The sequence below is a fragment of the Pseudomonas sp. XS1P51 genome (genome assembly GCF_054897845.1).
Map to the genome: position 1 here is coordinate 1,304,906 of NZ_CM142707.1, position 57,671 is coordinate 1,362,576.

42 protein-coding genes and 4 pseudogenes (2 of these 46 running past the window's edge) are annotated in these 57,671 nt (G+C 59.4%); 21 read left to right on the forward strand and 25 right to left on the reverse strand.

Translation table 11 applies throughout. The features are described from left to right. The 6 genes from ACYZUD_RS06095 to ACYZUD_RS06120 all read right to left on the reverse strand — a co-directional run. Positions 1 to 1,301, reverse strand: the 5' portion of a protein-coding gene (locus tag ACYZUD_RS06095; RefSeq protein ID WP_462023098.1) for a tetratricopeptide repeat protein. It extends 439 nt beyond the left edge of the window; only the first 1,301 of its 1,740 coding nucleotides appear in the window; the start codon lies at positions 1,299 to 1,301; its stop codon lies off the left edge, out of view. Next, positions 1,298 to 2,377: a vWA domain-containing protein gene (locus ACYZUD_RS06100; RefSeq protein ID WP_462023099.1), complete on the reverse strand. Its 1,080-nt coding sequence runs from the start codon at positions 2,375 to 2,377 to the stop codon at positions 1,298 to 1,300. The genes ACYZUD_RS06095 and ACYZUD_RS06100 overlap by 4 nt, the downstream gene beginning before the upstream one ends. After that, positions 2,370 to 2,864, reverse strand: a complete 495-nt coding sequence (locus ACYZUD_RS06105) for a DUF4381 domain-containing protein (protein WP_462023100.1) — start codon at positions 2,862 to 2,864, stop codon at positions 2,370 to 2,372. The genes ACYZUD_RS06100 and ACYZUD_RS06105 overlap by 8 nt, the downstream gene beginning before the upstream one ends. Next, on the reverse strand, positions 2,861 to 3,805 hold the full coding sequence (locus ACYZUD_RS06110; protein WP_462023101.1) for a DUF58 domain-containing protein: 945 nt from the start codon (positions 3,803 to 3,805) through the stop codon (positions 2,861 to 2,863). The genes ACYZUD_RS06105 and ACYZUD_RS06110 overlap by 4 nt, the downstream gene beginning before the upstream one ends. A gap of 5 nt (positions 3,806 to 3,810) precedes the next feature. Further along, the gene (locus ACYZUD_RS06115) at positions 3,811 to 4,770 is read right to left on the reverse strand and encodes an AAA family ATPase (protein WP_003218556.1); all 960 of its coding nucleotides are present in this window, start codon (positions 4,768 to 4,770) and stop codon (positions 3,811 to 3,813) included. Positions 4,771 to 5,056: 286 nt separating this feature from the next. Then, positions 5,057 to 5,410 (reverse strand): hypothetical protein, encoded by a 354-nt coding sequence (locus tag ACYZUD_RS06120; protein WP_462023102.1) that lies wholly within the window; start codon positions 5,408 to 5,410, stop codon positions 5,057 to 5,059. A 503-nt stretch (positions 5,411 to 5,913) separates the two neighbouring features. Here ACYZUD_RS06120 and ACYZUD_RS06125 point away from each other — a divergent pair. After that, positions 5,914 to 10,815 (forward strand): NAD-glutamate dehydrogenase, encoded by a 4,902-nt coding sequence (locus ACYZUD_RS06125; RefSeq protein WP_462023103.1) that lies wholly within the window; start codon positions 5,914 to 5,916, stop codon positions 10,813 to 10,815. Positions 10,816 to 10,984: 169 nt separating this feature from the next. On the opposite strand, the gene ACYZUD_RS06130 is transcribed toward ACYZUD_RS06125, so the two are convergent. From ACYZUD_RS06130 to pdxR, 4 genes are all read right to left on the reverse strand, one after another. Next, positions 10,985 to 11,695 (reverse strand): ATPase, encoded by a 711-nt coding sequence (locus ACYZUD_RS06130; protein ID WP_462023104.1) that lies wholly within the window; start codon positions 11,693 to 11,695, stop codon positions 10,985 to 10,987. A 229-nt stretch (positions 11,696 to 11,924) separates the two neighbouring features. Then, entirely contained in the window at positions 11,925 to 12,341 is a 417-nt protein-coding gene (locus ACYZUD_RS06135) for a cupin domain-containing protein (protein ID WP_462023105.1), read from the reverse strand. 189 nt (positions 12,342 to 12,530) lie between these two features. Then, entirely contained in the window at positions 12,531 to 12,824 is a 294-nt protein-coding gene (locus ACYZUD_RS06140) for an antibiotic biosynthesis monooxygenase family protein (protein WP_462023106.1), read from the reverse strand. Between the two features lie 123 nt (positions 12,825 to 12,947). Continuing rightward, the gene (gene pdxR / locus ACYZUD_RS06145; RefSeq protein WP_462023107.1) at positions 12,948 to 14,381 is read right to left on the reverse strand and encodes a MocR-like pyridoxine biosynthesis transcription factor PdxR; all 1,434 of its coding nucleotides are present in this window, start codon (positions 14,379 to 14,381) and stop codon (positions 12,948 to 12,950) included. A gap of 205 nt (positions 14,382 to 14,586) precedes the next feature. Between pdxR and ACYZUD_RS06150 the strand changes: the two genes are divergently transcribed. Both ACYZUD_RS06150 and ACYZUD_RS06155 read left to right on the forward strand, forming a co-directional pair. Further along, a complete protein-coding gene (locus ACYZUD_RS06150; RefSeq protein ID WP_462023108.1) occupies positions 14,587 to 15,027 on the forward strand; it encodes a carboxymuconolactone decarboxylase family protein in 441 nt (146 codons plus the stop codon). A gap of 75 nt (positions 15,028 to 15,102) precedes the next feature. Then, positions 15,103 to 16,083 carry a LysR substrate-binding domain-containing protein gene (locus ACYZUD_RS06155; protein ID WP_462023109.1) on the forward strand — a complete coding sequence of 327 codons (981 nt, stop codon included), beginning with the start codon at positions 15,103 to 15,105 and terminating at the stop codon, positions 16,081 to 16,083. Positions 16,084 to 16,290: 207 nt separating this feature from the next. Here the strand turns inward: ACYZUD_RS06155 and ACYZUD_RS06160 are convergent, their stop codons facing one another. Further along, the gene (locus ACYZUD_RS06160) at positions 16,291 to 16,983 is read right to left on the reverse strand and encodes an aspartate/glutamate racemase family protein (RefSeq protein WP_462023110.1); all 693 of its coding nucleotides are present in this window, start codon (positions 16,981 to 16,983) and stop codon (positions 16,291 to 16,293) included. Positions 16,984 to 17,076: 93 nt separating this feature from the next. On the opposite strand from ACYZUD_RS06160, the gene ACYZUD_RS06165 reads away from it, so the two are divergent. Continuing rightward, positions 17,077 to 17,844, forward strand: a complete 768-nt coding sequence (locus tag ACYZUD_RS06165; protein ID WP_462023111.1) for a helix-turn-helix domain-containing protein — start codon at positions 17,077 to 17,079, stop codon at positions 17,842 to 17,844. Positions 17,845 to 17,914: 70 nt separating this feature from the next. After that, entirely contained in the window at positions 17,915 to 18,409 is a 495-nt protein-coding gene (locus ACYZUD_RS06170; RefSeq protein WP_462023112.1) for a hypothetical protein, read from the forward strand. 131 nt (positions 18,410 to 18,540) lie between these two features. Here ACYZUD_RS06170 and ACYZUD_RS06175 read toward each other — a convergent pair whose 3' ends face one another. Beyond that, positions 18,541 to 18,762, reverse strand: coding sequence for a cbb3-type cytochrome c oxidase subunit 3 (locus ACYZUD_RS06175; protein WP_462023113.1), 222 nt, complete (start codon positions 18,760 to 18,762; stop codon positions 18,541 to 18,543). A gap of 15 nt (positions 18,763 to 18,777) precedes the next feature. Continuing rightward, complete coding sequence (ccoN, locus tag ACYZUD_RS06180; RefSeq protein WP_462023114.1) at positions 18,778 to 20,205, reverse strand: cytochrome-c oxidase, cbb3-type subunit I; 1,428 nt, start codon at positions 20,203 to 20,205, stop codon at positions 18,778 to 18,780. A 396-nt stretch (positions 20,206 to 20,601) separates the two neighbouring features. Between ccoN and ACYZUD_RS06185 the strand changes: the two genes are divergently transcribed. The 4 genes and pseudogenes from ACYZUD_RS06185 (at position 20,602) to ACYZUD_RS06200 (ending at position 24,920) form a co-directional block, all read left to right on the forward strand. Continuing rightward, positions 20,602 to 22,275: a nitrite/sulfite reductase gene (locus tag ACYZUD_RS06185; protein WP_462023115.1), complete on the forward strand. Its 1,674-nt coding sequence runs from the start codon at positions 20,602 to 20,604 to the stop codon at positions 22,273 to 22,275. Further along, a complete protein-coding gene (locus ACYZUD_RS06190; protein WP_462023116.1) occupies positions 22,272 to 22,751 on the forward strand; it encodes a DUF934 domain-containing protein in 480 nt (159 codons plus the stop codon). Before ACYZUD_RS06185 ends, ACYZUD_RS06190 begins: the two co-directional genes overlap by 4 nt. Positions 22,752 to 22,939: 188 nt before the next feature. Beyond that, positions 22,940 to 23,908 (forward strand): annotated as a pseudogene (locus ACYZUD_RS06195) (hypothetical protein). A 340-nt stretch (positions 23,909 to 24,248) separates the two neighbouring features. Further along, complete coding sequence (locus ACYZUD_RS06200) at positions 24,249 to 24,920, forward strand: DUF3313 domain-containing protein (RefSeq protein ID WP_462023117.1); 672 nt, start codon at positions 24,249 to 24,251, stop codon at positions 24,918 to 24,920. Positions 24,921 to 25,037: 117 nt separating this feature from the next. Here ACYZUD_RS06200 and ACYZUD_RS06205 read toward each other — a convergent pair. The 5 genes and pseudogenes from ACYZUD_RS06205 to ACYZUD_RS06225 form a co-directional block, all read right to left on the reverse strand. Beyond that, positions 25,038 to 25,843: pseudogene (locus ACYZUD_RS06205) on the reverse strand (spermidine synthase); the annotation flags it as partial. Then, entirely contained in the window at positions 25,779 to 25,979 is a 201-nt protein-coding gene (locus tag ACYZUD_RS06210; RefSeq protein ID WP_462023118.1) for a hypothetical protein, read from the reverse strand. The gene ACYZUD_RS06210 and the pseudogene ACYZUD_RS06205, both read right to left, overlap by 65 nt. 10 nt (positions 25,980 to 25,989) lie before the next feature. Next, complete coding sequence (locus tag ACYZUD_RS06215; protein ID WP_462023119.1) at positions 25,990 to 26,781, reverse strand: hypothetical protein; 792 nt, start codon at positions 26,779 to 26,781, stop codon at positions 25,990 to 25,992. Between the two features lie 415 nt (positions 26,782 to 27,196). Beyond that, positions 27,197 to 27,265 (reverse strand): annotated as a pseudogene (locus ACYZUD_RS06220) (DUF6124 family protein); the annotation flags it as partial. Between the two features lie 6 nt (positions 27,266 to 27,271). Further along, positions 27,272 to 27,697, reverse strand: a complete 426-nt coding sequence (locus tag ACYZUD_RS06225) for a YciI family protein (protein ID WP_462023120.1) — start codon at positions 27,695 to 27,697, stop codon at positions 27,272 to 27,274. 209 nt (positions 27,698 to 27,906) lie between these two features. Here ACYZUD_RS06225 and ACYZUD_RS06230 point away from each other — a divergent pair. Further along, a pseudogene (locus ACYZUD_RS06230) lies at positions 27,907 to 28,163 on the forward strand (polyketide cyclase); the annotation flags it as partial. A 58-nt stretch (positions 28,164 to 28,221) separates the two neighbouring features. On the opposite strand, the gene ACYZUD_RS06235 reads toward ACYZUD_RS06230, so the two are convergent. Then, complete coding sequence (locus ACYZUD_RS06235; protein WP_462023121.1) at positions 28,222 to 28,590, reverse strand: GNAT family N-acetyltransferase; 369 nt, start codon at positions 28,588 to 28,590, stop codon at positions 28,222 to 28,224. 209 nt (positions 28,591 to 28,799) lie between these two features. Here ACYZUD_RS06235 and tpx point away from each other — a divergent pair, with 209 nt between their 5' ends. The 7 genes from tpx to ACYZUD_RS06270 all read left to right on the forward strand — a co-directional run bounded on the left by tpx (position 28,800) and on the right by ACYZUD_RS06270 (position 42,043). Beyond that, on the forward strand, positions 28,800 to 29,300 hold the full coding sequence (tpx, locus tag ACYZUD_RS06240; protein WP_462023122.1) for a thiol peroxidase: 501 nt from the start codon (positions 28,800 to 28,802) through the stop codon (positions 29,298 to 29,300). Between the two features lie 178 nt (positions 29,301 to 29,478). Beyond that, entirely contained in the window at positions 29,479 to 30,795 is a 1,317-nt protein-coding gene (locus ACYZUD_RS06245) for an MdtA/MuxA family multidrug efflux RND transporter periplasmic adaptor subunit (protein ID WP_462023123.1), read from the forward strand. Beyond that, positions 30,792 to 33,887 carry an MdtB/MuxB family multidrug efflux RND transporter permease subunit gene (locus ACYZUD_RS06250; RefSeq protein WP_462023124.1) on the forward strand — a complete coding sequence of 1,032 codons (3,096 nt, stop codon included), beginning with the start codon at positions 30,792 to 30,794 and terminating at the stop codon, positions 33,885 to 33,887. The genes ACYZUD_RS06245 and ACYZUD_RS06250 overlap by 4 nt, the downstream gene beginning before the upstream one ends. A 157-nt stretch (positions 33,888 to 34,044) precedes the next feature. After that, positions 34,045 to 37,152: an efflux RND transporter permease subunit gene (locus ACYZUD_RS06255; protein WP_462023125.1), complete on the forward strand. Its 3,108-nt coding sequence runs from the start codon at positions 34,045 to 34,047 to the stop codon at positions 37,150 to 37,152. After that, on the forward strand, positions 37,149 to 38,639 hold the full coding sequence (locus ACYZUD_RS06260) for an efflux transporter outer membrane subunit (protein WP_462023127.1): 1,491 nt from the start codon (positions 37,149 to 37,151) through the stop codon (positions 38,637 to 38,639). The genes ACYZUD_RS06255 and ACYZUD_RS06260 overlap by 4 nt, the downstream gene beginning before the upstream one ends. A 328-nt stretch (positions 38,640 to 38,967) precedes the next feature. Further along, a complete protein-coding gene (locus ACYZUD_RS06265) occupies positions 38,968 to 41,049 on the forward strand; it encodes a bifunctional diguanylate cyclase/phosphodiesterase (protein ID WP_462023128.1) in 2,082 nt (693 codons plus the stop codon). Between the two features lie 247 nt (positions 41,050 to 41,296). After that, positions 41,297 to 42,043, forward strand: a complete 747-nt coding sequence (locus ACYZUD_RS06270; RefSeq protein ID WP_462023129.1) for an SDR family oxidoreductase — start codon at positions 41,297 to 41,299, stop codon at positions 42,041 to 42,043. 62 nt (positions 42,044 to 42,105) lie between these two features. Here the strand turns inward: ACYZUD_RS06270 and ACYZUD_RS06275 are convergent, their stop codons facing one another. The 4 genes from ACYZUD_RS06275 to ACYZUD_RS06290 all read right to left on the reverse strand — a co-directional run bounded on the left by ACYZUD_RS06275 (position 42,106) and on the right by ACYZUD_RS06290 (position 47,373). Continuing rightward, positions 42,106 to 43,881: an AAA family ATPase gene (locus ACYZUD_RS06275; protein WP_462023130.1), complete on the reverse strand. Its 1,776-nt coding sequence runs from the start codon at positions 43,879 to 43,881 to the stop codon at positions 42,106 to 42,108. A gap of 109 nt (positions 43,882 to 43,990) precedes the next feature. After that, positions 43,991 to 45,400: a GntR family transcriptional regulator MpaR gene (mapR, locus tag ACYZUD_RS06280; protein ID WP_462023131.1), complete on the reverse strand. Its 1,410-nt coding sequence runs from the start codon at positions 45,398 to 45,400 to the stop codon at positions 43,991 to 43,993. Between the two features lie 131 nt (positions 45,401 to 45,531). After that, the gene (ccoG, locus tag ACYZUD_RS06285) at positions 45,532 to 46,944 is read right to left on the reverse strand and encodes a cytochrome c oxidase accessory protein CcoG (RefSeq protein WP_462023132.1); all 1,413 of its coding nucleotides are present in this window, start codon (positions 46,942 to 46,944) and stop codon (positions 45,532 to 45,534) included. A gap of 195 nt (positions 46,945 to 47,139) precedes the next feature. Further along, a complete protein-coding gene (locus tag ACYZUD_RS06290) occupies positions 47,140 to 47,373 on the reverse strand; it encodes a DUF3203 family protein (RefSeq protein ID WP_462023133.1) in 234 nt (77 codons plus the stop codon). A 137-nt stretch (positions 47,374 to 47,510) separates the two neighbouring features. Here ACYZUD_RS06290 and ACYZUD_RS06295 point away from each other — a divergent pair, with 137 nt between their 5' ends. Next, positions 47,511 to 48,014, forward strand: coding sequence for an MgtC/SapB family protein (locus ACYZUD_RS06295; RefSeq protein WP_462023134.1), 504 nt, complete (start codon positions 47,511 to 47,513; stop codon positions 48,012 to 48,014). 104 nt (positions 48,015 to 48,118) lie between these two features. Here ACYZUD_RS06295 and ACYZUD_RS06300 read toward each other — a convergent pair whose 3' ends face one another. Beyond that, on the reverse strand, positions 48,119 to 48,283 hold the full coding sequence (locus tag ACYZUD_RS06300) for a hypothetical protein (RefSeq protein ID WP_462023135.1): 165 nt from the start codon (positions 48,281 to 48,283) through the stop codon (positions 48,119 to 48,121). 216 nt (positions 48,284 to 48,499) lie between these two features. Between ACYZUD_RS06300 and ACYZUD_RS06305 the strand changes: the two genes are divergently transcribed. The 3 genes from ACYZUD_RS06305 to glgB all read left to right on the forward strand — a co-directional run bounded on the left by ACYZUD_RS06305 (position 48,500) and on the right by glgB (position 56,259). Continuing rightward, complete coding sequence (locus tag ACYZUD_RS06305; RefSeq protein WP_462023136.1) at positions 48,500 to 50,497, forward strand: alpha-1,4-glucan--maltose-1-phosphate maltosyltransferase; 1,998 nt, start codon at positions 48,500 to 48,502, stop codon at positions 50,495 to 50,497. 186 nt (positions 50,498 to 50,683) lie between these two features. Continuing rightward, positions 50,684 to 54,025: a maltose alpha-D-glucosyltransferase gene (gene treS, locus ACYZUD_RS06310; RefSeq protein WP_462023137.1), complete on the forward strand. Its 3,342-nt coding sequence runs from the start codon at positions 50,684 to 50,686 to the stop codon at positions 54,023 to 54,025. A gap of 2 nt (positions 54,026 to 54,027) precedes the next feature. Beyond that, positions 54,028 to 56,259 (forward strand): 1,4-alpha-glucan branching protein GlgB, encoded by a 2,232-nt coding sequence (gene glgB / locus ACYZUD_RS06315; protein WP_462023138.1) that lies wholly within the window; start codon positions 54,028 to 54,030, stop codon positions 56,257 to 56,259. An 84-nt stretch (positions 56,260 to 56,343) separates the two neighbouring features. Here the strand turns inward: glgB and ACYZUD_RS06320 are convergent, their stop codons facing one another. Then, positions 56,344 to 57,671: the 3' portion of an RHS repeat domain-containing protein gene (locus ACYZUD_RS06320; RefSeq protein WP_462023139.1), read on the reverse strand. Its footprint extends 1,444 nt past the window's final position; only the last 1,328 of its 2,772 coding nucleotides appear in the window; its start codon lies off the right edge, out of view; its stop codon occupies positions 56,344 to 56,346.

The window sequence follows — 57,671 nt, forward strand, 5'->3', positions numbered from 1 at the left end:
GGCTGACGTTCCAGCGCCTGCTCGTAAGCGTCCAGCGCGGCTTCCAGCTCCCCGCTTTTGGCCAAGGCATTGCCACGATTGTAGTGGGCGTGGGCGTCATTGCCTTCGGCGAACCGCTGGGCGGCGCCACTGTAGTCGCCGGCTTCATAGAGCGCCACACCTTGCCATTGCGGGTTTTCGAAATGCTGGGCGGCCTCGGCCGGGCGCTTCTGTTTGAGCAAATGCAAACCCTGCTGGTCGGGTCGCAGCCATAAGTCTTCGAAGTCGAAGGCGTAGCTTTTTTGGGGCATCAGGAACAGCAGCGGCAAGCAGAACAACCAGCCTCGACGACCGGCGCAGGCCGCCAGTAGCAATAACGGCAACAACAGCCAATAACCCTGGTCCGCCCACGTGTCGAGGCGCAGGGTCTGGCCGTCGTTGCGCAGATGGCGTGGACCGTCGAGCAGGCCGAGGCCGCGCAGGTCGGCATCGTCCAGGCGCGCATGGCGATAGCGTCCATCCCGATCGTTGACGAAGGCTTTCAGGCCGGGTTCGTCCAGGTGTGGCACCAGAATCGCGCCTTGATCATCCTTCAGAAAACTGCCGTCCTCCTGAGTGATCGGCGCGCCTTCGGCGGTGCCGATACCGAGCATCAGAAATTGCGTCGCTTTGCCGTCCAGCACCTGACTGATCCCCTGGCGTTCCAGTTCTGTGAGGGACGAACCGATCAGCAGGATCCGGCCGTCGCCCAGCGCGCCCTGATTGAGCAGTGCAAGGGCCTTGCTCACCGCGAGATCGGCGCGATGGCCGGCCTGGGGCATGAGCGACGGCTTGAGCGCATCCAGCAGATTACGACTGGTGGAGAGGTCGTCCGACAGCGGCACCAGCGTGTGAGCGCTGCCGGCGTAGACGACGATGGCGGTCTGGGCGTCGCTGCGGTTTTGCAGCAGGTCGAACAGCTTGCGCCGGGCTTGTTCCAGGCGGTTGGGTTGAACGTCGGTGGCGAGCATTTCCGGGGTCAGTTCCAGGATCACCACCAGCGGGTCGGCCGGTTTCTGACTGGTTTGCTCGACACGCTCCCAGCTCGGCCCCAGCAGCGCCAGAATGGTCAGCACCCACGCCACACCCAAGGCGATCCACGGCAGTTTGCTGTCACGACCGCTGCCGCCACTGAGCAACGCCGCGTGAAAGGCCGGCGGCAGAATCATCTGCCAGCGCCCGGCGCGCTTCTGCCGGTGCCAGAGTTGCCAGAGCAACCAGCCCAGCAACGGCAACAACAGCAACCACCAGGGGCGGAACCAGTACGGCCAGAGCGCACTCATCGGCGCCTCCGCAGGCGTAGGCGTTTGAGCCGCTGGCGCCAGTCAGGCAGTTGCGTTTGCAAGAACAGATCCTTGGTAAACAGCCGCTGCAACGGGTTGTCCGGCCAGCGCTCGCGCACCACCAGCAGCATGCTCAACAACAACGCCATCGCCAAAGGCCAGTGGTACAACGCCTGGGCCGGGCGGGCCTGGGTCGGTTGTTGGGTCACGGGTTCCAGTTGGTCGAGGGTGTCCTTGATCGTTTGCAGTTCCTTGCCGTCGCGGGCACGGAAGTATTGACCGCCGGTGGCTTCGGCGATGGCCTTCAAGGCAGGCTCGTCGAGGTCCAGGCTCGGGTTGATGCCCAGGAAACCGAGGGTGCCGCTTTGCTCGGGATCAGCGCCGATGCCGATCGGGTAGATTTTCACGCCTTCTTTAGCCGCCAGTCGTGCCGCCGTGAGCGGGTCGATTTCGCCGCCGTTGTTGGCACCATCGGTGACCAGGATCAGCACACGGCTCTGGGCCGGACGCATGCGCAGGCGCTTGAGTGCCAGGCCGATGGCATCGCCGATGGCGGTATTCTTGCCGGCGATGCCAATCCGCGCTTCGTCGAGCCACACACGCACGGTGCGCCGGTCGAACGTCAGCGGCGCTTGCAGGTAAGCCCTACTGCCAAAAAGGATCAGGCCGACACGGTCGCCTTCGCGCTTTTCGAGGAAGTCGCCGAGCAAATGCTGAACCAGCGAGAGGCGGCTGACGTCATCGTTCTGCCATTGCATGTCCGGGAAATCCATGGAGCCGGAGACATCCACCGCCACCAGCAAATCACGGCCGCTGGCGGCAATCGGCAGGGGTTCGCCCAGCCATTGCGGACGCGCCGCGGCCATCAGCAACAACAACCACAACAGCATGAACGGCGCTTGCTGACGCCAGGCCGGCAGGTTGGCGCGGGCACGCCGTCGGGCCAGGCCTTCAAGGTCGCTGAGGAAGCTGACTTTGAGCGCCGGTTCGCCACTGTCCGCCACGGGCAACACGAGGCGCATCAGCCAGGGCAGCGGCAGCAGGGCGAAGATCCACGGCCAGGCGAACTCAAACATGTTTGCGAATCCAGGTGTCGACGGCTTGGGTCAGGCCGGCGATGGCTTTGTCGTCGAGTTTGCATTCGGGTTTGTAGGCGCCTTCGACCAGCACCATCCAGCGCGTCAGGCCAGCGGCCGGGCAACGGTTGTCGAGAAACGCCAGCCATTTGCGCCCGTTCAGGGTGTGACTCTGGCTGTAGGGGTAATGGTTGCGGCACAGGCGCTTGAGCAAACCGTTGAGTTGCTGCAGCCAGGCACCGGCCGGCGCGCCGTCGTAGGGTTTGGGCATCAGCGCCAGTTCGGCCAGCGCAGCCAGGCGCACCGGGTCCAGCGGTTGTTCGGCGCGCACGATCGGGCGCTTGTTCGGCAGGAGTTTCCGCGCCTTCCAGAGGCCGAAGCCGATCAGCGGCAGCAACAACAGCAATAGCCACCAACCCGGCGCCACTGGCCAGAAACCGATGGGCGGCGGGGAAATCAGCGGTTGCAGTTGATCGAGGCTGCTCATCGACCTTTCCCCGGTTTCTGTGGGTTCAGGTATTCGCGCAGTTGTTCGACCATCTCGCTCTGGGTGCTCAGTGGCATCAGCAACACCCGCAGCTTCTGTGCGAGCAGTTCCCAGCGGGCGATGCGCGCTTCGGCCTGGGCGCGGTACGTCTGGCGCAGGTCGAAATTCAGGGTGTCGAGTTCCAGTTGCGCGCCGCGTTCGGCAAAACGCAAAAGCCCGGCGGCGGGCAGGGCGTGATCCAGCGGGTCGGACACCGGCAGCAGCAACAGGTCGCAATGGCGCGACAACAGGCTCAACTGTTGTTCGGCACCCTCGGTCAGCGCGCGTTCGTCGCAGATCACGATCACCAGGCTGCCGGGGCGTAGCACCTCACGGGCACGGCGCAGGGCAATGCCGAAGGCGTCGCGGTCCGGTTCGCTTTCGGTGTGCAGCGACTGATTGACCCGCACCAGGCGGTTGAGCAATTGCAGCAGGCTCTGTTTGCTGCGCCGGGGTTTGATCTCGTAATGCTCGTTGTCGCCGAACACCAACCCGCCCACCCGATCATTATGCCCGAGCGCCGCCCAGCCGATCAGGCTCGCGGCCTGGGCGGCGAGGACCGATTTGAACATCAGTCCGGAGCCGAAAAACAGCCGACGGCTTTGCTCGACCATGATGAAAATCGGTCGTTCGCGTTCTTCGTGGAACAGCTTGGTGTGCGGCTCCTGCGTGCGGGCCGTGACGCGCCAGTCGATGGTCCGCACGTCGTCGCCGGCCTGATAGACCCGCACCTGATCGAAATCCACGCCGCGGCCACGTAGCTTGGAGTGGTGCAGGCCGATCAGCGGGCTGCGCTGGCTCGGCGTGGAAAACAACCGCACTTCACGCACGCGATGGCGCATCTCGATCAGCTCGGCGAGGCTGACACGGATGCCCGGCTCGGGCGGCAGGAGGGCGTTCATCGGGGTCAAGCGACGGCTACGACGTCGAGAATCCGCTGGACCACCCGGTCCTGGTCGATGCCAGCGGCTTCGGCTTCAAAGGAAAGAATGATGCGGTGGCGCAGCACGTCGAACAGCACGGCCTGAATGTCTTCCGGGCTGACGAAGTCGCGCCCGGCCAGCCAGGCGTGGGCCCGGGCACAGCGGTCGAGGGCGATCGAGCCGCGAGGACTGGCGCCGTAGGCAATCCATTCGGCCATCTCCGGGTCGAACTTGGCCGGGGTGCGCGTGGCCATGACCAGTTGCACCAGGTATTCCTCCACGGCGTCGGCCATGTACAGGCCGAGGATTTCCTTGCGCGCGGCGAAGATCGCCTGCTGGCTGACCCGGCGCTCGGGTTTGGTTTCGCCGTTCAGGGCTTCGCCACGGGCCTGTTGCAGAATGCGGCGTTCGACGGCCGCATCCGGGAAGCCGATTTTCACGTGCATCAGGAAGCGGTCGAGCTGGGCTTCGGGCAACGGGTAGGTGCCTTCCTGCTCGATGGGGTTCTGCGTGGCCATCACCAGGAACAGCGGCGACAGCTCGTAAGTGCTGCGCCCGACGCTGACCTGGCGCTCGGCCATGGCTTCGAGCAGTGCCGACTGCACCTTGGCCGGGGCGCGGTTGATTTCGTCCGCCAGCACCAGGTTGTGGAAGATCGGGCCTTGCTGGAACACGAAACTGCCGGTTTCCGGGCGATAGATTTCCGTGCCGGTGATGTCGGCCGGCAGCAGGTCGGGGGTGAACTGGATGCGATGGAACTGTGCCTCGATGCCTTCGGCGAGTTCTTTGATGGCCTTGGTCTTGGCCAGGCCCGGAGCGCCCTCGACCAGCATGTGGCCGTCGGCAAGCAAGGCGATGAGCAAGCGCTCGATGAGTTTTTCCTGGCCGAGAATCTGCGTTGAAAGAAAGGTTCGCAGCGCGAGCAGCGCTTCACGATGTTCCATCGATGACTGTTCCTGGAAAGGGTGACCGAAGACGTTCGAATAACGCCAGGGCTGGGGGCGTTACTTTAATCCATCGCGGGGGGCGGCGACTAACGGCATTTTGTGCAAAGTGCGGGAAATGATTAGCAAAATTGTTGGAAGTTTGTGTGGGGCGCAGGGTGGTTTCGTTCTTTAAGGGCCTCATCGCGAGCCGGCTCGCTCCCACAGGTGACCGGGTTCTTTCATGAAAATGCGATCAATTGTGGGGGCGAGCCTGCTCGCGATGGCGGTCGCTAAGGCCCGAAATTCAGAGTTGGCTGATGTAGGTGCCTGTCCCCTTGAGGATGTTCTGCAAGGTTTCTTCCACTTCCGCCAGATCGCCGGCATCGGTGCTGTGAATGATTTCCAGGGAATCATCACCATTGAGCGCATCGGCGTCAGCGGCGGCGATTTCGATCAGCAGGCGGGTAGGGCTGAGGGTGACTTTCACGCCATCCAGGGTCGAAGGCTCGCCGTCGAGGGTGATTTCCAGCTCGTCTTCATCCGGATAACGGGTCATCAGGAACATGTCGCCCTGATTGCTGTGGCAGCAGAGCATGGCCATGTTGTCTTCTTCGTCGTCGCACGGGTTGACGATCAAGAGGGAGGTGGTCATTTGCATGGGGAATTCCTGGCTCGGCGAGCGCTGTAAAAACGAACAAGGAGCGATTCTGCCAGCCCCCGGGAATTTCTGCTCGGCTGAGTGTCAGAGGATGTGCTGTGAACACTTGGAGTGTTACTGGTCATTTCTGGTACGGATGTGCCGTAAAACCGGGCATAAACCGCCCGATTTTCTGCATGGCTGCTAGTGTTGTTCGAGGTGTATGCCGCGAGCTGCGTACCGATGACCGAATATGTCGCAGCGCCGCAAGCACGGGCCTTGCCGCACTCGTTAAGCTGCGCAACGGATGAGTACCTGTAAAGACATTGCGCTGCACGCAGTCCAGTCGTTTTTGCAGATGCCCATTCATGGAAGGTGAATGTGACCTGAGTGTCTCGTCCAGCTTCACCCACCTGTCATCCTGTTTCCTCTGCCCGAGAATCAGGACAGGGTGACGGATCGCCCCGAAAGGGGTTTTGCACGCGACGCTTCCATCAATAACAAGCCCAAGCGGAGTACCACAGATGGCGTTCTTCACCGCAGCCAGCAAAGCCGACTTCCAGCACCAACTGCAAGCGGCACTGGCCCAGCACATTAGTGAACAGGCACTGCCACAAGTGGCGCTGTTCGCTGAACAATTTTTCGGCATCATTTCCCTGGACGAGCTGACCCAGCGTCGGTTGTCCGACCTCGCCGGCTGCACCCTTTCTGCGTGGCGCCTGCTTGAGCGCTTCGATCACGCGCAACCGCAAGTGCGCGTCTACAACCCTGATTACGAACGTCACGGCTGGCAGTCGACCCACACCGCGGTCGAAGTGCTGCACCACGACCTGCCATTTCTGGTGGATTCGGTGCGTACCGAGCTGAACCGTCGCGGTTACAGCATCCACACCCTGCAAACCACTGTGCTGAGCGTGCGTCGCGGCAGCAAGGGCGAGCTGCTGGAAATCCTGCCAAAAGGCACCCAGGGCGACGACATTCTGCAAGAGTCGTTGATGTACCTGGAAATCGACCGCTGCGCCAACACGGCCGAACTGAATGTCCTGAGCAAAGAGCTGGAGCAGGTTCTCGGTGAAGTCCGCGTCGCGGTCGCCGATTTCGAGCCGATGAAAGCCAAGGTCCAGGAAATCCTGACCCACCTGGACAGCAGCCAGTTCGCCGTTGATCCCGAAGAAAAAGCCGAAATCAAAAGCTTCCTCGAATGGCTGGTGGGCAACCACTTCACCTTCCTGGGCTATGAAGAATTCGTGGTTCGCGATGAGGTCGACGGCGGCCACATCGTCTATGACCAGGATTCCTTCCTGGGTCTGACCAAACTGCTGCGCACCGGCCTGACCTACGATGACCTGCGCATCGAAGACTACGCCGTGAACTACCTGCGCGAACCGACCCTGTTGTCGTTCGCCAAGGCCGCGCACCCAAGCCGTGTACACCGTCCGGCTTACCCGGACTACGTGTCGATCCGTGAAATCGACGCCGACGGCAACGTTATCAAGGAATGCCGTTTCATGGGCCTGTACACCTCGTCGGTGTATGGCGAGAGCGTTCGGGTCATCCCGTACATCCGCCGCAAGGTCGAGGAAATCGAACGCCGTTCCGGCTTCCAGGCCAAGGCCCACCTGGGCAAGGAACTGGCGCAGGTGGTCGAAGTGCTGCCGCGTGACGATCTGTTCCAGACCCCGGTCGATGAGCTGTTCAGCACTGTGATGTCGATCGTGCAGATCCAGGAACGCAACAAGATTCGCGTGTTCCTGCGCAAAGACCCGTACGGCCGTTTCTGCTACTGCCTGGCCTACGTGCCGCGCGACATCTACTCCACCGAAGTGCGCCAGAAGATCCAGCAAGTGCTGATGGATCGCCTGAAAGCCTCGGACTGCGAGTTCTGGACCTTCTTCTCCGAATCCGTGCTGGCCCGTGTGCAGCTGATTCTGCGCGTCGATCCGAAGAACCGTCTGGATATCGACCCGGTTCTGCTGGAAAAAGAAGTGGTACAGGCCTGCCGCAGCTGGCAGGACGACTACGCGAGCCTGGTCGTGGAAAGCTTCGGCGAAGCCCACGGCACTAACGTGCTGGCCGACTTCCCGAAAGGCTTCCCGGCCGGTTACCGTGAGCGTTTCGCCGCCCACTCGGCCGTGGTCGACATGCAGCACCTGTTGAGCCTGAGCGAAAAAAATCCACTGGTGATGAGCTTTTATCAGCCGCTGGCCCAGGTCTCCGGTCAGCGCATGCTGCACTGCAAGCTGTACCACGCCGATACGCCGCTGGCGCTGTCCGACGTGTTGCCAATCCTGGAAAACCTCGGGCTGCGCGTGCTGGGTGAATTCCCGTATCGCCTGCGCCACAACAGTGGCCGCGAGTTCTGGATCCATGATTTCGCCTTCACCGCTGCCGAAGGCCTGGAACTCGACATCCAGCAACTCAACGACACCTTGCAGGACGCTTTCGTCCACATCGTGCGTGGCGATGCCGAAAACGATGCCTTCAATCGCCTGGTGCTGACGGCCGGCCTGCCATGGCGCGACGTGGCGCTGCTGCGTGCCTACGCCCGCTACATGAAGCAGATCCGTCTGGGCTTCGACCTGGGCTACATCGCCAGCACTTTGAACAACCACACTGACATCGCTCGCGAGTTGACCCGGTTGTTCAAGACCCGTTTCTACCTGGCACGCAAGCTGACCAGCGACGATCTGGAAGACAAGCAGCAACGTCTGGAACACGCGATTCTGACGGCTCTGGACGATGTCCAGGTGCTGAACGAAGACCGCATCCTGCGTCGCTACCTGGACCTGATCAAGGCGACCCTGCGGACCAACTTCTACCAGACCGACTCCCATGGTCAGAACAAGTCCTACTTCAGCTTCAAGTTCAACCCGCACCAGATTCCCGAGCTGCCGAAGCCAGTACCGAAGTTCGAAATCTTCGTCTACTCGCCTCGCGTCGAAGGCGTTCACCTGCGCTTCGGCAACGTCGCTCGCGGTGGCCTGCGCTGGTCTGACCGTGAAGAAGACTTCCGTACCGAGGTCCTGGGCCTGGTAAAAGCCCAGCAAGTGAAGAACTCGGTCATCGTGCCGGTGGGTGCGAAGGGCGGCTTCCTGCCGCGTCGCCTGCCACTGGGCGGCAGCCGTGACGAGATCGCGGCCGAGGGCATTGCCTGCTACCGCATCTTCATCTCGGGCCTGTTGGACATCACCGACAACCTGAAAGACGGCGCACTGGTACCGCCGGCCAACGTCGTGCGTCATGACGACGATGACCCGTACCTGGTGGTCGCTGCGGACAAGGGCACCGCGACCTTCTCCGACATCGCCAACGGTATCGCCATCGACTACGGCTTCTGGCTTGGCGATGCCTTCGCATCGGGCGGCTCGGCCGGTTACGACCACAAGAAAATGGGCATCACCGCCAAAGGCGCGTGGGTGGGCGTACAACGTCACTTCCGCGAGCGCGGCATCAATGTCCAGGAAGACAGCATCACCGTGGTGGGCGTCGGCGACATGGCCGGTGACGTGTTCGGTAACGGCTTGTTGATGTCCGACAAGCTGCAACTGGTCGCAGCGTTCAACCACCTGCACATCTTCATCGACCCGAACCCGGAGCCTGCCAACAGCTTCGCCGAGCGTCAGCGCCTGTTCGATCTGCCGCGTTCGGCGTGGTCGGACTACGACACCAGCATCATGTCCGAAGGCGGCGGGATCTTCTCCCGCAGCGCGAAAAGCATCGCGATTTCCCCGCAGATGAAAGAGCGCTTCGACATTCAGGCGGACAAGCTGACCCCGACCGAACTGCTCAATGCCTTGCTCAAGGCACCGGTGGATCTGTTGTGGAACGGCGGTATCGGCACTTACGTCAAAGCCAGCACCGAAAGCCACGCCGATGTCGGCGACAAGGCCAACGATGCATTGCGCGTAAACGGCAACGAGCTGCGCTGCAAAGTCGTGGGCGAGGGCGGTAACCTCGGTATGACTCAGCTGGGTCGTGTCGAATTCGGCCTCAATGGCGGTGGTTCCAACACCGACTTCATCGACAACGCCGGTGGTGTGGACTGCTCCGACCACGAAGTGAACATCAAGATCCTGTTGAACGAAGTGGTGCACGCCGGCGACATGACCGAGAAGCAACGTAACCAGTTGCTCGGCAGCATGACGGACGAAGTCGGCAACCTGGTGCTCGGCAACAACTACAAGCAGACTCAGGCCCTGTCCCTGGCGGCCCGTCGTGCCTTTGTGCGGATTGCCGAATACAAGCGTCTGATGAACGATCTGGAAGGCCGCGGCAAGCTGGATCGCGCCATCGAGTTCCTGCCGTCGGAAGAAGCGATCAACGAGCGTCTCGCGGAAGGCCATGGCCTGACCCGTGCCGAGCTGTCGGTGCTGATCTCCTACAGCAAGATCGACCTCAAGGAAGCGCTGCTCAATTCCCTGGTGCCGGACGACGACTACCTGACCCGCGACATGGAGACCGCTTTCCCGCCGACCCTGGTGAGCAAGTTCTCCGATGCCATGCGCCGTCACCGTCTGAAGCGTGAGATCGTCAGCACCCAGATCGCCAACGATCTGGTCAACCACATGGGCATCACCTTCGTTCAACGACTCAAAGAGTCGACCGGAATGAGCCCGGCGAACGTGGCCGGTGCCTACGTGATCGTGCGTGACATCTTCCATCTCCCGCACTGGTTCCGTCAGATCGAAGCCCTGGATTACCAGGTCTCGGCCGACGTCCAACTGGAGTTGATGGACGAGCTGATGCGTCTGGGCCGTCGCGCTACGCGCTGGTTCCTGCGCAGTCGCCGCAACGAGCAGAACGCTGCCCGTGACGTCGCGCACTTCGGTCCGCATCTGGCCGCGCTGGGCCTCAAGCTCGACGAACTGCTGGAAGGCCCGACCCGCGAAGGCTGGCAGACCCGCTATCAGGCTTACGTCGCCGCTGGCGTACCTGAGTTGTTGGCGCGCATGGTTGCAGGCACCACTCACCTGTACACCTTGCTGCCGATCATCGAAGCGTCGGACGTGACCGGCCAGAACGCAGCAGACGTCGCGAAGGCTTACTTCGCCGTCGGCAGCGCGCTGGACATCACCTGGTACCTGCAACAGATCAGCGCGCTGCCGGTTGAAAACAACTGGCAGGCCCTGGCCCGTGAAGCGTTCCGTGATGACGTCGACTGGCAACAACGTGCGATCACCATCTCGGTCCTGCAACAGGGCGACGGCACCCAGGACGTGGAAACACGCCTGGCGCTGTGGATGGAAGAGCACGAAGGCATGATCGAACGCTGGCGCGCCATGCTGGTGGAAATCCGTGCTGCCAGCGGCACCGATTACGCCATGTACGCGGTGGCCAACCGCGAACTGCTGGACCTGGCGTTGAGCGGGCAAGCGGTAGTGGCTGCGACCGCGACTGTCAGTGCCGAGTTGGAACCGGCGGCCTGATCAGGCGTTGAATGAGCAAGCCCCGTCTCGAGAGAGGCGGGGCTTTTTTATCTGAAGGTTTTGGGGTGTCTGGTCGGGCCTCATCGCGAACAGGCTCGCTCCCACATTGGTTTTGCGTCGTCCACAGAACTCATGTGGGAGCGAGCGTGCTCGCGATAGGGCCAGAACCTCAATACAACTTCCGGCCAGTTTTATTATCGGCCATCGACACTTTATCTGTCGGCCTGGTCAATAAATTACTGAGCGACTGGTCAAACTTCTGCAGCGCCCGAACTTGCACATTCTGTTGTTCATTAATGTCCGCCACTATCTCTTCGCTGCGTTTATAGTCCGCCCATAACGGACTTAATGCTCTGGCGTCATGCCCTTGAGCAGTACCGATGTAATTGAAGTTAGAATCGTAGAAGTCCGCACTGACATCCGCCTCGATATCCGAACTGCGCGATGTCATCAGTTGGCTGCGAGTGTCGACGACGGCCACTACATCCGGTTTCGCGGCCCTGAGGCTTTGCATGTCCGGATACACCGTCACCGAGCCAAACTGACGCTGCAAGGACGCCTTGACCCAGTCCACCGCCAGGTCAGGTTTTGAGGTGGTGACGTAGGCATCGTGAATCGACTGCACCAGCAGGCTCTGGCCGAAACCGGTGCCGGCATTGGCCTGATAATGCTGCAGGTACGCGCGATTGGTCTGGGTATTTCGGCTGTAGACAATGCCCAGCGATACATCGCTGCCATTGGCAACGCTCGTGGCGCTGCTGCGGCCGACGGGTTCAGTGAAGAGGCCGTCCAGCGAGGACACTGCCTTGGGCGCGGTGGGCACCGAACAACCCATTAACAGAACTGTGAGCGACAGGGTGCTGACAAGCGCAAGTTTCATGGTGTTTCTCCAGTGAAACAACTTCAGTTGGAAAGTTTAAGTAGTCGCAAGTATTCGGCAGTGATTCCAGACTAAACCTGTCGTCGTTGAATAAAATAGCCAATTGCTGCTCTTGTCAGGTGACCAATAGTTTTGTTTGGTTTAACAGTCTTCGGTTAATTGCGCAGAGAAATAAACAGGCCCGAATGGCAGATTCGGGCCTGTTTATTTATGGCTGGCGCAACAGCTATCAGTTTTTTAACGGGATCAATATTTGTTCGTTCGGCGACAACACCATAAACACCAACAGTTTGGCCGGTTTGGTCGCACTGGCATTTTTCGAGACCAGATGCTCCGACCCGGCCGGCTCGTACCAATATTCACCGGCCTTGTAAGTGATCGCCTTTTCACCTTTGACCTGGGAAATGATTTCTCCCGAAATGACGTATGCCATGGCCGTGCCTTCATGCATGTGGGCGATGGACGATTGGCCGGGCAGATAGTCAACTTCGATCATCAGCGCCTTTTTATCGGGCACGTTTTTCAACATCTGGTCCTGCAACACCGTGACCTTTTCCGAAGGGGCCGTTTCGTGGGCGAATGCCGAGGCTGAAACGGTCAGGGCAAGGGCGGCGAGGGGAGCTGCACAGTAGCGTAAGGCGTTCATGGTTATCACCTGCTGTGGTTAGTCGTCAGGGACCACAGTAAGTCTCATCCATAGGCAAGCAAACAGCCAATGTTCGTGAAGGCAAGGGGACCAATCAAGGGGGTTAAAAAAGAAGATCGCAGCCTCCAGCCACGCCTGCAGAGGTACCCATTCCCTGCAGGTGTGGCCGAAGACTGCGATCTAATTTTTCTAGACGATAGGAAAGCTGTTGAAGTCGACGGCGTTGGCCAGGCGGCTGTCGATCAGGCCGATAAAGCCTTGCACTTCGGGGCAGTTGAAATGCGATTGCATGGCCGCTTCCGATTGCCAGCGGGCGCTGACAGTCCAGCGGTGGTCGTCCTCAGGGCAGCGGTCGACCATATAGGAATCGCAGCCCGGTAGTTCGCGCAGGGTTTCGACAATCTTTTGCAGTTGCTTACCCAGTTCATCCGAGCGGCCGGCCACAGCCTGCACCTTTACGGTATTGATCACTTCGTTGGACATTACTCACACTCCTGAATCAAGCCGGACGAATCCTGCTCATTGAGGGATAACGCCTATGCAGGATAGGCCTGCACCCTTGGGCCGCCAATAGCCAATCGCCGGATAAAAACGCAGACCAATCCGTCAGGCAACTTGTTGCAAAATGTCTCGCAGGCGGTCCAGAGCGATATCGATGTCCAGTGTTTCGATGGCGCCAAAACCCAGGAAAAGCCCGGCCCGGGGCGCCTGCTGGTAGTAAAAGCTGTCGATGGCGTAGAGCCCGACTTCGACCTTTTTGGCCAGTTCGATCACCAATGGAATATCGATAGGCACTTTGCACATAACCACCATGTGGAACCCGGCGGTGGAGGGCACGGCCTCAAGCCAGGGTGAGAGGTCGCCGGCCATGCGCGCGAGGATGCGTTCGCGGCGACCGGCGTAGACCGTGTGGCAGCGCCGAATGTGCTTGAGCAGGCAGCCTTCGGCGATGAACTTGGCCAGCGCCCATTGGGGCAGGGTCGAGGTGTGCAGGTCGGTGAGCTGCTTGGCGCGGATGACTGCTTGAAGAATCGCCGGGGGCAAAATCGCATAACCGAGTCGCAACTCCGGCAGCATGGTTTTCGAAAAGGTGCCGACATAGGCGACGATCCCGCGCTCATCCATGCTTTGCAAGGAGTCGGTGGGGCGGCCCTCGTAGCGGAATTCGCTGTCGTAATCGTCCTCGATGATGATCGCGCCCAGCTCATGCGCCCGCTCCAGCAGCGCCACCCGGCGGGCCTGGCTCATGGGCATGCCCAGCGGGAACTGGTGGGACGGCGTGACGTATATCAACCGCGTGCCATCGGGGATTTTGTCTACCTCAATGCCCTCGGTATCCACCGGCACCCCGACCACCGTAGCGCCGTGGCTACCGAACAACAGGCGCGCCGGCGGGTAACCGGGGTCTTCCATTGCGACAAGGCTGCCTGGCTGTGTCAGCACCCGCGAGATAAGGTCCAGCGCCTGTTGGGCGCCGTTGCACACCACCACGTCTTCGTCCTGGCAGTTGACCCCGCGCGAGAATGCGATGTGCCGGGCGATCGCGTTGCGCAGCGCCGGCAACCCTTCGGGCAGGCTGTAGAAACCCTTGGAACCGGCGATCTGGCGCAAGGCGTGGGAGGTACAGCGCCGCCAGTCATCCTGGGGAAACTGGCCCTTGCTGGTGGCGCCACCGATGAAGTCGTAACGCAACGAGCCCTCCAGGGTGGGATGGCGCAGAAACACCGGCAGATTGCGCCAGTACTCAATGATCTCGGCACTGGCCAGCTCGGTATGGCTCTGTTTACGGGTGATTTGCGCCGGCCGGGCGTTGACGTAGGTGCCTTTGCCGATGATCCCGGTGAGGAAGTTTTCGTAGGTCAGTTGCGAGTAGGTGTCGGAAATGGTCTTGCGCGAGATGCCCAACTGTTCCGCCAGCAAACGACTGGGCGGCAGCTGTGTCCCGGCTGCCAGACGACCGGATTCGATGGCGCTGCGCAGTTGGTTGTACAACTGGCCTGCCAGGTCCTTGCGGCCGTTGATGACAACATGAAGTTCCATACCGGCAAGGCTCCTGGGGCGGTTGAGGCGCGTGTGCGTCGCGCCAGATTACCCGCAAGCGTTGCTGCGCAGAAGTTGCGTGGGCGAAAAACCCGGGATTGGTCTGCAATCACGTTGGTCCACGGTTTTTTCGCAGAATTGGATCTGTAACGCCTGCGCATCAACGCCTAACTTAAGGATTAACTATCGATCCACGAGGCACTCCATGAATTCCCGTCTGGATTACTACAGCGCATCGCCCAAGGCGATGAAAGCGATGATTGCCATGGAGGCCTTGACCAGCAACCTCAGTATCGAGCCCGCACTGCTGCACCTGATCAAGATCCGCGCTTCGCAGCTCAATGGCTGCGCCTTCTGCACCGACATGCACTCGGTGGACGCCCGGCGCCTGGGCGAGACCGACCGGCGCCTGTATTCGATCGTGGTCTGGCGCGACAGCGGCTTCTTCAACCCTCGGGAACGCGCGGCGCTGGCCTGGACCGAGGCGGTGACCTTGCTCTCCCAAAGCCACGTACCGGATGACGTCTACGCTCAGGCCCGGGAGCAGTTCAGTGAAGGCGAGATGGTCGACCTGACCATCGCTGTCACCACCATCAATAGCTGGAATCGCCTGGCAGTGAGCTTTCGACAAGCGCCCAGCGCTTGATGCCGTTGTCACACCAGTTTCATCAACGGTGCGCAGGATGAAGCTTTCAAAGGACAGATCGACAGGGAGTCATCGATGTCATTCATGGAAACCACAGGGCGTCAGGGCCTTGCCGAGTACCGTTCGCCTGTAGAAACAACACTGTCCTGGCGTGCGCTGGCAGCCGCGATTGATCCGCAGCTGGTTCAGGCGTTCACGGTCAGTGCCCGCTGCGGCTGTTTCATGCAGGCGGCCCGCAGTCTCAACATCAAGGCGACCCTGCTGCGCAAACAGTTGGCGCAGCTTGACACTCAACTGCAGTGTTCGCTGTTCATCCATGCCGACAACGGCATTGCCCTCAGTCGTGAAGGGTTGCAGCTTCAGGCGCAGTTGATCGCACTGGCCCATGAGCGCGACTTACCGGTAATCGAACAGCCGTTGATTCGCCTGGCGGTCGCCGAATCGATCCTGCATGACATTCTGGGGCGCGACCTGGTGGCCTTGCTTCGGCGCAATGCCAGTGTGCGCCTGGACATCATCACCCTGGACAGCGAACTGTCCCTGCAAGCGGTCAGTGCCGATGTGGTGGTGTGGCTGGCCGGCACCGATACGCCGTTGCCGGGCCCCAGTTTTGCCGTCAGCGAGCCCCGGCGCCTGGCGCTTCTCGACTACCGGCCGCACATCGCCAAGCGTTATTCACGGGTGGCATCACGCCCGGACAGCCTCGATGACCTGGCCGATTTCCTGCTGGTGCAATGGCAGCATGACCGCCAGGTCGACAGCTTTGTGCCGTGGAATGCGTTGGTGGAACAGCGCCTGGCCGGGGTGGTGCAATTGCATGCCTATGAGCTGATGCTGGAGATGATCCGTTGCAGCGCCTGCATTGGCCTGCTGCCCGGCTATATGAGCCGCTTCGACCGCGGCCTGATCGCGTTGCCGGGGTTGTTCGATCAACCGATGCAGCGCCAGGTGTGGATGGCGGTGAATGCGCAGTCTCAGGGTGAAGCGCAGGTGCAGATGATCGTCGAGTTGATCCAGAACACTTTCAATGAGCGGCGGGAGTGGTTCGAAGGCTGACCACTGCCCAAAAATGTGGGAGCGAGCCTGCTCGCGATAGCGGCCCGACAGTCGACATCACTGTTGACTGTTATGGCCCCATCGCGAGCAGGCTCGCTCCCACATTGGTTCTCGCTATACCAAAAGAATGCGTTGTAGAGTGAGCGGCCATGTCTGTCTCAAGGATGAATCACCCATGCCCGTCACTGACGCCCAAGGCCGGTTGACTCAGTCGCCCAACGCAAACGCCACCGCCGCCTGCGCATGCAGTTCGGTGGTATCGAGCAGGGGCAGGGCGCTGTGTTCGGGCTTGATCAGCAGGCCGATTTCGGTGCAGCCGAGGATGATTGCCTGGGCGCCACGTCGGGTCAGGGATTCGATGATCTGCTGATACACTTGGCGCGACGCGTCGCTGATCACCCCGACGCACAACTCGTCATAGATAATCCGGTGCACGGCCTGCCGTTCCTCGGCATCCGGCACCAGCACGGTCAGCCCCATCGACGTCAGGCGTTCCTTGAGGAAATCCTGTTCCATGGTGAACGCAGTGCCCAGCAATCCGACCTGCAACGCCCCCGCATCGACCGCAGCCCGACCGGCCGGGTCGGCGATGTGCAGGAACGGAATGTCGATCGCTGCCTGAATCTGCCCGGCGACCTTGTGCATGGTGTTGGTACACAGCACCACGCAGTCGGCGCCGCCAGCCTCCAGCCGCCGCGCGGCATCCACCAGGATCAGCGCCGCATCGTCCCAGCGGCCGGCATGCTGAGCCTGTTCGACAGGCCCGAAGTCGACGCTGTACATTAGCAATTTCGCCGAACGCAACGGCCCGAGGCGATCGCGCACCTGTTGGTTGATGAGACGGTAATACTCGGCGCTGGACTCCCAGCTCATGCCGCCGATAAGGCCGATGGTGCGCATGGTGTGCTCCTGTTGATGGCAGTTCTTTGAGTGAGAATGCCTTTATTGGAGAGTATCCGGTGGATCTTGCGGCCATCTATCAGGAAATTTCACATGCTGAGTCAGCCTCTGCTGGGCGATAAAGTGAGCATGCAACTCTTGCCCCGTGCCGCTTACAGCGCGCGTGATCCGGCGCAGTCGCAAACCCTTGGGGTGACGCTGGAGCGCCAGCAGGGCGTTCACTCGATCGATTCCGACCATCGGGTCGATTTCGACACACTGCCCGGCGTGCTGGCTTACACCCCGGTTGGCGTGGAAGTGTTTTCCGAATCGGCCAGCGGCGGGGAATACCTGCTGATGCGCCTGGCCGAGCCGTTCGCCAGCGAGCATCTGCCCGCCGTCGGCCATCGCATGCAGTCTTCAGGCAATCGACAGGCGTTGGCCCTGGCACGCGAGGCGCGGCGTCTGCTGCTTGCTCCGCAACCCGACCTTCTGGCGCTTGAGCAATGTGCCTTGGGATTCGTGAATTTGACTCACCCGAAAGCCGAAATGGCTTACCGGACCACACCCAGGACTTTCATCCGCGTACTGGACCTGATCGCCGAACAATTCCATCAGTCCCTGACGTTGGAACAGCTGGCCGCGGCCTACGGGCAAAACGAGCTGCGTTTTCTGCGCGACTTCACCCGCGCCATCGGCCTGACACCTCACGCTTATCTCGTCGAAATGCGACTGCAGGCGGCCCGGCGGATGATTGAACACACCGACCTGTCGCTGGCCAGCATCGCGCTGGAGGCGGGCTTCGCCCATCAGTCCCACATGGGCAGCGCTTTTCGAAAATACCTGGCGATGACCCCCAGCCAGTACCGCTCACGCTTTTAGTCGTACGCCGGCAGCCCGCATCTGCCATGCTCAAAGTCCGCAGCACTGCTTCAACCAAAGGAACACCGCAATGAGCGACGTACAGCAACTGGGCGAGATGCTTCGCCACTACGCAGAAAGCGAAGCGCACAAGAAACAACTGTTTGAGTCGCAATCGGCCGTGTGGGCGACGCGCATTGGCGAGCTGTTCGATCAGATCCAGCAATGGCTGGAACCGGTCCAGGCGCCGAATCTCCTGGAAGTGAGCCGCGAAGCGTATGTTGCCTCGGGGCCGAGCGTTCCGGTTGAGACCTCGACCTTCAAGACCGAGAAGCTGGGCATCGTGATCGCCGGTAAACCGGTGGAGTTCGTGCCGGATGTGATGGGCGCCGGTGGTCAGATTTCACTGGCCGTGATGGGCCTGACGGCCGCGCGGTACGGCAGCATTTCGCTGGTTTGCCTGCCACCGTCGAGTAGCTGGCAATGGCGCAAGACCAACGGCTTGAAAGACCCGGATACCTTTGCGTTCGATGCGAATTTCCTGGCGCAGCAGTTGCAGAGCCTGATCCCCCGCGAACGCAGCTAAATTCTCCGGGTACTGCACATTACCCTGTGGGAGCGAGCCTGCTCGCGAAAGCGGTCTATCAGTCAACATTGATGTCGACTGACCCTCCGTCCTCGCGAGCAGGCTCGCTCCCACAGTGGATGAGTGGTGCTTCAGATATCGAGGTTGCCCCACCCAGGCTTCATCACTTCCGGCGCCACCGCTTTCACGGTTTTCCCGGTCGCCAGTTCCACCCGTCGCGCCACCTCGGGGTCATCGGCGAACGGAATCAGGCTCGCATCCTCCAGGCTCTCAGCCGTCTGGTGCTTCAGGCAGTATTCGACCGCCAGCCAAAGCCCCGTTACCCCCAGTACATTCAGCACAATCTCGATCATCTCAAGTTCCTCGCCTCAGGCAATCTGCGCTTCGCGCTCGGCCATTGCCACGTCCGCAACCCGCACGGTGCGCCAGACGTTGTACGCCATCAGCAACATTCCGCTGAGGAAGAACACCCCGCCGGCAAAGCGCACCACGAAGCCCGGATGACTGGCCTGCAAGGCTTCGACGAAGGAGTACGTCAGCGTGCCGTCGTCGTTGATTGCGCGCCACATCAACCCCTGGGTGATGCCGTTGACCCACATCGAGGCGATGTACAGGACAGTGCCGATGGTCGCCAGCCAGAAGTGCAGGTTGATCAACGGCGTGCTGTGCATCTGTTCGCGGCCGAAGACTTTCGGAACCATGTGGTAGGTCGCGCCGAAGGTGATCATCGCCACCCAGCCGAGGGCGCCGGCGTGAACGTGGCCGATGGTCCAGTCGGTGTAGTGGGAGAGGGCGTTGACCGTTTTGATCGCCATCATCGGCCCTTCGAAGGTCGACATGCCGTAGAAGGCCAGGGACAGCACCAGGAAACGCAGGATCGGGTCGCTGCGCAACTTATGCCAGGCGCCCGAGAGGGTCATCATGCCGTTGATCATGCCGCCCCAGCTCGGCGCCAGCAGGATCAGCGACATCGCCATGCCCAGCGACTGCGCCCAGTCCGGCAGTGCGGTGTAGTGCAAGTGATGTGGGCCGGCCCAGATGTACAGGGTAATCAGCGCCCAGAAGTGCACGATGGATAACCGATAGGAATACACCGGCCGCCCGACCTGTTTCGGCACGAAGTAATACATCATCCCCAGGAACCCGGTGGTCAGGAAAAAGCCCACCGCGTTGTGCCCGTACCACCATTGCACCATGGCGTCGGTGGCCCCGGAATACACCGGGTAGGACTTGAACCAGCCCACTGGAATCGACAGGTGATTGACCACGTGCAGCATGGCGATCACCACGATGAACGCGCCGAAGAACCAGTTGCCGACGTAGATGTGTTTGGTCTTGCGCTGCACCACGGTGGTGAAGAACACGATGGCATAAGCGACCCAGACCACTGTCATCCATACCGCACCGGAGAATTCGATCTCGGCGTATTCCTTGGTGGTGGTGTAGCCCAGCGGCAGGGTGATCAGCATCACCACGATCACCGACTGCCAACCCCAAAAGGTGAACGCGGCGAGTTTGTCCGAATACAGCCGCACCTGGCAGGTGCGCTGCACCGCGTAGTAACTGGCGGCGAACTGTGCGCTGCCGGCAAAGCCGAAAATCACCAGGCTGGTGTGCAAGGGGCGCAAGCGGCCAAAGGTGGTCCACGGCAGGTCGAGGTTCATCTCGGGCCACACCAGTTGCGAGGCGATCCACACCCCCATCGCCATCCCCACGACACCCCAGACGATGGTTGCCACGACAAATTGGCGGACGACCTTGTAGTTATAGGCCTGTCCGATTGTTGCTGTGCTCATGGTCAATGCTTCCACGGTTGCAAAGTCTCGCCAGACCACCCGGTCTGACATGCTCATAAACTGTAGAAACATGGCTGTAAACAAAACAGGCTCAGGAAAACTTCATTTATGCGGATCAGATACGGCACCTTGCCTGCGGTTCTCAGCCGCGCTCTGATACGGTTTTTTAGCATTCAGGTGAATCTGTAATGCGCTGCGCCGCAGGTCCATAGTCGCAACCTCGATAACGAGCCATAGAGCCTGATGCCGATCAAACCTGTGGGAGCGAGCCTGCTCGCGAAGAGGCCAGCACAGTCAACATTCATGTCGCCTGACATTCCGCCTTCGCGAGCAGGCTCGCTCCCACATTGACTGGCATTAGCCGCAGAGCCCGATCCATCCTGATGAGGTAGCCACATGTATCAGTACGACGACTATGACCGGGCCCTGGTCTTCGAGCGGGTTGCGCAGTTTCGTGATCAGGTCGAACGCTTCATGGCGGGCGAGTTGAGCGAAGAGGAATTCCTGCCGTTGCGCTTGCAGAACGGCCTGTACATGCAAAAACACGCCTACATGCTGCGCGTGGCCATTCCTTACGGCACGTTGAGCGCGCAGCAGATGCGTACGCTGGCGGGCATCGCACGGGATTACGATCGCGGTTACGGTCACTTCACCACCCGGCAGAACATGCAGTTCAACTGGATCGAACTGGCCCAGGTGCCGGAGATCCTCGAACGCCTGGCCCGGGTGGAAATGCACGCGATCCAGACCTCCGGCAACTGCGTGCGCAACATCACCACCGAAGCCTTCGCCGGGGTCGCGGCGGATGAGTTGATCGATCCTCGGCCGCTGGCTGAAATCCTGCGTCAGTGGTCGACGATCAACCCGGAATTCCTGTTCCTGCCGCGCAAGTTCAAGATCGCCATTTGCTCGGCAGAGCAGGACCGGGCGGCGATCATGATGCATGACATCGGTCTTTATCTTTACCCCGGTGCCGATGGGCAAATGCTGTTGCGGGTGATCGTCGGCGGCGGGCTGGGGCGTACACCGATCCTCGGTTTGCAGATTCGCGAAGGTTTGCCGTGGGAGCATCTGCTGTCCTATGTCGAGGCGGTGCTGCGGGTCTACAACCGCCATGGTCGACGGGACAACAAGTACAAGGCGCGGATCAAGATTCTGGTCAAGGCGCTCGGCATCGAAGCCTTCGCCAGGGAAGTGGAGGAGGAGTGGCAGTACCTGAGGGACGGTCCGGCGCAATTGACCGAGGTCGAGTATGAGCGTGTCGCCAGTGCCTTCGTGCCACCCGAGTACCGTTCGTTGTCTGATACCGACCTGGAGTTCGGCACACGCCTGGCTGAGAGCCCGGCTTTCGCGCGCTGGGTTTCGCGTAACGTGCAGCCGCACAAAGTGCCGGGTTACGCCAGCGTGGTGCTGTCGACCAAACCGGGCATCGCCTCGCCGCCGGGTGATGTCACGGGCGAGCAAATGGACGCCGTGGCCACGTGGTCCGAGCAGTTCGGGTTCGGCGAGATCCGCATCGCCCATGAGCAGAACATCGTCCTGCCGGACGTGCCCAAGTCCGATCTCTACGCGCTGTGGTGCCTGGCTTGCGAGCAGGGATTGGGCTGCGCCAACATCGGTTTGCTGACTGACATCATTGCCTGCCCCGGCGGCGACTTCTGCGCGCTGGCCAACGCCAAGTCGATCCCGATCGCGCAAGGCATTCAGGCGCGTTTCGAAGACCTGGATTATCTGCATGATCTGGGCGATATCAGCCTCAACATTTCCGGTTGCATGAACGCCTGCGGCCACCACCACATCGGCAACATCGGCATTCTCGGGGTCGATAAGAACGGCAGCGAGTGGTACCAGATCACCCTCGGCGGCTCACAGGGCAAGAACAGTGCCCTGGGCAAGGTCATCGGCCCGTCCTTCAGCGCCGCCGAAGTGCCCGAGGTGATCGAGCGGATCATCGCCACGTTCGTACGCTACCGCGAGAGCGAAGAACTGTTCGTCGACACCTTGCAGCGCATCGGCCTGGAGCCGTTCAAGGAAGAGGTTTACCCGAAGCTGCTGGAGGTGTCGGCATGAATAATCTGCTGCGACTGGATGAGGGGGTAGCGCGGATTGTCGCTGACGATCCGTGGACGCTGATCAGGGATCTCGAGGCAGGATGGCCCGCGGGCCGGCTGATTCTGCCGCTGGCCAGTTGGCTGGAGGACCCGCAACGGCACGGGGTGTGGCTGGGGCCGGACGATGAGGTGGAAAGCCTCAAGCCCTGGTTTGACCGACTGCCGCTGATTGCACTGGATTTTCCGAGTTTCCGTGACGGACGCGCTTACAGCCAGGCGTACCTGCTGCGCACGCGATTGGGCTGGACGGGCGAATTGCGTGCGGTCGGCGATGTCCTGCGCGATCAACTCAGCCACATGCGCCAATGCGGTTTTGACAGCTTCGCCGTGCGCGAAGACAAGTCCGCTGAAGATGCGCTCAAGGGGCTGGCCGGGATGAGCGTGTTGTATGGGCGCTCGGTGATTGAGCCGCGGCCGTTGTTTCGACGGCGCTAAAACCGAAAGATCAAAAGATCGCAGCCTTCGGCAGCTCCTACGCGGGATTGCGTACACCTGAAACATCGCGGGTGTATGCGACCGGTGTAGGCGCTGCCGAAGGCTGCGATCTTTTTACTTTGGGCCGTGAGGCCATTTTGATAGAGTCCGCGCCTCATAAAGGGAGCTGGTAAAGAAAGGAGTCTGGTTTGAGTGTGGGCAAGAAGATTTTAGGGCTGGTGGCGCTGTTGCTGATGACCGCCCTGTGGGGCAGTTATTTTTATCTGTTTCAGGAAAACCGTGACGGCCGACTCGGGGAGTCGTTCGACAGTTACGCCTGGTGCGGCACGCCACCGGCCAGTGATGCGGCAGCCTTGGGCAAGGATCGGCTGACACTGCGCGTCACCAACAATGTGCATGGCGAGTTCATGCTGTCGGGGGCGATTATCGTGTCCGAGCGCACCTTTGATCGTTATGACCTGGGCCGCAACGAATTGCGCCTGCGCATGGAGCCCCTGCAGTGGTCCTACGGTGCCACGCCGGTGTTCCTCGAATAGGTCAGGGTCAAGCCGCTGAGCCGCAACCTCGCTTCGATCGACAAGAGCGCCTACGCCGAGCTTGAGTCCCGGCCTATTGGGGTTCAGGGCAGGGCGACGGCGTTTCCGTTCGATACCTATCGCTACGGTTACAAACCGGTGCTGTACATCCTCAAGGGCAACGAGCGCATCAACCTGAAGTTCAGGCACATCATCGCCAGCATGGAGATGTCCAACACCTTCACGCCGATTCAGAAGTACAACCGGGTCGAGTACATCAACGAGAAAAACTCACTGGTTCGCGAAGAAGATTACAAACCCTACGCGGCCAATGAGTGCGCCTTTAGCGTCGAGCGCAAAGGCTCGTTCAAGGTGATTGTCCTGCTGTTGTTGCTGGTGATCTGCCTGCCGTTGATGCACGTGTTTTATCGCGACGAGCCGGGCATCGATTTTCTGGCCACGCTGGTGAGTATCGGGGCGATCCGGGTGTTTCTGGTGGGGCCGCTGGATGACTTTCGGTTGTACAACATCGATTTCCTGTTCGGCGCCGCGATTTTGCTGGTGGGGACGGTGTCGTTGATCAAAGCGATGCGGGCCAATAGCCGGCGGGAGTTGGCGGCCAGGAGTGGGTCGTCCTGGTAATACCGCACTGAGAGTGTTGTCGGCTGCACCGGCTTCATCGCGAGCAGGCTCGCTCCCACATTTGATCTCTGGTGTACACAGAATGTGTGACCAAAAACAGATCCACTGTGGGAGCGAGCCTGCTCGCGCGACTTCCATAGTCCGGGTGCGTTTGCCGTCAGGCGCGCGTTCATGCTCGATGCAGCTTTGCCGGATGGCCTGAGTCTGTCAAATGACCGTTGTGAATGATCCCGCAGCCATGGATGAATATTGTGATTTTTCAGAACGAGACGCGCGGCATTGGCTATACCTGTAACACCCATGTCCAAACGGTTGTCGTCCGACTTACAGGAGTTACAGCATGAAGCTTGCGTTAATGATGAGCACTCTGTGCATTGCCTCGATCGGGGTGGTTGGTTGCGCCAGCAAAGTGGTGGAGCCCGGCCAGTATTCTGGATTCCTGAAGGACTACAGCCAGCTCAAGGAAGCCCAGTCACCCTCGGGTGCCACCGTGATGCGCTGGGTGGATCCCAAGCTCGATATCAACAAATACAAATCCGTTTACATCGAACCGACCCAGCTCTATCCCAAGCCTCAACCGACCGTGAAAATCCCTCAGGCCACCTTGAACGGAATCACCAGTTACTACGATCAGGCGCTCAAGCGCGAAATCAGCAGATCCCTGCCACTGGCGGCAGGCCCGGGTCCCGGTGTGCTCGTAGTGCGCGCAGCGATCACGGCGGTCAGCAGCAAAACCCAAAGCCTGAAGCCCTATGAAGTGATCCCGATTGCGCTGGTGGCAGCGGCGGTGAGCACGGCCAGCGGGATTCGCGATCAGGAAACCGATCTGGCCACGGAAGCGGTATTTCTCGATGGCGGCAACAACAAAGTCCTGGCCCAGGTCGTGCGCAAAGGCACCGGCAAACCGTTGGAGAACGAGTCTCAGGTGATGAAGACGGATGACGTGAAAGGTGTGATCGATGGCTGGGCTTCGGACCTGCATCAGTCGTATCTGAAGCTTAAATCCAAATGATTTACCGAGGCTGATGGCCCATCGCGAGCAGGCTCGCTCCCACATTTGATCTGTGTCGTACACACAATCCACTGTGGGAGCGAGCCTGCTCGCGAAGGCGGTCTTGAAGGCGCAGCATCACTCCCCGACAAACCACCGAAAATACGGATTCCCCCCATCCCCGCGCATCACCTCGCGAATATCCCTGGCCCACGCATCACGGTCGCCGTCATACGCATGCAGGCTCGCCCGATAAAACTGCATCAGACGTTGCTGGTGCGCATTCATCCGCTCGACCAACCCCGCATCGGCATTCACCAACGGTGGCGCTACTCGCAAATCCAGCAAGGCCGGTAGCACGCGACTGATCTCCTTGGCCCGCACCCATGGCGCATATTCAATACGCGGCGGGTCGTCGGTCACCGGTTGTGCCGCAGCGGCGAAACGTTCAAGTCCCGCACGATCAGTGACCCACGTCGCAAGCAACGCCGCAGCCGAGCCGATGCCCACGTCCTGCAAGGGGGTGCGCACGCAGTCCTGCTGGAAGCGTTTGCTGATTTTCGCCGCATCCAGCTCAATCGGTTCCATCGAACCCACCAGCAGCATTTCGTGGAACTCGCTGGTCCACAACGTGGCGTACGGGAAGACATCGAGAAAGCTGCGCACCAGTGAGCGTGAGTCGTCGATGTTCTGGGTGGGTAGCGGCAACCACTGGGCGACCAGGCCCTTTTTCTCCAGGCGACTGGCGGCCAGTTGGTAGAAGTCCCGGGAATACAGATTCACCACCCCGGCAGTGGAGGGCGGTGGTGGTTCAGGGTGATCAAGTCGTAGGGTTGCGGGTTGCGCAGCAGTTCCTGGCGTCCATCGCGCAGGCGTATGTCAACGCCCGGATCGGCGGCAGCCTCGAAGTTGCCTTTGAACATCGGCGCGGCTTTGACCACCGACGATGGATTCATGGGCCGGCAGTTCGCCTTCCATGGCGATTTTGCCGATGCGTGTATCGAGATCCTGAGCACCGACGCCGCAACTGACGAACATCGTCATCAGGCTGTAGCCGGCTGCGCGAATGACACCGTGCATGGAAAACTCCTTATTTACCGAAGGTGGCGTTAAGCCCGACGAACAGTGTGAATTGCGGCAGGCCATCGCCCTTGCGCTCCACGGTCCACTGCGGTTCGATGAAGGCATTGAGGATATTGGGGCCGTCTTTCCAGACCTTGCCGCCACCCAAACCAATGGGGATGTAATGGGTGTCGTTCTTCAGGTCGAAGGTCCAGGTACCGGTGGAGCGCAGGTACCAGCCTTTGTCCAGGTTATGAATCACGAACGGTTGAAAGGTCGCGGTTTCGACGTGGGCGCGATCGTGGTCGCCGGCGAAGGAACTCTGGTATTGCACCAGTGCACCGAGCAAACCGCGGGGCGATGAATCAACGGCAATGGCGGCCAGGCCAGCCTGCCATTTACCCGTACCGAGCTCGTCCTGATCGGCGGTGGGCGCAGTGATCTGCGGGCCGATGCCCAGCTGCACGCCATCGGTCTTGAGCAGGAAGATATCGAGCAGGTTCAGATCGCCTTCACCGGTGCTGTAGCCGCCGTTTGGATCGGGGTGAGTGCTGATTGGCGCGGTCGCGCGCAGCAACTGCGCAACCCCGATGAAATCGTTGGGCGCAATCGGCAACGTACCGCGCACCAGCAAGTCGTTGGTATGGATATTGGAGTCGTAGTAGTTCGGGGTGTAGTAATCCTGCAAATTCATCCCCGGCGCGAGGTTCAGCGGGTTGTTACTTTTGTTGGCCGTGTCGGCGTTGTCGGCCATGGCACAAACTACAGGCGCAAACGATGCCGCCAATAACAAGGCGTGTGTGACAGTTTTTATCGACATGATTCCCCGATCCCTTGGTGGCTCATTGGACGACTCGGCACTTGGCGGCCGTTACTGCGTAATCTCTTTCCTATCAAGCCTGTGGGACACGTCTGTAGAACTTAGCAGCTAAATACGGGTTATCCAGTCGAGGGGACTATTTCCTTGGTTTTGTGATCACGTTGGCCTTGTTTTTGTGTACTAAAAGTTAAATACGCATCTGCGAGTCGGATTCAGACAATGAAAAACCCTCTTTCTGTGTGAACACAGAAAGCGGGTTTCAAACAACCTGTGGCGAGGGGGCTTGCCCCCGTCAGGCTGCGCAGCAGCCCCAACAACGGAAGACCCGGTTCACCTGTAAGAACTTAGTGCCAGGTTCTGGGGCGGCTGCGCCATCCAACGGGGGCAAGCCCCTCGCCACAATGATCTTTGGCTACTACGGGGGGGCGAGCTGATCCAGCGCCCGGTTTACCGCCAGCTCACCGAGCATGATGACTTGCGCAATCGCCGCTCAGCGCTTCTTCACTTGCGCCCGCAGCCGCTCCTCCTGCTCCCGCAGTTCCGGCGTGAATTCGGCACCGAAATCTTCGGCCTCGAACACCTGGCGAATCTCGATCTCGGCCTCGGTACCCGGCATCGGATTGGGGCAGCGCTTGACCCACTCGATCGCTTCCTCTTTCGACTTCACCTGCCACAGCCAGTAGCCGGCGATCAGCTCCTTGGTTTCGATGAACGGGCCGTCGATCACCGTGCGCTGATCGTCCGAAAAACGCACGCGGGCGCCCTTGCTGCTGGGGTGCAGGCCTTCGCCGGCAAGCATGATGCCGGCCTTGACCAGCTCCTCGTTGTAATTGCCCATTGCAGTCAGCAGTTCCTCGCTGGGCATGACACCGGCCTCGGAATCCGAGCTGGCCTTTACAATGATCATGAATCGCATGGTCTTGTCTCCGCTGGATATGAATGACTCACTGTCTAGTCGAATGACCGTGTCCTGAATCGACAACGCTGCTGATTAAAGATCACTGTAAATTTTTCTGGCACCTCATATCCCTGTAGGAGCCGCCGAAGGCTGCGATCTTTTGCTTGTGTTTTTCAAGATCAAAAGATCGCAGCCTTCGGCAGCTCCTACAGGGGAGCGCGTGATCAAGTGTCATCCCTGCGAACTGGACGGTCGTGATTCGTGAGGTCAGCGACCGTCATTTCATCGACGAATGCTCAAGGGGCCAATGGCAGCCTTTCGTCACGAACACCGGGTGGCGGCGGGAGAGGGCGGTACGCTGTACACCGACCGTGTCACTTATGCAGCGATGGGTGGTGCGCCATTGGAATGGTTGCTGGTCGATGGATACATGCGGCGGATTTTCGAGGCGCGGCATCGCAATATGCTTCGATTGATGGGCTGAAATTTATCAATCGAAGCGGTCAACCTTCATTCGGGCTGCGTATTTCCGGAATTCATTGTCAGAAATCAGCTTCATTGCTGGTAGTCAGCAGCTTTTCTCTTAGGCACGCGTTAATCAGTGCAGCGCCTTCCGTGGACAGATAGTACTGATGCCCGGTTGAGGAGCTCCAAGCACGATTGGGGTATAACAGAGCAGGGTCCGTTAAAATTGCTTCCTTAAACATCCGGGTGCCGATTCCTGCTTTTTGGTAGGCGCTTAAGACGTTTGCATGCTCTAGCAAATTTGCATCGTTGTAGTCCGTAAACACCAGCGACCCAACCTCACGACCTGAATGCTTCGCGAAAATAGTAAAAGGCCAATCATCATCGCTGATGATTTCGATTTCTCGCCCGAGCTTATCTATAAAGATTACGTTTTCATTGTCCATAAAACGCCCTTGCGCGTGATTTTTTGTGTGTTGAAAGCGGGACTCAAACCTGGGGCAATGAATGGCGGAAGTCAATCCAAAGCAGGTTCGCGTCAGCGGGTTGAATTTTTTTGCTTGAAGAAGCTACTGTCATAGGTCGTCGACCCATTTCGTGGTTAACTTCGACCTCTTCAAAATTTTCCACATCAACGTTCAGAAGGACTCCGTTCATGGCTCAAGTCACTCTTAAAGGCAACCCGGTTCAAGTCAACGGCCAACTGCCACAAGCCGGTTCCAAGGCGCCAGCCTTTTCCCTGGTTGCCGGCAATCTGTCCGACGTGACCCTGGCGAGCTTCGCCGGCAAGCGCAAAGTGCTGAACATCTTCCCAAGCGTCGACACCCCGACCTGCGCCACGTCGGTTCGCAAGTTCAACGCCCAGGCCAACGATGTCGCCAACACTGTCGTGCTGTGCATCTCCGCTGACCTGCCGTTCGCTCAAGCCCGTTTCTGCGGCGCCGAAGGCCTGGAAAACGTGCAGAACCTGTCGACCCTGCGCGGTTCCGAGTTCATCGAGAACTACGGCGTGGCGATTGCCGACGGTCCACTCAAGGGCCTGACTGCCCGTGCCGTCGTGGTTCTGGACGAAAACGACAACGTTCTGCACAGCGAACTGGTCAAGGAAATCGCTGAAGAACCGAACTACGAAGCCGCACTTGCTGTTCTGAAATAAGCATACCTTTACAATTGTTAACGGCCTGGCCCTGTCCAGGCCGTTTTCATTTGTGCTTCAGTGTCTTAGACAAACCTCCTGTTACGTAAGCCGAAGGTAAATTGCCGGTAAAGGCGCTTTGCTAAATACCCGCCAGTGCTTATCGTTTAGCCTCCCGTAGAAGAAGCCCACGCGCCCAATGGTTGATCATTCAATGCAATCCTCCGTTTCCCGTAGTCCCCGTCGCTGGTTGTTCGGCCTGCTCGTCCTGTTGGTCATCGCTGGCCTGTGCTGGAAATTCTGGCCCGGCAGCGCTGCGCCAAAAGAGGGTGCAGGGCAAAAAGCCGTGGCCGGGCACACCGGCAGGTCCGGCGGAATGCGTCCGGGTTTCGGCGGGGCGGCGGGGGCGGTCCCGGTACGTGTGGCGCCGGCGGTCAAGGGCGACTTCCCGCTGTACTACAAGGCACTGGGCACCGTGACCGCGCTGAACACCATTAATGTGCGCAGCCGGGTGGGCGGCGAACTGATCAGGATTGCGTTTGAAGAAGGGCAGATGGTCAAGGCGGGCGACCTGCTGGCTGAAATCGACCCGCGCCCTTACCAAAACGCCTTGCTGCAGGCTGAAGGCACCTTGCTGCAGAATCAGGCGCAACTGAAAAACGCCCAGGTCGATGTCGAGCGTTATCGCGGCCTGTACCGCGAAGACAGTATCGCCAAGCAGACCTTGGACACCGCCGAAGCGCTGGTGGGCCAGTATCAGGGCACGGTCAAGACCAATCAGGCGGCGGTCAACGACGCCAAGCTCAATCTCGAATTCACCAGAATCCGTGCGCCGATTGCCGGCCGTGTCGGCTTGCGTCAGCTCGACGTCGGCAACCTTGTCGCCGCGAATGACACCACGGCGCTGGCGATCATCACCCAGACCCAGCCGATCAGCGTAGCCTTTACCTTGCCGGAAAACAGCCTCGACGTGGTGCTGGCCCGCTATCGCAGCGGCGCCAGACTGCCCGCCGAAGCCTGGGACCGTGGCGACACCAAAATACAGGCCACTGGCGTGTTGCAGAGCCTCGATAACCAGATCGACGTCACCACTGGCACCCTGAAATTCAAGGCGCGTTACGAGAACCGCGATCAAGCGCTGTTCCCCAATCAGTTCGTCAACGTCCACCTGTTGGCCGACACCCTCAAGGATGTCGTGCTCGCGCCTTCGGCAGCGATCCAGTTCGGTACCAACGGCACGTTTGTTTACGCCATGGAGGGCGACAAGAAGGTCACGATCCGTCAACTGAAAGTCGGCGCCAGTGACGGCGAAAACACCGTGGTTACCGAAGGCCTGGCTGCGGGTGATCGCGTTGTCCTGGAAGGCACCGACCGCCTGAAGGAAGGCAGTGAAGTGGAAGTGGTCAACGACACGAAGGACGTGCCGACCACCCCGACCGGACACCTGCAGGGTAAATCGGCGGCCAACGCGACTGAGCCGGTAACCACCGACAAGGCGAAAAAGGGCAGCGCATGAACATCTCGCGGCTGTTCATCCTTCGCCCGGTCGCCACGACCCTGAGCATGCTGGCCATTATTTTGGCTGGCGTCATTGCCTATCGGCTGTTGCCGGTGTCGGCCTTGCCCCAGGTCGATTACCCGACCATTCGCGTCATGACGCTGTATCCCGGCGCGAGCCCGGACGTCATGACCAGTGCTGTGACCGCGCCCCTTGAGCGGCAGTTCGGGCAGATGCCCGGCCTGACGCAGATGGCGTCGACCAGCTCCGGCGGTGCTTCGGTGCTGACCCTGCGTTTCAGCCTCGACATCAACATGGACGTCGCCGAGCAACAGGTGCAGGCCGCAATCAACGCCGCGACCAATTTGCTGCCCAAGGACTTGCCCGCACCGCCGGTGTACAACAAGGTTAACCCGGCGGACACCCCGGTACTGACCCTGGCCATCACCTCCAAGACCATGCTGTTGCCCAAGCTCAACGACCTGGTCGACACCCGCATGGCGCAGAAAATCGCCCAGATCAGCGGCGTTGGCATGGTCAGCATTGCCGGCGGCCAGCGTCAGGCGGTGCGGATCAAGGTCAACCCCGAAGCCCTGGCGGCCAACGGCTTGAACCTGTCGGACGTGCGCACTCTGATCGGCGCGTCCAACGTCAACCAGCCCAAAGGCAACTTCGACGGCCCGACCCGGGTCTCGATGCTCGATGCAAACGATCAACTGACCTCGCCCAAGGACTACGCCAACCTGATCCTGGCCTACGCCAACGGCGCGCCGTTGCGGCTCAAGGATGTGGCGGAAATCGTCGACGGCGCCGAGAACGAACGCCTTGCAGCGTGGGCCAATGAAAACCAGGCCGTGCTGCTGAACATCCAGCGCCAGCCGGGCGCGAACGTCATCGAAGTGGTCGACCGGATCAAGGCCTTGCTGCCGAGCATCACCGACAACCTGCCGGCCGGCCTCGACGTTACGGTACTCACCGACCGCACCCAGACCATCCGCGCTTCCGTTACTGACGTGCAACACGAGCTGCTGATCGCCATCGCGTTGGTGGTCATGGTGACCTTCCTGTTCCTGCGTCGCGCCAGTGCCACGATCATTCCGTCGGTGGCCGTGCCGCTGTCGTTGATCGGTACGTTTGGCGTGATGTACCTCGCGGGTTTCTCGGTCAACAACCTGACCCTGATGGCCCTGACCATCGCCACCGGTTTCGTGGTGGACGATGCGATCGTCATGCTGGAGAACATTTCCCGATTTATCGAAGAGGGTGACAGCCCGCTGAATGCGGCGCTAAAAGGCGCCAGGCAGATCGGTTTCACCCTGATTTCCCTGACCCTGTCGCTGATTGCGGTACTGATTCCACTGCTGTTCATGGCCGACGTGGTAGGGCGCCTGTTCCGCGAGTTTGCGATCACCTTGGCCGTGGCCATTCTGATCTCCCTGGTGGTGTCCCTGACCCTGACGCCGATGATGTGTGCGCGGCTGCTCAAGCGTGAGCCCAAGGAAGAAGAGCAGGGCCGTTTCTACCGGGCCAGCGGCGCAGCAATTGATTGGATGATCGCGGCTTACGGGCGCAAGTTAAAGTGGGTTCTCAAGCATCAACCGCTGACGCTGCTGGTGGCCATCGGCACGCTGGCGCTGACCGTGTTCCTTTACATGGTGGTGCCCAAGGGCTTCTTCCCGGTGCAGGACACCGGGGTGATCCAGGGGATTTCCGAGGCGCCGCAGTCGATTTCCTTTGCCGCGATGAGCGAACGGCAGCAGGAACTGGCTAAAGTGATCCTGGCCGATCCCGCCGTGGAGAGCCTGTCGTCCTACATCGGAGTCGACGGCGATAACTCGACGCTCAACAGCGGTCGTCTGCTGATCAACCTAAAGTCTCACAGCGACCGCGACCTGAGCGCCACCGAAGTGATTGCCCGCCTGCAACCCGAGCTGGACAAGCTGACCGGCATTCGCCTGTTTATGCAGCCGGTGCAGGATCTGACCATCGAAGATCGCGTCAGTCGTACGCAGTACCAGTTCAGCATGTCGTCGCCGGATTCCGAATTGCTCAGCCTGTGGAGCACTCGTCTGGTGGAAGCGTTGGCCCAACGGCCGGAGCTGACTGACGTTGCCAGCGATTTGCAGGACAAAGGCTTGCAGGTGTATCTGGTGATCGACCGCGATGCGGCGTCGCGGGTCGGTGTGTCGGTGTCGAACATCACTGACGCGCTATATGACGCTTTCGGGCAACGGCAGATTTCCACCATTTACACCCAGGCCAGCCAGTACCGCGTGGTGCTGCAGTCGCAGTCCGGCGAGAAGGTCGGCCCGGATGCGCTGAACCAGATTCACGTCAAGACCACCGACGGCGGGCAAGTGCGCCTGTCCAGCCTGGCGCACATCGAGGAGCGTCAGGCGCAACTGGCGATCACTCACATTGGCCAGTTCCCGGCGGTGATGATGTCCTTCAACCTCGCGCCCGGCGTGGCGCTGGGGCATGCGGTGGAAATCATCGAGCAGGTACAGAAAGACATCGGCATGCCGATCGGCGTGCAGACCCAGTTCCAGGGCGCGGCCGAAGCTTTCCAGGCCTCGCTGTCGAGCACCTTGCTGCTGATTCTGGCGGCGGTGGTGACCATGTACATCGTGCTCGGCGTGCTGTACGAGAGCTACATCCACCCGATCACCATTCTCTCGACCTTGCCCTCGGCGGCGGTCGGCGCCTTGCTGGCGTTGCTGTTGAGCGGCAATGACCTGGGGATGATCGCGATCATCGGCATCATCCTGCTGATCGGTATCGTGAAAAAGAACGCAATCATGATGATCGACTTCGCCCTCGACGCTGAGCGCAATCAGGGCATGGACCCTGAGACGGCGATCTATCAGGCGGCGCTGCTGCGTTTCCGACCGATTCTGATGACCACGCTGGCCGCGTTGTTTGGTGCAGTGCCGTTGATGCTGGCCACCGGTTCCGGCGCGGAACTGCGTCAACCGCTGGGTCTGGTGATGGTCGGCGGGTTGCTGGTGAGTCAGGTGCTGACCCTGTTCACCACGCCGGTGATCTACCTGTACTTCGACCGTCTGGGACGCCGTTTCGGAAAGTCTGACGCCCAAGAGGTGGCGGTATGACGGCTTGTAACGGCAACCTTGTACCTGCAAGGCTCGCCTCTTGTGGGAGCGAGCCTGCTCGCGAAAGCGGCAGGCCGGTGAGCATCGATATTGAATGTACTGGCCTCATCGCGAGCAGGCTCGCTCCCACAGGAGTTGATGTCGGGAGCTGCCGTCGATGAACCTCTCCGGCCCATTCATCAAGCGCCCGGTCGCCACCATGTTGCTGAGCCTGGCGATCATGCTGCTGGGCGGTGTGAGCTTCGGTCTGTTGCCGGTGGCTCCGCTGCCGCAAATGGATTTCCCGGTGATCGTGGTTCAGGCCAGCCTGCCCGGTGCGAGCCCCGAGGTGATGGCGTCGACCGTGGCCACGCCGCTCGAGCGTTCCTTCGGCGCCATCGCCGGGGTCAACACCATGAGCAGCCGCTCCAGCCAGGGCTCGACCCGGGTGATCCTGCAATTCGACCTCGACCGTGATATCAACGGCGCGGCCCGAGAAGTGCAGGCGGCGATCAACGCTTCGCGCAACTTGCTGCCGAGCGGAATGCGCAGCATGCCGACCTACAAGAAGGTCAACCCGTCCCAGGCACCGATCATGGTGCTGTCGCTGACCTCGGACGTGCTGGAAAAAGGCCAGCTCTACGATTTGGCCTCGACGATCCTGTCCCAGAGCCTGTCCCAAGTGCAGGGCGTGGGTGAAGTGCAAATCGGCGGCAGCTCCTTGCCGGCAGTGCGTATCGAGCTCGAACCCCAGGCACTCAACCAGTACGGCGTGGCCCTGGACGATGTGCGCAACACCATCGCCAATGCCAACGTGCGCCGGCCCAAGGGCTCGGTCGAAGACGGCCAGCGGTTGTGGCAGGTCCAGGCCAACGATCAACTGGAAAAAGCCAAGGACTATGAATCGCTGATCATTCACTACAACGGCGGTGCGGCGCTGCGGTTGAAGGATGTAGCCAAGGTCAGCGACGGCGTCGAGGACCGCTACAACAGCGGTTTTTTCAACGATGACGCAGCGGTGTTGCTGGTGATCAATCGGCAAGCCGGCGCCAACATCATCGAGACGGTCAACGAGATCAAGGCTCAACTGCCAGCGTTGCAGGCGGTATTGCCGGCAAGCGTCAAACTCAATCTGGCCATGGACCGCTCGCCGGTGATCAAGGCGACACTGCACGAAGCGGAAATGACCCTGCTGATCGCCGTGGCGCTGGTGATTCTGGTGGTGTTTCTGTTTCTCGGTAACTTCCGTGCCTCGCTGATCCCGACGTTAGCCGTGCCGGTGTCGCTGGTGGGCACCTTTGCGGTGATGTACCTCTACGGGTTTTCGCTTAACAACCTGTCGCTGATGGCGCTGATTCTGGCCACCGGGCTGGTGGTGGACGATGCCATCGTGGTGCTGGAGAACATTTCCCGGCACATCGACAAAGGCGTGCCACCGATGAAGGCCGCCTACCTGGGGGCCCAGGAGGTCGGCTTTACCTTGCTGTCGATGAACGTCTCGCTGGTGGCGGTGTTCCTGTCGATCCTGTTCATGGGCGGGATAGTCGAAAGCCTGTTCCGCGAGTTCTCCATCACGCTGGCGGCATCGATCGTGGTGTCGCTGGTGGTTTCGCTGACGTTGACGCCGATGCTCTGTGCCCGTTGGCTGAAGCCACATACGCCGGGTCAGGAAAACCGTCTGCAACGCTGGAGTCAGCGGGCCAACGAGTGGATGGTCGGCAAATACGCCACCAGCCTCGACTGGGTGCTGCGTCACCGGCGGCTGACTTTACTCAGTCTGCTCGTGACGATTGGCGTGAATATTGCGTTGTATGTTGTTGTTCCTAAAACCTTTATGCCTCAGCAGGACACCGGCCAGTTGATCGGTTTCGTGCGCGGTGACGACGGGCTGTCATTCAGTGTGATGCAGCCGAAGATGGAAATCTTCCGCCGTGCCGTGCTCAAGGACGAAGCGGTGGAAAGCGTGGCCGGTTTCATCGGTGGCACCAACGGCACCAACAACGCCTTCATGTTGGTACGCCTGAAGCCGATCAAGGAGCGCAATCTTTCCGCGCAGAAAGTCATCGAACGCCTGCGCAAGGAAATGCCCAAGGTCGCCGGTGCTCAGTTGATGCTGATGGCCGATCAGGACCTGCAATTTGGCGGCGGTCGTGAGCAAAGCACGTCGCAGTATTCGTACATCCTGCAAAGCGGTGACCTGGGGGCGTTGCGCGAGTGGTATCCGAAAGTTGTCACCGCGCTCAAGGCCTTGCCGGAGCTGACCGCGATTGACGCCCGCGAAGGCCGTGGCGCGCAGCAAGTGACGTTGATTGTCGATCGCGATCAGGCCAAGCGCCTGGGGGTCGACATGGACATGGTCACCGCGGTGCTGAACAACGCCTACAGCCAGCGGCAGATTTCGACGATTTACGACAGCCTCAACCAGTACCAGGTGGTGATGGAGGTCAACCCGAAATACGCCCAGGACCCGATCACCCTCAAGCAGGTCCAGGTGATCACCGCCGACGGCGCGCGGATTCCACTGTCGACCATCGCCCATTACGAAAACAGCCTGGAAGACGATCGGGTCAGCCACGAAGGTCAGTTCGCCTCGGAAAGCATTGCCTTCGACATGGCCGACGGGGTGACGGTGGAGCAGGGCACGGCCGCTATCGAACGGGCGATTGCCAAGGTCGGTCTGCCGGAAGGTGTCATCGCGAAAATGGCCGGCACCGCCGACGCCTTCGCGGCCACCCAGAAGAGCCAGCCGTGGATGATTCTCGGCGCGCTGGTGGCGGTGTATCTGGTGTTGGGTGTGCTGTATGAAAGCTACATTCATCCGCTGACCATTCTCTCGACGTTGCCGTCGGCCGGGGTCGGCGCGTTGCTGTCGATCTATGCGCTGGGCGGCGAGTTCAGCCTGATCTCGTTGCTGGGGCTGTTTTTGCTGATCGGGGTGGTGAAGAAGAACGCCATTCTGATGATCGACCTGGCCTTGCAGCTCGAACGACATCAAGGGCTGGAACCGCTGGAATCGATTCGTAGCGCTTGCCTGCAACGTCTGCGGCCGATCCTGATGACCACGCTCGCGGCGATCCTCGGCGCCTTGCCGTTGCTGCTGAGCCGCGCCGAAGGAGCAGAAATGCGCCAACCGCTGGGCCTGACCATCATCGGCGGGCTGATCTTCAGCCAGGTGCTGACCCTTTACACCACCCCGGTGGTTTACCTCTATCTCGACAAACTGCGCCATCGTTTCAACCACTGGCGTGGGGTGCGTACTGATGCTGCTCTGGAAACTCCGCTATGACTGACCGTTCGCTTATCAACCTGGCTGCACCACTGGTCACGGCCCGAGGCTCGCGTTTGTTGAGCCTGTCGCTGTGCGTGGCGATGCTCAGCGCCTGCGCCATCGGCCCGGATTACCAGCGCCCGCAAGCCGCTGCACCTGCGCAATACAAGGAAGCATCTGGGTGGCGTCAGGCCAATCCGAGTGACTCCCTGGCCCGCGGAGCCTGGTGGGAGTTGTATGGCGACCGGCAGCTCAATGGCCTGATCGAAAAACTCAACAGCGCCAACCAGACGGTTGCCCAGTCCGAAGCCCAATACCGTCAAGCCCAGGCGTTGGTGCGCAGTGCCCGAGGGGCGTTTTTCCCGACCGTGGACCTGACCGTCGGGAAAAACCGCTCCAGTCAGGGCACCGGTAGCAGCAGTTCGAGCCTGACCAGTTCTTCCAGCGGTATTCGCGACACCTACACCGCTCAGGCCGGGGTCAGTTGGGAGGCCGACGTCTGGGGCAAGCTGCGTCGTGGACTTGAAGCCGACACCGCCAACGCCGAGGCGAGTTTTGCCGATCTGGCGGCGATGCGCCTGAGTCAACAGTCGGAACTGGTGCAGAACTACCTGCAATTGCGGGTGATCGATGAGCAGAAGCGTCTGCTGGAAGCAACGGTCGAGGCCTATCGGCGCTCGCTGACAATGACTGAAAACCAATACCGCGCCGGTGTTTCCGGCAAGGACGCGGTGGCTCAGGCACAGACTCAGCTCAAGAGTACCGAGGCTGACCTGGTCGATCTGATCTGGCAGCGCGCCCAGTTCGAAAACGCCATTGCCGTACTGATCGGGCTGCCGCCAGCCGAGTTTGCGCTGGCGGAATCCAAGGCCATCCCGGTATTGCCCGAAGTGCCGCTGAACCTGCCTTCGCAGTTGCTGGAACGCCGCCCGGACATTGCCTCCGCTGAGCGCTCGGTGATGGCGGCCAACGCCAATATCGGCGTGGCCAAGGCCGCTTACTACCCGGACCTCACGCTGAGCCTGAACGGTGGTTATAGCAGTAGCACCTCGAACAACTGGATCAGCGTGCCGAACCGTTTCTGGTCGGTCGGGCCACAACTGGCGATGACCCTGTTCGACGGCGGCCAGCGCTCGGCGGAAGTCGACCGCAGCGAAGCGGCTTATGACGAGACCGTGGCCAAGTACCGCCAGACGGTGCTCGACGGTTTCCGGGAGGTGGAAAACTACCTGGTCCAGCTCAAGGTGCTGGAAAACGAATCCGCCGTGCGTCAACAGGCGCTGGATGCAGCACGTGAATCCCTGCGTCTGACCCAGAACCAGTACAAGGCCGGGTTGATTGCGTACCTGGATGTGGTGGTGGTGCAGGCTACAGCGCTGAACAACGAACGCACCATGCTGGACTTGATGCAAAGCCGATTGATCGCCAGTGTGCAGCTGATTGCGGCGCTGGGTGGCGGGTGGGATGGGCACCTCGAACTTAGCGACAACCCTCAGCGCAACTGATGCACGCCTCCCCTGGGACTGTAGGAGCTGTCGAGTGAAACGAGGCTGCGATCTTTTGATCTTGATCTTGATCTTGATTGCTTGAGAAAAGATCGCAGCCTCGTTTCACTCGACAGCTCCTACACAGCTCCTACCCAGCTTCTACAGGGGGAAGCGGGGCTCACCGGCAACGATTCAGAGTAATTGCTAGCAATCAAACAAGCGTTTCATCGGGTTGATGGCCCTTTGCTAATTTTTGTCAGTGCGTTCGTTTACGGAATCAGTACAATCGCCCGATTTGTCCCCCCGAGAACGGAAGCAGTACGGTGGGGTAGTCGCGAGAAGTCCCATGCTCATCGGTAGCTATTCCCCCACGCTGGTTATCGTTTCGCTCTGTGTAGCGATTCTCGCCTCTTACACCGCGCTCGACCTCACCGGCCGCATCGCCACCGCCAAGGGCCGCGCGGTGCATTTGTGGACCGTTGGCGGTGCCTTTGCCATGGGTGTTGGCGTGTGGTCGATGCACTTCATTGGCATGCTCGCGTTCAAACTGCCCATCGACCTCGGCTACGACACCCCCCTCACGTTGTTATCGCTGTTGATCGGGATCCTCTCCTGCGGTTTTGCCCTGTGGCTGGTCAGTCAGCCGCGATTGCCGGCCTGGCAACTGGCGTTCGGTGCGCTGGTGATGGGCGCGGGCATCAGTGCCATGCACTACACCGGCATGGCTGCCATGCGCATGCAGCCGGGTATCGATTACGACCCGACGCTGTTTGGCACCTCTCTGCTTATCGCAGTCGGTGCCTCCGGCGCCGCGTTATGGATCGCTTTCCGCCTGCGTCAGCACACGCCCTATGTCAGCCTGATCCGTGGTGGCGCAGCGGTGATCATGGGCATCGCCATCGTCGGCATGCACTACACCGCCATGGCGGCGGCGCGTTTCCCGGACGGCAGCTTCTGTGGCGCAGCCGTCAACGGCTTGAACGGCAAAGGTCTCGATAGCCTGGTGCTGATCACCACGCTCGCGGTGTTGAGCATTGCCTTGCTGACTTCGATCCTCGATGCGCGCCTGGAAGCCCGCACCGCCAGCCTGGCCCACTCACTGACCGAGGCCAACCGCGAACTGACCCAACTGGCCCTGCACGACACCCTGACCGGTCTGCCGAATCGGGTGCTGCTGGCGGACCGTATCGATCAGGCGATGTCGAGGGTGCAGGAGCAGGGCGGCTGTTTTGCGTTGATGTTCATCGATCTGGACGGGTTCAAACCGGTCAACGATGCCTTCGGTCACCACATGGGCGATCAGTTGCTGCGCGAAGTCGGCCTGCGCCTGCGCGAGGATTTGCGCAGCCAGGACACCCTGGCGCGAATCGGCGGCGATGAATTCGTATTACTGGTGCAACTGGGCGAGGAGAATGACGCATTGAGTCTGGCAGCCCGTCAGGTCGGACTGATCGCGCGCTCGTTCCGCGTCGCCGAACATGATTTGCAAATTTCCGCCAGCGTCGGCATTGCGCTCTATCCGGGCAACGGCCAGACCGCCGAGGAGCTGCTGATGAACGCCGACGCGGCGATGTATCACGCCAAGGGCGCGGGCAAAAACGGCTACAGCTTCTTCGACGCCTCGATGAACAGCAACGCGCGCAAACAGCTGCAATTGCTGCAAGACCTGCGCAATGCACTGGACCAGCAACAGTTCAGCCTCTATTACCAACCCAAGTTCGACGCCAGCAATGGCCGCCCGGTCGGTGCCGAGGCGTTGCTGCGCTGGACGCACCCGACCCAGGGCATGCTGTTGCCGGACAAGTTCATTGACCTTGCAGAGAAGACCGGGCTGATCATTCCGATTGGCGATTGGGTGCTCAACGAAGCGTGCCGGCAGATGCGCGAATGGTATGTCCTCGGTTACACCGACTGGCGCATCGCGGTGAACCTGTCGGCCTTGCAGTTCTGTCATGTCGGCCTGGTCCAGAGCGTTGCCAAAGCCTTGGCCACTCACCGTTTGCCAGCCAACAGCCTGACCCTGGAAATCACTGAAACCACGGCCATGAGCGACGCCGATGCGAGCATGACGGTGCTTCAGGGGCTATCGGAAATGGGTGTCGATTTGTCCATCGATGACTTTGGCACTGGCTATTCGAGTCTGATGTACCTCAAGCGCCTGCCAGCCAATGAACTGAAGATCGACCGGGGGTTTGTCCGCGATCTGGAACACGACAGCGACGACGCCGCCATCGTTTCCGCCATCGTCGCCCTCGGTCAGGCGCTGGGTTTGCGGATCGTCGCCGAAGGCGTGGAAACCGGTGTGCAGCAAGACTTCCTGACGCAACTGGGTTGCGATTCGTTGCAGGGTTACCTGCTCGGGCACCCGCTGCCGGCGGAGCAGTTCATGGTGGACATTCTTCGCGGGGAGCAATTGGCCGCGGGTTGACGCACTGTCTAAGGTGAACGGCGCTTCCTGTGGCGAGGGGGCTTGTCGGAACGCCGCATCGCCCCGTTGGGTCGCGAAGCGGCCCTACAATTTTCAGCTTCACCGAGTTGCCTGGATTGACGACTGCTCCGCAGTCGAACGGGGGCAAGCCCCCTCGCCACAAGACACCACAGACTTCATGCAAAACCCGCCAATGACGGTTATTCTTGCCCCCGACTGCTTACGCTTGGAAAGGGGAAACGCTCGCATGGACAAAGTCATCGTCATCACCGGCGGCAGCCGCGGCATCGGTGCCGCCACAGCCTTGTTGGCCGCCGAACAGGGCTATCGGATCTGCATCAACTATCAGTCCGATGAAGAAGCGGCGCATCGCGTGCTGGAACAAGTCCGCGCCCTCGGCGCCCAAGCCATCACGGTACGCGCCGACGTCAGCATCGAAGATGAAGTGATCGCGCTGTTTCACCGGGTGGACACCGAACTGGGCCGGGTCACGGCACTGGTGAACAACGCCGGCACCGTCGGGCACAAGTCCCGGGTGGACGAAATGTCCGAATTCCGCATTCTCAAAGTCCTCAAAACCAACGTCCTGGCGCCAATCCTCTGCGCCAAGCACGCGATCCTGCGCATGTCGCCCAAGCACGGCGGGCAGGGCGGCAGCATCGTCAACGTGTCCTCGGTGGCCTCACGCCTGGGATCTCCCAACGAATACGTGGATTACGCAGCCTCCAAAGGTGCGCTGGACAGCTTCACCATCGGCCTGTCCAAGGAAGTGGCCGGTGAAGGCATTCGCGTCAACGCCGTGCGGCCGGGATTTATCTACACCGATTTCCATGCGCTGAGCGGTGATCCGGATCGGGTCACCAAACTGGAATCGGCGATTCCGATGGCGCGCGGTGGCCGGCCGGATGAAGTGGCGGAGGCGATTGTGTGGTTGTTGTCGGATAAGGCATCTTATGCGACCGGGACGTTTGTTGATTTGGGTGGTGGTCGCTGACCACCAGAGTTTTTTCGTGGCCAGTGCCAATGCTGTAATCAGCGGAGCACCACTCTTCTGCGCTACAGCTTGGTCAAGTGGTTGGCACGATGAACGAGGTTGATGACCTCCGTTAATTTTTTGTCGAGGTCCAATACATTAAAGTTTACTGGTTGCTGGGTTACAGCATGAGCAACTTTTACTTTGTCGACGGTTTCATGAACTTTTTGATCTTTTTTCTGAAACGGCAAAACATGATCGAATTGACCTGTTTTATTTTGCTTTAGGAAGCTTTCGTAAATACTTCCCAGCGCATTTTCCATCGTGGTTTGCGGGATGTAGTTCTCTATTTCACGTCCTGCCGTAATCCAGCAAACGCCCTGATGCTTTTTAATCTCTTTTTCTATACGGGTCTTTGTTTTGTTTATGGTTGACTGTTCTTCCTGTCTGTCACTGTCAATAACGAACGCCAGGTGCTGATTAAGTTTATGTACGGCAATTAGTGCGTTGATATCTTCACTGATGTCATCATCTCTGTCGGCAGACAGGTGGCTAAGTAAGCGGCCACCGTAAAACATGATTGAGTAATGAACGCCTTCTACCAGGTCTGCATCTTTGTTGTGTAGCCAATGGTTTAAATAGATTCGGTCCGAAGGGCCTTCGACCCAGATGATACAGTTGGTTTGAAGCAGATCGGAAGCTTTGTAGCCAAGATCCTGCAGCACCCCAAACCTTGTTGTCTCACAGTTAACATTGGCTATCGTAGTCGCGCCATCCACGTTTTTTACGTGGAAAATGGCGGCATTCTGCGTGTCGATGATGGAAGCTGAATGGGTAGCAATAAAGTACTGGTTAGTCGTTTCAAGTTGTAGGTAATTAATCAGCCTTCGCTGCAGAGAGGGATGTAGGTGAGTTTCCGGTTCCTCAATACATATAATTTCATTTTCAACTAATGTGCAAAAAGACGCCAACATTACAACTTCGTGGATTCCTGTGCCCAACGACTCTAAAGGAAATGCTCTGTCGTCGATGTGGACAAGGATTTCTTGCCTGTCGTGAGGGATCTCAATGGCAGCATCTGGTTTGCCTAGAACGGCTTTCAGGAAATTATTTATTTTGTTGAACCGTCGGTGCCGATTTTTTCCATGGTCAGTTGGATTTTGTAGTTCAGCAAGTTTCTCTATCAGTCCCTTTCCTGAACAGTCAGTAAACTGTTCGCCGTTGCGGGATACTTGGCGTATCGAAGGAATCAACTGAGCGGCGGGTAGGGTTATCTGTATCCTTCTAAAAATAAAGTCTAGACACATTTCCAGTCTGTTTTCGAGTCGAGGACTTTCTCCGGAACCAACTATTTTTGACAAGCGAGTGACTATTTTTTCAAAGTCCGGAAAGGTGTCAACTTCTTCCATTCTAAGTTTTCTACAGAATTGAGTATACTTGTGGTAGGGCTTTACAACTGACTCTACCCAGATGAGGTCGTTTTCATCTTCCAGTTTTTCAATTAGTAGCTGAATTAATGAGGTTGTCGGCGCGTCACTATTGATTCGGGGTATATCCAGGCACGCCTTTAGCATGCCATCTTTTTTTATGCCGATATTTGCTTTGAAGTCTGCTATGGAAGAGTCAATATTTAATTCTTTTTTTTCGGTTTTTAGCTTTAGGCCTGCATAGTCTAAACTGTTGCAGTTTTTAAGATCCTCTGCATATCGTGCGATGAATTCAATTATTGTGGACTTCCCAGAGTTATTGGCACCAATGAAGAAGTTGAATTGCTTGAAGGGGGCGATGGTCTGAATTTCTTGCCCGATGCCTTTGAAGCTTGCCAGTTGTAAACCCTTAAGGTGAATAGCGTCCTTCATGCGATGGTCCATGCTTCCTGGGATTTAGCGATTCGAGAAGATTGGGTGATGGCGCTATGATAGCCAGCTTGGTACATGTACGGCCAGCTTTCAGCATTGGGTTCTAGCCTCAAAACGACCGCACAATCCGCCCCAACGTCTCCATCGCCTTCTCCGCAGCCTCACTCCAAGGGCTCCCATAATTCAACCGAATACAATTCCTGAACCGCTGTGTCGGCGAAAAAATCGGCCCCGGCGCAATGCTGATCCCTTGCGCCAACGCCATCTGAAACAACTTCAACGAATCCATCTGTGCCGGTAATTCCAGCCACAAAAAGTACCCGCCCGCTGGCTGACTGACCCGAGTCTGCGCCGGAAAGTAGCGTGCAATCGCAGCCAGCATCGCGCTCTGTTGTTCCTCCAATGCATAACGCAATTTGCGCAGATGCCGGTCATAGCCGCCATGTTGCAGATAATCAGCAATAGCCGCCTGAGCCGGCATCGAAGCGCACAGCGATGTCATCAGTTTCAGCCGTTCAATCTTCTGCGCATACCGTCCGGCAGCCACCCAGCCAATGCGATAACCGGGGGCCAGACTCTTGGCGAAGGAGCCGCAATGCATGACCAGTCCTTCCGTATCGAAGGCCTTGGCCGGTTTCGGCGCCTGCTGCCCGTAATAGAGTTCCGCGTAGACGTCGTCCTCAATCAATGGCACTTGATGAACGCGCAGCAATTCCACCAGTTCACGTTTTTTCGCTTCGGGCATGGTCGCGCCCATGGGGTTCTGGAAGCTGGTCATGCACCAGCAGGCCTTGATCGGGTGGCGTTCCAGGGTTTGCGCGAGTACGCCGAGGTCGATGCCGTCCCGTGGATGCACTGGGATTTCCACCGCTTTGAGTTTCAGCCGCTCCAGTATTTGCAGGCAGGCGTAGAACGCCGGGGCTTCGATGGCCACCAGGTCGCCGGGTTCGGTGACGGCTTGCAGGCACAGGTTCAGCGCTTCCAGCGCGCCGTTGGTGATCAGCAGTTCTTCCATGGGCAGCATCAGGCCGCCGACCATGTAGCGCAGGGCGATTTGTCGGCGCAGCTGCGGGTTGCCCGGCGACATGTCGGTGACGACCATGCGCGGGTCCATCTCCCGGGCTGCACTGGCCAGGGAGCGCGACAGCCGCTGCAGTGGGAACAGGGTCGGGCTGGGGAACGCCGAGCCGAAGGGCACGGTGTTGGGGTCCTTGATTGAGTCGAGGACCGAGAACACCAGTTCGCTGACGTCGACTTCGGTCGATTCGTTGACCTGGCTGCTGATCACCGGCTCTGAAAACGGACTCGGCGCATGGGCGTTGACGAAGTAGCCGGAGCGCGGACGCGCGCGGATCAGTCCACGGCGTTCGAGCAGGTAATAGGCCTGGAACACCGTGGACGGGCTGACGCCGTAGGTCTGGCTGGCGTAGCGCACCGACGGGACGCGCTGGCCGGGGCCAAGGACGCCGGAGCGGATCAGTTCAGCGATGTCGTCGGCGAATTTTTCGTAGCGTTTCATCGAGTGCCTGGATTGGTTTCGTTCAGAAAAATCGAGGTGACTTCTTCGCGAGCAGGCTCGCTCCCACAGGTATCGCATTATTCTTGTGGGAGCGAGCCTGCTCGCGCATGGCAGCACCGCAGTCTAAGGGATCAACGGTTCATCGGTGCAACAAACCGGCTCTTGGCCACGCTGTAAATGTCTGGCTCATCGCTGTCGATAATCTTGAAACTGATGCTCTGCGAGCTGCTGCTCGGCCGTTCAGTCGTCATGGCCACCGACACGGGCACGTCGACAATCTCACCCGGCGCCAAGCTCAGCTCGGTCTTGCCCTGCAACTGGAAGCCGTCGCCATCGACCAGGGTCAATCGGTAGTCCTGGCGTTGCTGGGTCTTGTTGATGACCTTGAGGCTATAGATGTTTTCGATCTGCCCCTGACTGTTCTCGCGGAACAGGCCACGGTCCTTGCTGACGTCCAGCGAGACCATCGGCCGCTCCACCAACGCCAGGGCGAGGGCGCCGATCATCACCAGCAACACGGCGGTGTAACCGATCAGCCGTGGTCGCAGCAAATGCGTCTTGCCACCCTGCAACTCATGCTCCGAGGTGTAGCTGATCAGCCCACGGGCATAGCCCATTTTGTCCATGATCGAATCGCAGGCGTCGATACACGCGGCGCAACCGATGCACTCCATTTGCAAGCCATCACGGATGTCGATGCCGGTCGGGCAGACCTGCACGCAGAGTTGGCAGTCGATGCAGTCACCTAGGCCAACTTCCGCCGGCGCCACGTCACGTTTGCGCGGGCCGCGGTTTTCGCCACGGGCCACGTCGTAGGAAATGGTCAGGGTGTCCTTGTCGAACATCACGCTCTGGAACCGCGCATACGGGCACATGTGCATGCACACCGCTTCGCGCAACCAGCCAGCGTTGATGTAAGTGGCGCCGGTGAAGAACAACACCCAGAACAGGCTGACGCCGCCCATCTGCAAGGTCAGCAGCTCTTCGGCCAGAGGCCGGATTGGGGTGAAGTAGCCGACAAAGGTCAGGCCAGTCAACAGGCTGATCGCCAGCCACAAGGTGTGCTTGGCCGAGCGCCGCATCAGTTTGTTCAGGCCCCACGGCGCAGCTTGCAACTTGATCCGCTGGTTGCGTTCGCCCTCGGTGATCTTCTCGCACCACATGAAGATCCAGGTCCAGGAGCTCTGTGGGCAGGTGTAGCCGCACCAGACCCGACCGGCGAATACGGTGATCGCAAACAAACCGAACGCGGCAATGATCAGCAGCGCCGAGAGCAGGATGAAGTCCTGCGGCCAGAAGGTCGCGCCGAAGATGTGGAATTTGCTTTCGGAAAGGTCCCAGAGCACCGCCTGACGGCCACCCCAGTTCAACCACACGGTGCCGAAAAACAGCAGAAACAGAATCCCCGCGCCGCTCATGCGCAGGGTGCGGAACAGGCCGGTGAAACTGCGGGTGTGGATCAGGTTGTCGCTGGACTTGGCCTTCATCTTTGGGCGTGAAGGCTCGAATGTTTCAACGGTTCGAACGGGGATTCTATCGCTCATGGTCTTTCGCTCATCAGCCTCCATCAGGCACGAGCACTATGAGCGGCGATCTGTTTGCATAACAGACTCAGCTATTGCAATAAAAAGCGGATCAGATGGACTTTTAGCCACAGCCTGCGACAAGTTGAAGCACCCGGCGCAGCGGGACGTCGGTGCCTATATCAGGCGTCGGCGGGGGTTGTTGATCCGGGTCAGTCAAATCACCGAATCACTGTCGGTTGCCTTCAAATGCCGGCGACCGTCCACGGCACCTGCTACGGTCAATGCATCGGCTTCTGCTTCGGTGATGTAGATGCGCTGGCCGTTAAGGTCCACTGCCGACATGGATTTTTCCCCGTCGGTGACGATGGTGACGTCGGGGCACAGGCGGATTTCCTCGCCGTTCTCGGTCGTGAAGAAGCAGGTCTGGTTTTCGATGCGCACAGTCATGTCAGGGTCCTTTTTTCTGCGGGTTCTAAAGTGTTAGGACGCAGGCGTCGGCCATCGTTCTGTGCAACCGATTAATGGTCGGTGCGGTCCATCCTTTATCGAGCGGTTTTCTCTCCCATCATCACAAGGACTGCACCATGAACGCTTGGTGGCATGAGGTTTGGGTGACCTTGCAAGCGGAGTTCGCCGACATTGGCGACGCGTCGCAATTGACGCGCATTACGGTGCGTCTGTTGATGGCTGCGTTATTGGGCGGGATTCTGGGTTTTGAGCGCGAACAAAAGGGCAAGGCCGCCGGGGTGCGCACCCACATGCTGGTAGCCCTCGGTGCGGCGCTGTTTGTACTGGTGCCGCAAATGTCCGGCGCCCAGGCCGATGCGATGAGCCGGGTAGTGCAGGGCGTGATTGCCGGGATCGGTTTTCTTGGTGCCGGGACCATCCTGAAAAACCAGGAAGGCGATGAAGGCCATGTGAAAGGCCTGACCACCGCCGCCGGGTTGTGGATGACTGCAGCCATTGGGGTTTCAGCCGGGTTGGGACGTGAGGCGACGGCGGTGTTCAGTACGCTGCTTGCGCTGGTGATTTTGGGTGTGATGCCAATGATCGTGAAGATGCTGGACAAGGACAAAGATCCGTTGTAGGAGCGAGCTTGCTCGCGAAAGTCGTCAACGATAACGCTGCGAGCCCGATACACCGAGGCGCTCTTGGGTTTATCGCGAGCAAGCTCGCTCCTACAGTGGGGAACTCAGGGGCTGACGATCACCGGCGGCGGGGGCCCCGGCGGATCCTCACGCGGCGGCGGGGTGGTGCCGGGCGGTTCCTGCTCGGGCACCGGCTCCGGTTCGGTTGGCGGAATCGTCGGGTTGTCGATGTTCGGATCGGGCGTTTCGGCAGGAATTGGAATACTCATCGTTCAAGCCTCCGGTGGCAGATGGCGTAAGTCGTGCTTAAGTTGGTTGACCACCGCGCAAGGGATTTGATTCCACCGGCAACCCAGGCAAATGCCCGTGAACTTTTACCGGCACTCGCCGCTCGGAACCTAAGTGAGTTCATTCCGGGGCAGACAGTCCTACGGGATGAATATCAAGCACAAGAGCGTCCATGGGGCGTAAAGGAGAGATGCTCGATGACTGCTGAAAAACCCACAGAGCTGAACTACAACCCTCATATGCCGCTGTCGCAGGCTTTATTGCTACCGCGAATCGCAATCGAAAACACCATGCCGACCCTTGATGGCGGGCAGTTCGCTGTCAAGGCCGTGGTGGGTCAGGACGTGGTGGTGACCAGCAAAGTGTTTGCCGACGGTCACGACAAACTCGCCGTGCGCATTCGCTGGCGTGCCGAGGGTGACGAGACCTGGCAGACCGAGGTCATGACCGATCTGGGCAATAACGGCTGGCAGGGACAGTTCCGTGTAGAGCGTCAGGGCCGCTACGTGTTCTGCATCGAAGCCTGGATCGATCAGTTCGCCAGCTTCTGTTATGAGCTGGAGAAGAAGCATGCGGCCAGGGTGCCGGTCAGTCTTGAGTTGCAAGAAGGGCGCAACCAGGTCCAACAGGCGGCCGAGCGCACGGACGGACAGCTGAGCGAAGCACTGGCGGCGCTGCACCATGAGTTGACCGGGTTGCTCGAAACCGAGCAGGTCGCGCTGTTCTTGCACCCGCGTAGCGCCGACCTGATGGCCCAGGCCGATCATCGCGCCTACCTGAGCCTGAGTCCTGAATATCCGCTGGACGTCGAACGGGAATTGGCCCAGTTCGCCAGTTGGTATGAGTTGTTTCCACGCTCGATCACCGACGACCCGGCCCGCCACGGCACCTTCAACGATGTGCACTCGCGGCTGCCGATGATCCAGGACATGGGCTTCGACGTGCTGTACTTCCCGCCGATCCACCCGATCGGCCGCAGTTATCGCAAAGGACCGAACAACTCATTGACGGCTGGCCCCGACGATCCGGGCAGCCCCTATGCCATCGGCAGTGAAGAGGGCGGGCACGAAGCGATTCATTCAGAACTGGGCACCCGCGAAGACTTCCGCCGCCTGGTTGCAGCGGCAGCGGACCATGGGCTGGAAATCGCCCTCGACTTTGCCATTCAATGTTCCCAGGATCACCCGTGGCTCCAACAGCATCCAGGCTGGTTCAACTGGCGGCCGGACGGCACGATCAAATACGCCGAAAACCCGCCGAAGAAATACCAGGACATCGTCAACGTCGACTTCTATGCCACCGACGCGATTCCCAGTCTCTGGGTCGAATTGCGCGACATTGTGGTGGGTTGGGTCGAGGAGGGCGTGAAGATCTTTCGTGTCGACAACCCTCACACCAAACCGCTGCCGTTCTGGCAATGGCTGATCGCTGATGTGCGGGCGCTGTACCCGGAAGTGATCTTCCTCGCCGAAGCCTTTACCACCCCGGCGATGATGGCGCGGCTGGGCAAGGTCGGTTATTCCCAGAGCTACACCTACTTCACCTGGCGCAACACCAAGACCGAACTGGCGACCTATTTCACCGAACTCAATGAGTCGCCGTGGCGCGAATGCTACCGGCCGAACTTCTTCGTGAACACGCCGGACATCAACCCGGCGTTTCTCCATGAATCCGGACGCGCCGGTTTTCTGATCCGCGCGGCGCTGGCGACCATGGGCTCCGGCCTGTGGGGCATGTATTCGGGGTTCGAGCTCTGTGAAGCGGCACCGGTGCCGGGAAAAGAGGAATACCTCAACTCCGAGAAGTACGAAATCCGTCCAAGGGACTTCACTGCGCCGGGCAACATCATTGCCGAGATTGCGCAGCTCAATCGCATTCGCCGGCAGAACCCGGCGCTGCACACGCATCTGGGCCTGAAGGTCTACAACGCCTGGAACGACAACATTCTGTATTTCGGCAAACGCAGCGCGGACGGCAGCAATTTCATTCTGGTGGCCGTCAGCCTCGATCCGCATAACGTGCAGGAAGCGAATTTTGAATTGCCGCTATGGGAGATGGGTCTGTCCGACGATGCCAGCAGCCAGGGTGAAGACTTGATGAGCGGTCATCGCTGGACCTGGCACGGCAAGTACCAGTTCATGCGGATCGACCCGGCGCATCAGCCATTCGGGATCTGGCGGATCACAACCTCTTGAACACACCGTGCATCCTGTGACGACACATTTTTTGCGGGCAGGTGAATAGCCCTGTAGGAGCTGCCGAAGGCTGCGATCTTTTGACTTTGCTTTTCAAAATTCAAGATCAAAAGATCGCAGCCTTCGGCAGCTCCTACGGAGGTTTCGCGGGTTTGAGGGTTCTATCAAATTCAACAGGAGTTTCAAATGGCGAAGAAACCCAAGGCAGCCACCTTCATCAAGGACCCGCTCTGGTACAAGGATGCGGTGATCTACCAGGTTCACGTTAAGTCTTTTTTCGACTCCAACAATGACGGGATCGGCGACTTTCCCGGTCTTATCGCCAAACTCGATTACATCGCCGATCTGGGCGTCAACACCATCTGGCTACTGCCGTTCTACCCCTCGCCACGGCGCGACGATGGCTATGACATCGCCGAATACCGTGGCGTGCATGCCGACTACGGCACCATGGCCGATGCCAAGCGCTTTATCTCCGAGGCCCACAAACGTGGCTTGCGGGTGATTACCGAACTGGTCATCAACCACACCTCGGACCAGCACGCCTGGTTCCAGCGTGCGCGCAAGGCCAAGCCCGGTTCGGCGGCGCGGGACTTCTACGTCTGGTCCGATGACGATCAAAAATACGACGGCACCCGCATCATCTTCCTCGACACCGAAAAGTCCAACTGGACCTGGGACCCGGTAGCCGGCCAATACTTCTGGCACCGTTTCTACTCCCACCAGCCGGACCTCAATTTCGATAACCCGCAAGTCATGAAAGCCGTGTTGTCGGTGATGCGCTACTGGCTGGACATGGGCATCGACGGTTTGCGGTTGGACGCGATTCCGTACCTGATCGAGCGCGACGGCACCAATAACGAAAACCTGCCCGAGACCCACGATGTCCTCAAGCAGATCCGTGCCGAAATCGACGCTAACTACCCCGACCGCATGTTGCTGGCCGAGGCCAATCAATGGCCGGAAGACACGCAGTTGTATTTCGGTGACACCGACAAAAAGGGCCTGAACGGCGACGAGTGCCACATGGCATTCCACTTCCCGTTGATGCCGCGCATGTACATGGCGCTGGCCCAGGAAGACCGCTTCCCGATCACCGACATTCTGCGCCAGACCCCGGAGATCCCGGCCAACTGCCAGTGGGCGATTTTCCTGCGCAACCACGATGAGTTGACCCTGGAAATGGTCACCGACAGGGAGCGCGATTACCTGTGGAATTACTACGCGGCCGACCGTCGGGCGCGAATCAACCTGGGGATTCGTCGGCGCCTTGCGCCATTGATGGAACGCGATCGCCGCCGTGTGGAACTGCTCAACAGCCTGCTGCTGTCGATGCCCGGGACTCCGACGCTGTATTACGGCGATGAAATCGGCATGGGCGACAACATCTACCTCGGGGACCGCGACGGCGTGCGCACGCCGATGCAATGGTCCATCGACCGTAACGGCGGGTTTTCCCGCGCCGATCCGGCCAGCCTGGTGCTGCCGCCGATCATGGACCCGCAATACGGTTACCTGTCGGTCAACGTCGAAACCCAGGCTGGCGACCCGCATTCGCTGCTGAATTGGACCCGACGCATGCTCGCCGTGCGCAAACAGTCCAAGGCTTTTGGACGCGGCACGCTGAAAATGCTGTCGCCGAGCAATCGGCGGATTCTGGCCTACACCCGTGAATTCACCGGGGCCGACGGTAAACACGAAATCATCCTGTGCGTAGCCAACGTCTCTCGCAGTGCGCAAGCGGCGGAACTGGACCTGTCGGCCTACGTCGGCATGGTGCCGGTGGAGATGCTCGGCGGTAACGCCTTCCCGCCCATCGGCCAGTTGAATTTTCTCCTGACACTGGCGCCTTATGGCTTCTATTGGTTCGTCCTGGCGGCGGAAAACCAGATGCCGAGCTGGCACGTCGAACCGGCGCAAAGCCTGCCGGACTTCACCACGCTGGTGCTGAAAAAACGCATGGAAGAACTGCTCGAAGCGCCGTCGCGCGGCACGCTGGAGCAGGGCATCCTGCCGAGCTGGTTGCAGAACCGCCGCTGGTTTGCCGGCAAGGATGCAGCCATCGAGCAGGTCAACATCGCCTACGGCGTGCGCTTCGGCGATCCGCTGCACCCGGTGCTGTTGAGTGAAATCGATGTCACCAGTGGCGGGCAGACCCACCGCTACCAGTTGCCGTTCGGCTTTATTTCCGAAGATCAGGTCGGGGCGGCATTGCCGCAACAATTGGCGTTGGCCCGTGTGCGGCGCGTGCGCCAGGTCGGTTTGATCACGGATGCGTTCAGTCTCGAAACCTTCGTGCATGCGGTGTTGCAAGGTATGCAAAGCCATTCCGCATTGCCGTCCAGCGCAGGCGAGATTCGTTTCGAGCCGACGGCGGAACTGGCGAAGCTCGGCCTGACCGGGGAATCGGAAGTTCGTTATCTGTCTGCCGAGCAATCCAACAGTTCGGTGGTGATCGGCAACAGCCTGGTGTTGAAACTGATCCGCAAAGTTGCGACTGGCGTGCACCCGGAACTTGAGATGAGCGCGTACCTGACCAACGCCGGTTTCGGCAATATTTCGCCGTTACTGGGCTCGGTGGTTCGCCACGATACGGCGGGTGAGGACACGCTGTTGATGATCGCCCAGGGTTACTTGAGCAATCAGGGCGACGCCTGGGAATGGACTCAAAACAACCTCGAACGGGCATTGCGTGATGAACTGGCCGACGCCATGTCCGAGCAGGAGCAGCACTACAACGCCCTCGCTGAGTTGAGAGACTTCGCCGGCATGCTCGGCCAGCGTCTGGGCGAAATGCACCAGGTGCTGGCAGCGCCGAGCGACAACCCGGATTTCGCGCCTCAAGTCACCGCGCAAAAAGATGCCTTGGCCTCGGCCAAGGATGTGGCGGCACAACTGGAACACGCACTGAAGTTGCTCAAGCAGCATCAAAACGAACTGAACCCGGCAGACAAAGTCCTGGTCACTCGTTTACTGGACAACAAAAAAGCCATCCTCAGCCATGTTCAGGAGTTGGGTAAAAAGGCTGCCGGCGGCTTGCGTATTCGTGTCCACGGCGACTTGCATCTGGGGCAGGTGCTGGTGATCAAGGGCGATGCCTACTTGATCGATTTCGAAGGCGAACCGGCGCGGCCGTTACACGAGCGTCGGGGCAAACACAGCCCGTACAAAGATGTCAGCGGCGTGTTGCGTTCCTTCGACTACGCGGCCGCCATGGCGATTAACGTTCAGAACGTCGACAACACCGCCGAAGCCCGGGCCGCTCGTCAGCGCGTCGCCGATCGCTATTTAAGTGAAGCGAGACAAGCATTTGTCGACGCTTATCGGCTGGCGGCAGCTAGTCTTGCTCATGCGTGGCAAGATCCGGAAGGCGAGGACGCCGCGCTGGCGTTGTTCGGTCTGGAGAAGGCGGCCTATGAGGTGGCGTATGAGGCTGAAAATCGCCCCACATGGCTGCCCGTGCCGTTGCACGGTTTGTATGGGCTATTGAGTGGGCTTAAACCCTTTTCCGATCTTGGTGGAGAGTAGTCATGAGTTTCTCGAACAAGGAACAGGGTCACGCTAAAGAGGCGCTGCTGCCCAGATCGCGGGACATCGACGCGCTGGTACGCGCCGAACATCACGACCCTTTTGCAATTCTCGGCCCCCACGGCGATGGCGCCGACGGGCAATTCATTCGGGCCTATCTGCCGGACGCCTTGAGCGTGCAGGTGGTGGCCAAGGACTCCGGGGAGGAACTCGGTAACCTCGAGGCCACCCAAACGCCTGGGTTGTTTGTCGGGCACTTCGAGCGGGCGCAGCCGTATCTGTTGCGAACCCGATGGGCTGGCGGCGAACAACTGTCCGAAGACCCGTACAGCTTTGGCCCGTTGCTCGGTGAGATGGACTTATACCTGTTCGCCGAAGGCAATCACCGCGATCTCAGCGCCTGCCTCGGCGCACAGCTGAAGACAGTCGACGGTGTCGACGGCGTGCGTTTCGCCGTGTGGGCACCGAACGCCAAACGGGTGTCGGTGGTCGGTGACTTCAACAATTGGGACGGTCGTCGACATCCGATGCGTCTGCGTCATCCCACCGGGGTCTGGGAGGTTTTCATCCCACGCATGCAAGCGGGGGAGGCCTACAAATACGAAATCCTCGGTGCCCACGGCATTCTTCCACTCAAGGCCGACCCGATGGCGCTGGCCACCTCGCTGCCGCCGGACACGGCCTCGAAAGTTGCGTCACCGCTAAAGATCGACTGGCAGGATCAGGACTGGATGCAATCCCGTGTCGAGCGCCATCGGCCGAGCGCGCCGCTATCGATCTACGAACTGCACGCCGGCTCTTGGCAGTGCGAGCTGGATGATCTGGGCGAAGTGGCCCGCCAGTACACCTGGCACGAGTTGGCCGAGCGATTGATCCCGTACGTGAAGGATCTGGGGTTCACCCACATCGAACTGATGCCAATCATGGAGCATCCGTTCGGCGGCTCCTGGGGCTATCAACTGCTCTCGCAATTCGCCCCGAGCGCTCGTTACGGGTCGCCGGATGACTTCGCCGCTTTCGTCAACGCCTGCCACCAGGCCGACATCGGCGTGATCCTCGATTGGGTGCCGGCGCATTTCCCCACCGATACCCACGGCCTGGCACAGTTCGACGGCACCGCGCTGTACGAGTACGGCAACCCGATGGAAGGTTTCCACCAGGATTGGGACACGCTGATCTACAACCTCGGCCGCACCGAAGTACACGGCTACATGCTGGCTTCGGCGTTGCACTGGCTCAAGCATTTTCACGTCGATGGCCTGCGGGTCGATGCGGTGGCTTCAATGCTGTATCGCGATTACTCGCGCAAGGCCGGCGAGTGGGTGCCGAACCGTCATGGCGGTCGGGAAAACCTTGAAGCCATCGACTTCCTGCGCCATCTCAACGATGTCGTCGCACTGGAAGCGCCGGGTGCGCTGGTCATCGCCGAGGAATCCACGGCATGGCCCGGTGTCAGCCAAACCACCCAGCAGGGCGGCCTGGGTTTCAACTACAAGTGGAACATGGGCTGGATGCACGATTCGCTGCATTACATCCAGCAGGATCCGGTCTACCGCGCCCATCATCACAACGAGCTGAGTTTCGGCCTGGTGTACGCCTGGTCCGAGCGCTTTATCCTGCCGATCTCCCACGACGAAGTGGTCCACGGCAAGCACTCGCTCATCGACAAAATGCCCGGCGACCGCTGGCAGAAATTTGCCAACCTGCGCGCCTACTTGAGCTTCATGTGGGCGCACCCGGGCAAGAAATTGTTGTTCATGGGGTGCGAGTTTGGCCAGTGGCGCGAGTGGAATCACGATCAGCAGCTGGATTGGTACTTGCTGCAGTACTCGGAACACAAAGGTGTGCAGAAACTGGTCGGCGACCTGAATCGGCTGTACCGCGAAGAACCGGCGCTACATGACCAGGACGACACGCCGCAGGGGTTCCAGTGGTTGATTGGGGATGATGCGATCAACAGCGTTTATGCATTCCTGCGCTGGAGCAAGGACGGCCGGCCGGTGTTGGTGGTGGCTAACTTTACCCCGGTGCCGCGTGAGAGTTATCGGATTGGCGTGCCGTTTGCGGGGCGTTGGACTGAGGTGATTAACAGTGATGCTGCGACTTATGCGGGTTCCAATTATGGGAACAGTGGTGGGGCGTTTACCGAGGAAGAGGCGAGTCATGGGCAGGCATTGTCGTTGGTGCTGAATTTGCCGCCGTTGGCGGTGTTGATGTTGCGGCCGGAGGGGTGATCCTGGATCGTTGATTGCGGGCTGGCCCTTTTCTACAGATGGTGATCTTTAGGAAAGGGGGGCTCGCGTTTGATGGCTTCGAGATTATCGATGAAGTGTTGTTGCTCCGGGATATCCGTTCTCTCTCCAATTTGAAATTATCTTAAAGGCTTCGCCGGCCATTTTTTCAACTTCAGGCACTTTCTCCAGTTTTAGTTTGTCTGGATGAATAAGCAGTGCAAGGTCCTTGAATCTTCTGCTTCTACTTTTTTCGTCTTCGTCAGGAAAAATAGCGCTGATATTGCTTTTGTTATTAATGATATCGACAGCCTTATTATATCCTTCGATAATTTTTTCATCCGTTTGCGATGGCAACGTTATTGGAGTTATAAGCGTACTCTCCATCGGTCTCTGGCTGCCGCGCGAATGGAACGCACCAGGCTGATGATTTGATTCGAATTGCTGCGGTCGTGACTGGGTTCGATGAGAGCCACTCGGCCTACCACTCCTCGAAAAATGGGGTGCGCCCCTGCCAGTTCCTTTAAATAAATCGAAAACAGGTGCCTTCCAGGGTACATAAGATCCGCTAGTTGTAGAATTAAAGCCTAATGCAGACTGGAAAAACTCGTCAGCCATTCTATATATATCCGTACCAAGCTGTTCTTTTTCATTTTTCAGCTCTGCGCGCAACAGAAGTATTCTTGTTGCAAATTTCCCATATTGTTCGGGCTTTGACACCGACTTCATCTTGTTTATTTTTTTAAGAATCTTCTGTATTTCTTTAGAGTCTTTAATGGCGCTTGTTATTGTGGTGGATTTTTCAAGCTCTTCTCTGAAGTTTTTTAAATCTTCATCATTGTACTTTTCGCCTTTCTCTCCCTGTACATCGAGTAAGGTAATTGGATTATTGCTGACCATACAATAATAATTGAGACCGTCAATTGGTCCCGCGGGGTCTGGATTGATCCAGCGCTGCAACCACGGTGCGTAATAGCGCAATCCATAATAATAAAGCCCGGTGGCATCGCGTTCCTTACCGGAATAACGCACGGTCTTGTATTTGGCCTCGGTGGCATCTCGACCCGCCCACCAAGCCGTGCCACCAAATGGGTAATACCATTCCTGGCTGATCAGGTCGGCGTTTTGGTCCAGTTCCAGCGTGCTGGATTTCAGATGATCACCAAGGCTGTAACGCACCTGATCCTGGGGGATGTCCTCCGGTTGTCTGACGGCCCAATGCAGCACTTGCACGCTATTGCTGCCGGCGCTGGCGATGATGACGTGGAGGGTTTCACCGGTGCCACTGTGGCTGCGGATTTCCAGGCCGGGCAGGTAGCGTACTTCACGGATGATCGTGCGGGCGTTGGTCTGGTTTGAGTGCACTTTGCGCACGCGCTGACCACCACCGTCATAGAGGTAGCACTCGCAATCGT

What these genes read in the sequence shown, in the direction of transcription:
- ACYZUD_RS06185 (WP_462023115.1), top strand. Translation starts at nt 20,602, where the DNA reads ATGTATCAGTACGACGACTATGACCGGGCCCTGGTCTTCGAGCGGGTT.
- ACYZUD_RS06215 (WP_462023119.1), bottom strand. Translation starts at nt 26,781, where the DNA reads ATGTCGATAAAAACTGTCACACACGCCTTGTTATTGGCGGCATCGTTT.
- ACYZUD_RS06175 (WP_462023113.1), bottom strand. Translation starts at nt 18,762, where the DNA reads ATGATCGAGATTGTGCTGAATGTACTGGGGGTAACGGGGCTTTGGCTG.
- ACYZUD_RS06100 (WP_462023099.1), bottom strand. Translation starts at nt 2,377, where the DNA reads ATGTTTGAGTTCGCCTGGCCGTGGATCTTCGCCCTGCTGCCGCTGCCC.
- ACYZUD_RS06270 (WP_462023129.1), top strand. Translation starts at nt 41,297, where the DNA reads ATGGACAAAGTCATCGTCATCACCGGCGGCAGCCGCGGCATCGGTGCC.
- ACYZUD_RS06200 (WP_462023117.1), top strand. Translation starts at nt 24,249, where the DNA reads ATGAAGCTTGCGTTAATGATGAGCACTCTGTGCATTGCCTCGATCGGG.
- ACYZUD_RS06300 (WP_462023135.1), bottom strand. Translation starts at nt 48,283, where the DNA reads ATGAGTATTCCAATTCCTGCCGAAACGCCCGATCCGAACATCGACAAC.
- ACYZUD_RS06305 (WP_462023136.1), top strand. Translation starts at nt 48,500, where the DNA reads ATGACTGCTGAAAAACCCACAGAGCTGAACTACAACCCTCATATGCCG.
- ACYZUD_RS06210 (WP_462023118.1), bottom strand. Translation starts at nt 25,979, where the DNA reads ATGCACGGTGTCATTCGCGCAGCCGGCTACAGCCTGATGACGATGTTC.
- ACYZUD_RS06250 (WP_462023124.1), top strand. Translation starts at nt 30,792, where the DNA reads ATGAACATCTCGCGGCTGTTCATCCTTCGCCCGGTCGCCACGACCCTG.
- ACYZUD_RS06125 (WP_462023103.1), top strand. Translation starts at nt 5,914, where the DNA reads ATGGCGTTCTTCACCGCAGCCAGCAAAGCCGACTTCCAGCACCAACTG.
- ACYZUD_RS06160 (WP_462023110.1), bottom strand. Translation starts at nt 16,983, where the DNA reads ATGCGCACCATCGGCCTTATCGGCGGCATGAGCTGGGAGTCCAGCGCC.
- ACYZUD_RS06110 (WP_462023101.1), bottom strand. Translation starts at nt 3,805, where the DNA reads ATGAACGCCCTCCTGCCGCCCGAGCCGGGCATCCGTGTCAGCCTCGCC.
- ACYZUD_RS06140 (WP_462023106.1), bottom strand. Translation starts at nt 12,824, where the DNA reads ATGTCCAACGAAGTGATCAATACCGTAAAGGTGCAGGCTGTGGCCGGC.
- ACYZUD_RS06260 (WP_462023127.1), top strand. Translation starts at nt 37,149, where the DNA reads ATGACTGACCGTTCGCTTATCAACCTGGCTGCACCACTGGTCACGGCC.
- ACYZUD_RS06275 (WP_462023130.1), bottom strand. Translation starts at nt 43,881, where the DNA reads ATGAAGGACGCTATTCACCTTAAGGGTTTACAACTGGCAAGCTTCAAA.
- ACYZUD_RS06115 (WP_003218556.1), bottom strand. Translation starts at nt 4,770, where the DNA reads ATGGAACATCGTGAAGCGCTGCTCGCGCTGCGAACCTTTCTTTCAACG.
- ACYZUD_RS06155 (WP_462023109.1), top strand. Translation starts at nt 15,103, where the DNA reads ATGTCATTCATGGAAACCACAGGGCGTCAGGGCCTTGCCGAGTACCGT.
- glgB (WP_462023138.1), top strand. Translation starts at nt 54,028, where the DNA reads ATGAGTTTCTCGAACAAGGAACAGGGTCACGCTAAAGAGGCGCTGCTG.
- ACYZUD_RS06150 (WP_462023108.1), top strand. Translation starts at nt 14,587, where the DNA reads ATGAATTCCCGTCTGGATTACTACAGCGCATCGCCCAAGGCGATGAAA.
- ccoG (WP_462023132.1), bottom strand. Translation starts at nt 46,944, where the DNA reads ATGAGCGATAGAATCCCCGTTCGAACCGTTGAAACATTCGAGCCTTCA.
- tpx (WP_462023122.1), top strand. Translation starts at nt 28,800, where the DNA reads ATGGCTCAAGTCACTCTTAAAGGCAACCCGGTTCAAGTCAACGGCCAA.
- ACYZUD_RS06235 (WP_462023121.1), bottom strand. Translation starts at nt 28,590, where the DNA reads ATGGACAATGAAAACGTAATCTTTATAGATAAGCTCGGGCGAGAAATC.
- ACYZUD_RS06225 (WP_462023120.1), bottom strand. Translation starts at nt 27,697, where the DNA reads ATGCGATTCATGATCATTGTAAAGGCCAGCTCGGATTCCGAGGCCGGT.
- ACYZUD_RS06265 (WP_462023128.1), top strand. Translation starts at nt 38,968, where the DNA reads ATGCTCATCGGTAGCTATTCCCCCACGCTGGTTATCGTTTCGCTCTGT.
- ACYZUD_RS06120 (WP_462023102.1), bottom strand. Translation starts at nt 5,410, where the DNA reads ATGCAAATGACCACCTCCCTCTTGATCGTCAACCCGTGCGACGACGAA.
- treS (WP_462023137.1), top strand. Translation starts at nt 50,684, where the DNA reads ATGGCGAAGAAACCCAAGGCAGCCACCTTCATCAAGGACCCGCTCTGG.
- ACYZUD_RS06190 (WP_462023116.1), top strand. Translation starts at nt 22,272, where the DNA reads ATGAATAATCTGCTGCGACTGGATGAGGGGGTAGCGCGGATTGTCGCT.
- ccoN (WP_462023114.1), bottom strand. Translation starts at nt 20,205, where the DNA reads ATGAGCACAGCAACAATCGGACAGGCCTATAACTACAAGGTCGTCCGC.
- ACYZUD_RS06165 (WP_462023111.1), top strand. Translation starts at nt 17,077, where the DNA reads ATGCTGAGTCAGCCTCTGCTGGGCGATAAAGTGAGCATGCAACTCTTG.
- ACYZUD_RS06135 (WP_462023105.1), bottom strand. Translation starts at nt 12,341, where the DNA reads ATGAACGCCTTACGCTACTGTGCAGCTCCCCTCGCCGCCCTTGCCCTG.
- ACYZUD_RS06170 (WP_462023112.1), top strand. Translation starts at nt 17,915, where the DNA reads ATGAGCGACGTACAGCAACTGGGCGAGATGCTTCGCCACTACGCAGAA.
- ACYZUD_RS06130 (WP_462023104.1), bottom strand. Translation starts at nt 11,695, where the DNA reads ATGAAACTTGCGCTTGTCAGCACCCTGTCGCTCACAGTTCTGTTAATG.
- ACYZUD_RS06245 (WP_462023123.1), top strand. Translation starts at nt 29,479, where the DNA reads ATGGTTGATCATTCAATGCAATCCTCCGTTTCCCGTAGTCCCCGTCGC.
- ACYZUD_RS06295 (WP_462023134.1), top strand. Translation starts at nt 47,511, where the DNA reads ATGAACGCTTGGTGGCATGAGGTTTGGGTGACCTTGCAAGCGGAGTTC.
- ACYZUD_RS06290 (WP_462023133.1), bottom strand. Translation starts at nt 47,373, where the DNA reads ATGACTGTGCGCATCGAAAACCAGACCTGCTTCTTCACGACCGAGAAC.
- pdxR (WP_462023107.1), bottom strand. Translation starts at nt 14,381, where the DNA reads ATGGAACTTCATGTTGTCATCAACGGCCGCAAGGACCTGGCAGGCCAG.
- mapR (WP_462023131.1), bottom strand. Translation starts at nt 45,400, where the DNA reads ATGAAACGCTACGAAAAATTCGCCGACGACATCGCTGAACTGATCCGC.
- ACYZUD_RS06255 (WP_462023125.1), top strand. Translation starts at nt 34,045, where the DNA reads ATGAACCTCTCCGGCCCATTCATCAAGCGCCCGGTCGCCACCATGTTG.
- ACYZUD_RS06105 (WP_462023100.1), bottom strand. Translation starts at nt 2,864, where the DNA reads ATGAGCAGCCTCGATCAACTGCAACCGCTGATTTCCCCGCCGCCCATC.